The sequence below is a fragment of the Palleronia abyssalis genome, assembly GCF_900302445.1.
Classification (GTDB): domain Bacteria; phylum Pseudomonadota; class Alphaproteobacteria; order Rhodobacterales; family Rhodobacteraceae; genus Palleronia; species Palleronia abyssalis.
This window is the reverse complement of the sequence record NZ_ONZF01000015.1, coordinates 1-54,613: the sequence shown is the minus strand read 5'-3', so window position 1 is coordinate 54,613 and position 54,613 is coordinate 1. Positions and strand designations below refer to the sequence as shown.

Genomic DNA, 54,613 nt, shown 5'->3' with positions numbered 1-54,613 from the left:
GATTGCGGAAGGCTGGGTATCATGGCCGCGATCTGCGATCTGGCGGCATCCCGGGTTTCCGCAGCCTGGTCGATCCGGGTTTCCTGCGGTGCCATCGCCGCGCGCAGGTCGGCGAGCGCCGCGCGGGCCTCGCCCTCGCTGCCGGGCGGGAACGGTCCGCTTTCGGCGGCTTCGACATTCGACCGGAAAGCGTCGATCGTGTCCTGCAACTCGTCGAGGGCGGCCTGAGTCCCCTGGGCCAACGCCACGTGCGGCACTGCGAAAGCAAGGACCAGGGTCCCGATGCGAAGATGTCGGGTCATCTGAAAATCTCCAGGGATTGGCCGCTCATGAAGGCGAAGCCCTCTTTGGGCACCCAGACAAGCTGGACCCCCGGGGCTTCGGCCACGCGCAGGACGACGGAAGGCTCGCCGAACGAGCTTTGAAGGGTTTCGTCGCGGAAGGGGGGCGGGCTGTGGTAGGAGAGCGCGCCCTTTTGGACCGTCGCGAGCGCCACCGACAGGGTCATGTTCGCGGGCGTCCCTTCCGGCAGGGCCACGGGTCCGCTCTGCCGGATGTCCGCGACGAACCAGTTCATGTTGTCGGCTTCCCAGGTTGCGCGTGTAACAAGGGTATCCAGCTCTTCGGCGCGGGCGGCGAGCGCGTCCCGGGCGGCGCTGGTCTCGGGCGTTGCGGGCGCCGAGAGCGATGCCGCTTCGGCCTCGCGCCGGCGCAGATCCTCATAGGCGGCGCGCAAGCTGGCGACCTTGGCGGGGTCGACCGGGGTCTCTTCGGGCGTCACGACCGGCGGACTGGTGGCGGTCTGTGCGAATGGCTGCGGCGTACCCTCGGCGGCCGGTCGGGAAGGCGTGTCCCCAAGCGGCTGGGGCAGTTGCTGCGCCTGCGCCGCAGACCCGGCGATCGCGAGAAGGACGGCAAGCGGGAGGTATCTCGATTTGATCATGTGTTCAAATTCTCGGCAATGTCAGCAGGGAGATCGCGATCAGGACGGTGATGGCGCCGCGCGGCGAGGACCGGGCCAGCACCGATGCGCCGATTGCCGCCGCGGGGATAAGCCAGCCGGTCGCTGTTCCGGGATCCAGCAGCCCCAGGGCGAGGGCACAGGCAACGATTGCGAACGCGCCGCCTCCGGGCCCGGCAATACCTGCCCCGACGACGACCGCGCCCAACGCCACGACTGGACGGACGAGGTGATCTTTCCACCCGATCCCGATCGGCAGCTCGGCGGCGAGCACGGCAAGGTGGGGGGCCACGGCGGCGCAGAGCAGGCCGCACGCGCCGGCCGCCAACGCCCCCGCCACCCGTCCCCCGGGCGGCTGGGCGACCCAGATTGCGATGGCCGCGAGCGATGCCAGAAGGGTCGCCGCGAACGGGGAAGGCGCGGTCGCGAACAGTACCAGCGCAGCGATCCCCGCGCCGGTCAGAAGGAGACCCGAGGCGAATGTATGTCGTGCGGCGGCGGCCAGAATGCCCAGGCCAGCACCGGCGAGGCCGATGGCCACCGCGCTCATGTGCGTACACCGTCGATGGGGCGACGTTCACTCATAGACGCTGTCCATCTGGCCGCATTGAGAGTCGACCTGGTCCAGCACCTTGACCTGACGCGCCTGTTGCAAGGCGAGGTGCGCGATACCTATCGCGATCTGGGTCGCCCGGGTATCGAGGTCCAGAATGCGTTTCGAGACGCTGTTCAGCCGAACCACCATGGCCGAGTCGTTGGCGGCTTGTGCCTTCGCGATGTCCCGCGACACGCGTCCGACGAAGCCCTGACTGCATTGCAGGTTGGCCTCGGACCGTGCGACCAGGTCCGCCGCCGCCAACGCCGTCACGTCCGTCCGCTGCTGTGCGGTCCGGTCCGACGTGCCCTCAGGACACAGGTCCGCCTTCATCGCGTCGTCATAGATCCGGTCGACCGCCGATATGAGCGCCTGCATGCGCCGGTCCGAGGCCCGGTAGGCCTGTTCCAGCGCATCGATATCGGCTTCGAGAGTCGACAGGTTGCGGTCGCAGAACCCGACCTGCGCCCGGCTTTCGACCGGAACACCGCCCGCCAAAAGCATCGCCGAAAGCGCGACCGCCATTCGAAGGGTCATGGTCTTTCCTCGCTTGTGGTTTCCAGCATCCGTTCGATGGCCACGCGCAGCATGGCGTCGCATTCGCTTGCCCCGACGCCAGCCAAGGCCGCCGACCAGCGATCTCGCGCGGCATCGGTCCGTCCCGTTTGCCGCAGGATCATCCCGTGAAGCAGCGCGGTTCGACCGTTCGGCTCAAGCCCGACCAGGGACCTTTCCAGCCGTTCGAACTGCGCGTCGTGCGTCGCCAGGGCGCCCAGCTGTATCGTCGCGCGGATCGTCCGGGCCGCGTCTCGGCCGCAGGTTGCGGCGTCGTACCCCGTGCCTTCGGCGGAGAGGATCGCGAGACGCTCTTGTGCGGCCCAGAAACCGGGATCGGCGGCGACGGCCGCGTCGAGCAACGACGCCGCCTCTTTCGACTGGGACGTTGCGGCGGCGCGCAGGAAGTGCTCGTCACCCCTGCACCAATCGGGCATCTCGATCGCTGCAGCACGATCCAGGTGAGAAATCGCGTCGCGGGATCGACCGTCGCGCAGGGCAAGCTCGGCCCGGGCCAGGGCAAGACGCCACGTGGCAGGCCCCGGAGGCGTGCCGGCTTCGATCTGCTTCAGAAGGGTTTCCTTGAGGTCCGGGCCGGTCGCCAACGTCGCAGCCGCCAGCCGATGTCGAAGCGCGCGATCCACGCCGGTGGCCACGCGCTTGTGCCGCATCATGCAAGGGGTGCCGGCGGCAACCAGCCCATCCTCGCCGGCGACTGCCTCGGCTTCGGCTTCCGCCTCGCCCGACTCGACGTCCGAGAGGGCTTCGGACAATTCAGGCGGCGGCGGCGGAGGGTTCTGCGCGTCGGTCTGTTCCGGCACCGGGACCAGGGCGGCGGCGGCCAGCAGAAGTGCGGTCGCTGCGCCCCATGCCGCGCGCCATCCTCCCGGGGCGTCGTTGATGCGGGGCGCGTGTCCGTCGGTCATCGTTGCCATTGGCGGCCCCTGCGCTCGAAGTCCTCGACCCGCCTTTGGAAAACGACGTTGCGCCCGGTCGTCACGGTGACCCAGCGTATTGGCACCCGCGCCTCTCGCAGCATCCAGTAGAGCGGGGAAAACGCCTCGAGAGTTTCGGCGGCGACGAGGTAGGTCGTTGCAATCCCCGCGTCGTCGAACAGGGCCGCGGCGGTGTCGGCCTCTTTCTGCGCGGCCTCGCCCTGATCAAGGGGTGTGGCGGCGTCGGCCAGGGCGGACCAGGCGGGGGAAAGGCTTGCCCGGTAATCGTTGAGATCGCGGTAAGACCGTCGATCCGTCACCAGCGTCAGTTCGCCCTGCGCTGTCTTGGCCGTGATTTCGCCATCAGCCAGCGTCGCGGCGAACGCATCGAGATCCAGTTCAACCAGCCCTGACGGAAGTATGAAGACGTACCGGCTGTGGGGCGCGAGCACGGCATCGATCGGCGAGGGGTAGAACAGGTCCGGTATCTCGTCGCGTCGGACCTCGCCTTGCGGGACGGGCGGCGCGGCCGCGGAAATCACCAGCATCGTCGCGAGGATCAGGACCGCCAGCGCGTTGGCCGACACGTCGAGCATACCGACCTCGGACTCGGCACCGGGCGTGGCGCCGCGACGGATCAGCCTGATCCCGATCATTGCGCCGCCCCTGAGGCCGAACCGAACCGTTCCAGCAGCGCCGTGGCATCCGCACCGGGCCCGCCGAGCGGGGCGAATTCGAACAGGTCGAGCGTGTCGCCGTCTTCGCGTCGATCCGAGAGATCCCTGACCATCGTGCGGAGGCGATCAGCGACCACGATGCCATCGGCTTCGACCGCGCATTCCTGCGACAGGCCGATCAGGACCCGCCCGCGGCCTTCCACGGCCTCTGACAGCGGTCCCGCGATATCGCGCGGGCCGAATTCCTGGACCTCCCCCGTCATCCGGTGGAGGCGGACGATGCGGTCCGAACCGCACAGCACCAGCGCGTCGTAGGGGGCGGGCCGCAATACCGAAGGCGTCGCCAGTTCCTGCAGCGCGAAAACGATCACGAAGATGCCGATCGTCGCGAACAGGATGTCCACCAACGCGGTGAACTGTCCCGCCTTGCGAAGGTTTCGCGACCGCATGGACTGACGGACGGCTGCCATGGCTCAGGCCGCGCTTGGGGCGCCGAAGCGCGCGCCGATCGCCCGGTCGCGGGCGCGGTCGCCGACCAGATCGATCCACGTGGACAACGCCATCACCGGGATCACCAGGACCAAGCCGGCAAACGTCGTGTCGAACGCGAAGCGCAAGGCGCCCAGAACGGATTCAAGCGCTTCCTGGCGGTCCCCGTCGGCGAAGACCGTCCCCAGCCCGCCGATCGCGTCCGAAATGCCGATCACTGTGCCGATGAACCCCAGCAGCGGCAGAACCCAGACGGCATAGGACATGGGTGCCATCCTGCGCGCGACCAGGTGGTCCCACCGCTCGGCGAAGAGGCCGGCGGCCAGGGTCGGGTCGGCGGGCATCGGCACTTCGCGCCCGCCGCCTTGCCCCGACAGCCACCCGGCGAGTCCGCCCGCCTGCGTCGTGCCCGTCGCCCAGAGCTGGATCGTGCCGTATACAAGCGCCCAGAGACCGACGAACCCGATCACGAGGACGAAGGGATTGTGCACGAGGCGTTCCAGCAGTGTCGCGGTCGCCCCGTCCTCTGGCGGTGGAACGGCAAGACCTGCGGCAGCACACAGCGCGGCGGCCAGCAGCCCGGAGACGACGAGGGGGTTGAGCAGGCGGGCGTCGGGGAGGGTCGTCATTCGTCGCTGTCTCCATCGGTCTGCGAAAGGTCTGCCCCGACCGGGTCCGGTTCGACCGTGGCGAGTGTCTGGCGCAGCGCGTCGGCCTGGCCTTCGAGGGTTGCGCGCAGGGCCTCTGCCTCGTCGAGTTGCAGGGTGAGGGTATCGATGAGCTGGTCGAGAGCCGCTTGGCGGGGGCCCGGCTCGGCCGCCTCGCGTCGCGCATAGAGATCGTCGAGCCGCGCGTCCTGATCGGCCACCATCGCGTCGACCTCGACGATCACGGTTTCGATCTGCGTGACGGTTGCGGCGATCTGCTCGGGGCCGGGCGTGTCCTCGGCGACCGCGCCCCCCGCGGGGAGCGCGGCCAGCAGCGCCGCCGCGATATGACGGCGCACGGTCCTCATTCCTGCGAGACCGACGGCGTCTCGGCGACGAGGTTGGCCTGCGTCAGGATGCCGGACATCTTCTCGTTCATCGTACCCAGTTCGGCCGACATCGCTTCCATGGTCGCCAGCGCCTGATCGGCCAGGGCTGCCTCGTAATAGGCGACGATGACCTCGCGCTGGTCCTCGATCTGGGCGATCAGCGCCTGGGATTCGGCGGCCTGCTCGGTGATCTGCTGGCGCAGCGTGATGCCGCGGTCGATCCGGCCCTGCCACCCGTCGGCGACTTCCTTGAGCTGTGGGATATCGGCGGCGCGCTCCAGTAGATCGTCGCGGCGCTCGGACCAGGTGTCGAGCATGCCGTTCATCTCGTCCCAGAGCTCGCTGTCGCGGTTGAGGCTGTCATAGACCTCGCGCGCGGCGGCCAGCATTTCGTCCAGGGCTTTGGTGCCCGCCTCGAGGTCGGAAGCCTCGGCCATCTGCGCGCTCAGCGTCTCGATCCGGCCTTCGAGGCCCTGGGCGATCGTGGTCACGTCGTCGACGAGCGAAGCGACATCGGGTTCGTCCTGCTGGGCGGCGGCCGGAAGGGCCAGGACCGTCGCGACGGCAATGGCGGAGATGAAGGTTTTCATGGGATGTCCTCTATTGTTTTGAGAGAGTGTTCCGGGGACGCGTCATTCCTGGCTGACGGCCGTCTCTTCGGTTTGCAGAACCGAGGCGCCGACTTCGTCGAGCACCGCGACCATGCGTTCGAGGTTCGAAGTCAATTCACCAAGCTCGCCGACGAAGTTCTCCACGGCGATGACACCGGACTCGAGCTGGATTTCCCGCCGCAATTGCGCGTGCTGCGAGAGCGAAAAGGTGATCCGGGATTCCAGGCCCTGCAGCGTTTCGTATTCGTCCTCGACCTGGGCCAGGGCGGATTCGAGCCGCGCGACGCGATTGTCGCGCGCAGGGCTCGACGGCTCCCGCTCCTGCTTGCGAAGAATGACAAGAACCTCGGCCCGGGCCCGGTCGAGTTCGTCCATGAAGGCCGAGTTCAGCTTCACCTGGTCCAGGATCGCCCGCGACTCGACCTCCATCGCGTCGAGGATCTGCAGGACGGCCTGCTGCTCGGCGGGGACGCCCGCATCGAAGAGGGCCTGGATCGATTGGGTCGTGGAAGAAAGGTTGTCGCGCACGCTGTTGGCGGTCATGGACAACTCGCCGCGAAGCTCCTCCAACTGGCTGGTGTTGATCATGGACTGCTGCCCGATGGCGCCACCTGCGGACAGCATGAGGATTGCGATGACGGGGATGGCATGGGTCAGGCGCATGAAGTGCTCCGGATGTCGAAAGGTTGCGTGAACTGTTTTGGGATGTCCGGGCACGGGCATCCTTCGTTGCCCGGCATGGCACGTCCGGAGACGTCGTCGCCCGGGACCCCGCATCCCTTCGGGAAGCCTTGCACCGCCTGGGAAAGGCGAAGTCGGCCTTCCTGCGACCTATGGATCACGCGTCTGGGGCGTCGCGAATGTCGCGAGGGGGTGCAATCCGTCACCGGGATCTCCGGGCGCGGCATCACTGATAGTCCGTCATGTCGTCGTAGAAAGTGTCTTTCATGAAATTGCATTCTTTGTCGAAGTCCTGCACTGCTTCGGACAGCCGCAACTGCTTCTTCCGCAGAGACGCCATCGAGATCATCACCGTGGTCAGGCGTCCGTCCTGACGGCTTGCCTCGCCGAGCAGACGCGAAAGGTTCGACCTGCGCATAAGGTCGGCGCGCGGGGCGTCCTCGGCGATCTCGTTCATGGCCGTTCCGATCCGGGTCGCGGTCTGTTGCGCGCAGGCCGCCAGATTTTCCACCTCGGCGAGACGCTCGCCCGCGTCGAAGGACGCGATATCCTCGGCCAGCGCGGCGATGTTGCCTGAGAGCTTGTCGGGACAGACGAGGTTCTCGGAGGTGCGTGCCTCCATCATGACCTCGGAAAGAGAGTCGAAATCCTCTTCCAGGTCTTCGACCTGGCCGTCGATCTTGGCCTTGCTCTGCTCGATCTCGTCGACAGCGGCGCGGAAACTCGGCGAATCCTTGGGGCAGTTGCGACCGGCGGGGACATCGTAGGTGAACAGTTCGGCCCCCCTATCGCGTCCCTGGTCGCCGGTGATCACGTCCAGTACGGTCAGCGGCATGGCTGAGGTAGTATCGGGCATGTCGACCCCGCCCTGATCTGGCACGGTCAATGGCTTGGGTAGGGCAGTCCCCTCTTCCGACGACGGGTCTGACGCGGCCGTGTCCCCCAGGGTGGCGAACAACGCCTCGATCCGGTCGTGGTCCACACTCTGCGCTGCTGCGGGCATGGCCGAGATCGCAAGAACCATCAGACCTCGGGCCGACGTTCTGAGCGCGATCAACAACTTGGGTGGCGACAGGTCGCCCCAAACGATGCCTTGCATTCGCTTACCTCGGATTTCCTTCTTAGCATCCCGTGACGGGGCGCCGGGTCAGTAAGGCACGGGGGAAACTTGATCGATAGCTATACCGATCTATAGTTTTCGCGCTTATCCGATTGAACTTTTATCCAACGATTCAACCAGAGCGGTATAGCACGTCAGCGACGGCCCGCGCCCGATCTTTGCCTGACCCTTCGCGAAGGCTGCCGAGTATCCGTGCGTACGGGGCGTCGGGAACTGCTCGGAACGCCCCTTCCGAGCTTGGGACAGCCTTGTCGATTTCGGATGCCAGGGTTTCCGGCAGCCAAAGTGCCACCACCTGCCGGAGTATTTGATCCGGCCGGGCGTAGAGGGGGCCCTCGTCGCGGCCCGGGAAGAGAGTTCTGCCCGAGGTATCCGCCCGCGGCCAGTCGCCCTTGACCGCGGGTGCCAGAAGGGCCGGATCCCCGGCGTCCGGTGCGTGGTCGATCAGAAGCAGTCGGCAGTCGACCGGCCCCCGGCAAGCGAAATGCAATGAATCGCCCGGGCGCAGGATAGCCAGGCCTTGCACCGCTTCCTCGGGATCCCAGACGAATCCGGCGGCCCGCGGCCGTCCTGGTCGCACCTCGACTTCACCCCGATCGCCGGTGAAGTCGCGCACCGCGCGGGACAGGCGCGAGCCCGCCGACTGGCCATAGATGCCGACCCCGCGTTCGCGCAGGACACGTCTGAGGGCCTCGGGTCCGTCATGAAAGTGCTCGGGCCCGATGCCGTCCCGAGCGATCGTCGTCTCAAGCACAAGTCGGGATATATCCGCAGGCTTGACCCGGATCTGGCCGCTGAGCCGACGTGAGACACCCGTCTTCTCGCACTGGAAAGCTTTCTTCGCCACGACAGTTACATCGGTGTTGAACGGCAGGCGATAGCCGACCGCCTCGAGCACGACCTTGATCGAGGCACGCAGATCCGGATAGCGGGGTCCATCCCCGGTCATTTGTTCCCCGGTCATTCGGGACCTCGCCCGACGAACAACATGAAAGCGGCCGCGTCCCGGCGGCTGGCCGAGAAGGCGCGGGTCGGATCGCCGTCGCGCGCCAGTTCGGTGTAGAATCGCCGCGCCAAGCGGCCCGCCTCGGAATCGCCGATCCGCCAGGCGGTCGCGATCACCACCGAACTGCCAGCGTTGAGGAACAGGCCCGGCAGGTCGACCTCTCCCCGCGCGGCTGAAAGGATGCCGGCGGTTTCGCACAGTCCCAGACAGACCAGCGGCGGTGCACGATGCCGCCTGAGCGCGCTTTCGATCGCCCGGACCGTCAGAACCCCTCCGTCCGCGCGCCGAAGGCCGGACCAAGCCGGATCCCATCCCCGTGTCTCGAAATGACCGGCCACATGCAGCACCTCTGCCCCGGTCGACAGTGCCGCGTCCAGCCCGTCCGCATCCAGCACATGGTGCGTCATCATCGTCGTGTCGCGCAGTGCCGCTTCCTCGCGGCGCGCATCGACCTGCCCGTCGTGCAGCAGCGCGGCCTTCCGCCAGCAGCGCGGGACGGCTTCCGGCGCAGCCGACCGGCCCCGCAGGTAAAGCCAATCCGTCCCCCGATCGGGTATCAGCGCCGAGAAGGGCAGGGCGGATAACGCCCCCCCCGCACTGACCATGATCGGGCGATCCCCGGCCAGAAGATCCGAGACGGGATCGAGCAGGGCCCGCCGCAAGACACTTGCCGCTTCGGGGTCGTGGCCCCCGGCCTCGCCCGCCGACAGAACCGCATGGACGGCCCGTGACAGTGTTCCAACCGATGCGTCGACGGTATGGCGGCGCCCGCCGGACGGGCCGGTGGCGTCCAAGATCCAGCCCCGTTCGGTCTGCACATAGCGCAGCGTCGGCGAACGCGCATGCGTCCGCCGGGGCGCAACCTGTTCGGCGGGCCGATCGGGCCAGATCGTTCCGTCGATCAGGCCTTTCACCTTGTCGGGGCCGATGGGCAGATCCGCGACTGCCCGTTCGTCGCCAGACAAGAGCTCGGGATGACCCTTCGCAAGCCGCGACGGCAGACCGGCCGCACGGCGCAGATCCAGCGAAAGGTCGTGCACGGCGCGCGCTTCGGCAAGGCGCCCCATATCGTAGAGAAGCCCGAGCGCCGTCTCGAAAGGTCGCATTCGTGCGTCCGCATATCGGCGGCGGGCCTCGGGGAAGACCAGATCCGACGCGCGCCGCAGGGCGACCGCCGCGCAAGCCCGCTTGGCCATAAGCAATCGGCTGCGCGGGGCATCCAGCCGGCGGGCAAGCACCTCGTTCAGCTTCCAGAGCCCGTCGCCGACCGTCGCCGAATCTTCCGACAGCTCGATCGCCCGGAGGCGGACGTCTTGCCAGATGGATGGCGCGCGCGCGGCGAGGTCAGGCAGGTCGACAAGCTGGGCGACAAGTTCCGCCGCTTCGGGGGGCGCATCGGTCAGTCTGGCGCTGCCGTCCGAGAGCCCCCCTTGCCAGAGACGGTCGAGCCAGTCGAAGATCTCCTCAGAACGGCTAGCGGCCTGCAGCATGTCGATCGTCATGCTCAGAATTGGCGCGGGAAGGTTTCCATAGGTGGTTGCGAATGTCGCCGTCGCGTCCTCGAGGACGGCGAGGGCGCCGTCCGGGTCCCCCGCGTCGAAGGCCATCTCGGCGCGCAGCATGGCTAGGTTGGACCGCAGGTTCAGCGACAGCCCGGCCTCGTCGAAATCGGCCAGTTCGGCGCCCAGGGCCGCGCGTTCGGCATCGGTTCCAAGGACGGCGCGAACTTTCGTCGCGACGATCATCGCGTTCGCCATCCGGCGAATCTCGGGCCTGTGGCCGTGCAACGTCCAATCGTCGCGGATGTCGGCGGCATGGCCGCGCGTCGCGTCGAGATCGCCCATTCGTTCGGCCAGCTGCATGCGATAATGGCGCCAGCCAAAGATCACCTCGGGCGGCCGGTCCTCTGACGGTTCCGGCCCGAGCACCGCGTCCGCCTCGGCGAAGCGGCCGAGATCCATGAGGCAGGTCGCCATCCGGCGCTGGATCACCAGGACGAAATCCCGATCGCCCTCCGGGCGGACGCGCAGCGCCTCCTCGTGGAGCGCGAGCGCCTGTTCCTCGTCGCCCAGTTCGTAAAGAAAGATGCCGCGCGATGTCAGCGCGCGGGCCAGTGCAAAACGATCACCGGAGGCACGCGCATGCGCTTCGGCCTGGGCATAGCGGTCGCTGGCGATGTCGGGCCGTGCCTGGTTCCACGCCGTGTCGCCGGCCTCGATCAGCTGCTCTGCCTGTCGATCGGCCAACACGCTCACGGGCGCGCCCCGGCTGTTGCGCAACGATCAGCAACTTTCGACACCACGTTTCCCCCATCCGGTTCGCTACGACGAAGCGTAGCCACCGGAGAGGGAGTTTATAGCAATGTATCTTTGCGGCAAACCCGCGAGGGGCCGCAGTTCAGGCTGCGGTCCGCACCATCATCGCGCCATGCCCGCCGCTTTCGGGATCGGGGTAATAGCCCGGCATCTCCCAAAGCAGCCTGAAGCCCAGCCGGGCATAGAGCCGCATCTCGGGATCGCGGGGCTCTCCGCTTTCGCCGCGGCTCAGATAGGTGCCGAGCGCGGCGTCGGTGCGATCCTGCGCCCAGCGGCGATATCCGGGCAGGCGACTGCCCACGCACAGCGCACGGCATCCGCCGCCCAGGAACAGCTTGGCGTAATAGCCGACGACCTCGGCGGCAACGCCCGCCCCACCCACACCCGGGCGCGCCGACATCGAAACGCCGTAGGCGAGTTTTCCGTCCGGAATGTGCGTCCGCGCGATGCGGCCTTCGTCGGTCTGGTCGGCCCAGCTGAGCGTCGAGAGGTGGTCGGTCAGCTGCGCAGCCGCGTAGCCCACGACCCTGCCGTCCTGTTCGACGACGATGCTGCCGGGCGCGAACACGCGGGCGCGCCCGGCGATTGTTTCCATGCTTGCTGCGGCATCGCCCCAGGCGACCTGCTCTACCTCGGCGGCCAGGCAAACGTCCTGGGGCTCAAGCGGGCGAACCTTCATCCCGTACTCCTTCGTGATCTCGCCCCCGCACGATGCACCGCCCGACATCCGCGCGCTGCCGGCCCGTCCCCCACCAATCCCCGTCTTCCACTTGGAGACCCCTTGATATGAAACAGGAAAATATTTCCCCCGTGCCGATCCCGGTGCCGCCCGAGGTCGCGACGATGACCCCCAAGGAGGTGATCGTCCTGATGCGCCAGTTCGGTGTCGGCAAGATCAACCGCCCGCCCCCCGATCATGCGCGGTCATGGACGACGGCCGAGTTCTTGGACCGCTGCCTTGAACCGGGCGTGCTTCGCGGCCGCGACTACGACCCGCCCGAGCGGACGACGGTCGAAGGCTGGTTCTCGGCGGGTGGGCCCTTGCCGAACGACCGGCGTCACAAGACGTGGCATTTCTTCTATCACGTGTTCTTCAACGATGCGCGCCGCAGTTCGGGAACGGCGGCATGGCGCGATGCGTATTTCGCCGCCATCGCGCGCGCGCAGATCGCCGCGGCCCGCTCGGCGGGGGAACGATTGCCGCTGCTTCGCCCGTCCCAGGCCCGGACCGGACAGGTCCTTGCACCGGAGGATTCGCAATGACCCGGCTGTCACCCCTTGTGGCCGAGCACGCCGCGCAGCCGCGGTTGACGCCTGTTCACCCGGGCGACCCGGCGCTGACCACCACGTTGCTTCTTAACGCGGCGCGGCGGGGCTTTGCGCGCCTTGCGACCGGGGCGACCGCGAACGCCGAGCCCGACTGGTCGTCCTTCCTGTCCGCGCTTGTCGAGGCAGGCTCGCTTTCGGCCGAGACGTTGCTGTGCCCCGGCACCCATGCGGCGGTCCCGGTCCTTGCCGCGGCCTTGCCCATGCTGGACCGGGCGGTGGTCTCGTACGAGTACGGCCGCGCTTTCGCCGGGGAAATCCTGACCCACGAGGCCGCTTACCTTGCGCACCTGCACCGGGCCGGGGTGCCTGCCCGAGTGCGCGATACGCTCATCGTCCGGGTTCGTCACGAGGCCTTGTTGCGTGACCTGGAAACGCTGGTCGCATCCCGGTGAGACCCGGATTTTACCCGTATATTCAAAGGCAAGACCCCGCGCGCTTCGGGTTTCGGGCCGGATGGGCGCTGCAGTGCCGCATCGGTCTTGTTCTTCATCCTGGTCCCCGGATTGCACGGAGACCGAACATGGAAATCACGCGTGGTGGCATCGGATGGGGGCATTACCCCCAGGTGCGGTATGACCCGGCCCTTCAGCGGGCGGTTCGCCGGCACGTCCTTCTTATCCCCGGGCAGGGCTGCGTGCCCTGGTTGCGCACGGCGGGACAATGCTGTCCCTTCTGCCGCTTGCCCGCCGCGTCCCGCGAGGCCGTGCTGGGACCCGAACACGAGGGCCGGACGGAGGCCTGGCCCGTCGCACCGGACGACCATCGCGAGATGATCGACACCGGGCTTGCAGCGGCTGACGGCGCCGAAGAGATCGTGGCCTTCAACGGCGGGTCCTGGCTGACCGATCGGGAAATTCCGGAATCTGCCCGGGTCCATCTCTACGAAAGTGCGCGCGACCATCCGTCGGCGTCGCGCCTGATGGTCGAGAGCCGGCCGGAATTCGTGCGCGCCGCCGCGCTGGACGAGGCGGAGCGCCACCTCGGGGATGTCAGGCTGAAAGTAGCGATCGGTCTTGAAAGCACGGAAGCCGAGGTGCGCAACGGGAACCTTCGCAAGTTCATCGGGTGGCGCAGCTTCGAGGACGCCATCAAGCGGCTGCACGCACGGGGCATGGAAAGTTTCGTCTATGTCTTTCTCGGCGCGCCCGGTCTGTCGCCTCATGCGGCGCTGTCGGACGCGAAGCGATCCGTGCGAAGGCTTGCCGGGATGGGCGTGAACGAGATCGCCCTGTCCTGTGCCTTCGTTCCGCCGGGCGGCCCGTTGGAGCAAAGCTACCGATCGGGGGCTTTCCGGCCGCCGTCGTTGTGGACGATCGTGGCGCTGCTGGAACGGGCCGTTGCGCACGGATGGCCGGTTTCGCTGGGCGGCTTCGACGATGTGCCCCCGCCTGTCGCCATTCCGGCCAATTGCGGGCGCTGCGATTCCGCCGTCCACGATGTCCTTGACGGGTTCCGGCAAACGGGCCACCTGGATACGGCCAGTCTGCCCGACTGCTCGTGCCGCGGCCGGTTGGACGCCGCCGCGGTGGCCAGGGCGGCCGTACTGTGACATCGATACCACGATTTTCACCATCCTGGCAGGCATAAGCGTTGACGCAGCGCATGGTCCGGCATCAGGGTTTCGGCGGAAACTTGCCAATGAGTATCTCATGCGTGACTTGGCCGATGCGCTTATGGAAACCGTCGAGTGCCCGGCCTCGTGGGAAGGGGCACTTGCCGCCCTTTGCTCGTCCGTCGGCGCTGTGCGGGCGCTCATCACGCTGCGCGATCTGGAAACCGCGGACATATACGTCCCCACCGAGGTCGCAGAGACCTACGGCAGTCCGCTGATCCATGGCTTCGACCCGGCCGAGGTCCACGCGTACCTCAGCGACTACATGGTCGACGATCCATGGACCGAGATCGAGCAGCGCCACCCGCCGGTGGAGCCTTACGCCATGTCCACGTACCTGCCGCCCGAGGCGTTGCGTGCGACGCGCCTCTGGGCTTGGCTGGAGCCGCTGCGCATCGGCGACGCCGTGGCCTGCGAGATTGGACGAACGGACCGTCATCGCACGATACTCAACCTTTTCCTGCCTCTTGATGCGGACCCCGACCGGGCTGACATCGCGGTCGACCGGCTTGTTCCCCTGCTTCCGATGGTTCGCAAGGCGTGGGCGATCGGACGTCGCTTCCAGGTCCGCGGCCTGTCGCAGGACGGCCTTGATGCGCTTTTGGGTGCAATTTCGCGCCCGACCCTGGTCGCCACGTGCGCGGGCCGGGTCGACGCCTTCAACGACGCCGCACGTGCGCGGTTCGCATCCTGGGGGATCGATCTTGCCACGGACGCGCCGCTTCACCTTCCCGAAAGGATGGAGGTCCGTCTTGACCCCGGGCTCGATTTCGTTCCGGTCAAGCGTGTGCGCTGTGCTGGCAGGCCGAGCACGGTCGCATCGATCAGCCTGTTTGCGGCCTCGGAGCTATGCGACGGCGAGTCCGTGCGCCGGGTGCTGATGACGCTTGAGGCAGCGCCGGCCGAATCCATCTGGGAGGTGCTGGAACTGACACCGAGAGAGCGTGAGCTTGTCCGGTATCTGGCCCAGGGCCTGACCCATAAGGCGGCCGCCTTCGAGATGGGGCGGTCCTATCCACGGATCATGCAGCTTTGGCGCTCGGCCCGCGAGAAGCTTGGGGTGTCCGATGTCAACGACCTTCGCGTCAGGCATCAGCTGAAGACGCTGCGGCGCTGATCTCAGGGCGATCACGCTGCGGAAGGTCGTGGACTTCGGAGTTCAGGGCGGGGTCGTCGCAGGTCATTCCGGGCATCAATCAAGCGCGCAGGGTGTGGCCGCTGTCGGTATCGAAGAGGTGGACCTCTTCGGTGTCGAGCGACAGGGCGATACGCTCGCCGAAGGCGACGCGGGTCTGGCCGGGTTCGTGGACCGTCAGGCGGGTGTCGTCGGTGGTGGTGCCGTAGATGTAGGATTCTGTGCCCAGTTGCTCGACCGAGGTGACCTCGATCGTGAGTGGGCCGTCCTGGGCGGGTTGCAGCGCGGTGGGGCGGATCCCCAGGGTGACGGACTGGCCGGGCTGGTGGGTGAAGCCGTGGCCAGGCAGGGCGATGCGTTCGCCCTTTTCAAGCAGGAACGCGCCGTCGTCGATGCGCCCGGCAAGGAAGTTCATGCGGGGCGAGCCGATGAAGCCCGCGACGAAGAGGTTTTCGGGCCGGTTGAAGAGGTCGAGCGGGCGGCCGAACTGTTCGAGCCGCCCGGCGCGCAGGACGGCGATCTTGTCGGCCATGGTCATCGCCTCGACCTGGTCATGGGTGACGTAGATCATCGTGTTGCCGAGGCGGCGGTGCAGGCCCGCGATCTCGTTGCGCATGCCTACGCGGAGCTCGGCATCGAGGTTGGACAGTGGCTCGTCGAAGAGGAAGACCTTGGGTTCGCGCACCACGGCGCGGCCGATGGCGACGCGCTGGCGCTGGCCGCCTGACAGATCCTTGGGGCGGCGGTCCAGAAGCGGGTCGATCTGGAGCATCTTGGCGACTTCTTCGGTCTTCTGACGGATGTCGGCGCGGGCGACGCGGGCGTTTTCAAGCCCGAAGGACAGGTTCTGGCGCACGGTCATGTGCGGGTAGAGCGCGTAGGACTGGAACACCATCGCAAGCCCGCGATCGGCGGCGGGGATGCGGTTCACGACCTCGCCCTCGATGACCACGTCGCCCGCGGTGATCTGCTCCAACCCCGAGATCATGCGCAGCAGTGTGGACTTGCCGCAGCCCGAGGGGCCGACGAAGACGCAGAATTCGCCGTGTTCGACGGTCAGGTCGATGCCCTTGATGACCTCGACCGAGCCGAAGGACTTGCGCACGTCGCGGAGTTCGATGCTGGCCATGCGGGTTTCCCGTTATTTGCCGCCGGTCGAGGCGATGCCCGTGGCGATGTATTTCTGAAGGAACATGAAGACGCAGGCGATGGGCAGAAGCGTCAGGACTGTCATCGCCAGAAGGTTCGGCCAGTTGGTCTGGAACTCTCCCTGGAAGGAGAAGAGGGCGATCTGGAGGGTGAACTTCTCGTTCTCCGACAGCACGATCAGCGGCCAGAGGAAGTCGTTCCAGCGCCACATGATCGCAAGGATCGCCAGCACCGCGATGGCGGGCGCGGATAGCGGCAGGATGATGCGCCAGAAGATTTTCCACTCGCTGGCCTTGTCCATGCGCGCGGCATCGAGGATCTCGTCGGGGATGGTGACCATGTATTGTCGCAGCAGGAACACGCCCGTCGGCGTCGCCGCGCCGGGAATGATGACGCCCCAGAGGCTGTTGTATAGGCCCATCTGCGTGACCAGCAGGTAGAGCGGGACCAGAACCACCGTCTGCGGGATCATCAGCGTGGCGATGATCAGCAGAAGCACAGGCGTTCGCCCGCGAAATTCGTATTTCGACAGGGCGAAGGCGGCCATCGAATTGACCAGCAGCATGATGAGCGTGGCCATCACGGTGATGAAGGTCGAGTTGAAGAGGTAGCGGAAGAAGGTGAAACGCTCGAACAGTTCGGTGTAGTTCGAGGTGGTGAAGCCGACGCGTTCCACCGCCTGCAACTGGTCAGTTCGCAGACGGATGCGGTCGTCGGGGGCGTCGGGGCGCACGACCTCGGCGCGGGTGCCGGCGCGGCGGGTCTGGGCGACGTGTTCGCCGGCCAGATCGCCCTCGGTCACGGTGTAGACCTGCAACGGGTCGGAGAAACCTTCTACCTCGACCGTTTCCTGGACGTAGGGGAGGAATCGGGGCGGGAAGCGGTCCAACTCGTTCGGGGTCTTGAACGAGGAGACAACCAGCCAGACCACGGGGCCGAACATCAGCAGGATGCCGAAGGTCAGGTAGGCGTAGGACGCCCAGTCGGTCCAGTGAAGGCGGCCGTTCCGCCCCCGCGTGGCGGTCAGCATGGACCACAGGCTAGCCATCGACGGACCTCCGGTTAAGCCAGAGCTGGATGGCGGTCAGAACCACCAGCACAACCGCCAGAAGGATCGAGGCGGCGGCGGAGAGACCGTAAAGGCGCGGCTGACCGGCGAAGCCTTCTTCATAGATATACTGAATGATGAAGGTCGTCGCGGTGCCGGGGCCGCCGCCGGTGAAGGCATAGACCTCGTCGAAGGTCTGCACGCCCTTGATCAGCGCCAGGATCAGCACGACCAGCATCGTCGGCGCCAGAAGCGGCAGGGTGATGCGGCGCAGGGTTCGCCAGGCCGAGGCACCGTCCATCGTCGCCGCCTCGTAGACGTCGCGGGGGATCGCCTGAAGCCCGGCCAGAAGGATCAGGGTGTAGAACCCCATATGCGCCCAGACGCTGATGAACACCGACCAGAAGAAGGCCCAGTCGGCGTCGGTGATCCACGAGATGCCCCGGACGTCCAAGGCCTCGCCGCCCAAGGCGGTGGTGACGCCCGATAGGGCTGCGATCAGCCAGGTCTGGTTCAGCCAGTCGAGGAAGGCGTTCAGGATCCCTTCGCGCTGTAGGATCCATTTCCACACCAGCGCCACCACGACGGGGCTGAGCAGGACGGGAAAGAAGAAGACCGACCGGAAGAAGCCGCGCGCGCGGATGTCGCGGTTCAGGATCAGCGCGGTGGTCAGCGCGAAGGCGATCATGAAGCCGACCTGAAGCGTGACGAACAGCGTGGTATTGTAGACCGCGCGCCAGAACTTGTCGTCGCGGCAGGTGTTCGGGTCGAAATGGTTGTCGCAGGACAGCAGGTAGTTGAAGTTCTGCGCGCCGATATAAGGGCGGTCGGCCAGCAGGACGTTGGTGCCGCCGGTCAGGCCGTAGACGAAGTTCAGGATGACCGGAAGGAACGCGAACAGGCCGAACAGAAGAATGTTCGGGACCAGGAAGACCCACGCGATCAGAGGCACGCCCAGCATGCGCTGCGCCCCGCGGAACGGGATCTCGATCAGGTTCATGACGGGCGTGATCACACGCAGCATCGCCGAGACCTCCTTTGGCGGAAAGGGCGACCCGAAACCGGATCGCCCCGGGGCACGTGGCCCTTACTGCTGCATCTCGGCCATGGCGGCGTCGAGGTCTTCGCGCATCCGCTGCATCGCCTCGTCGACGGTCAGTTCGCCCACGACGGCCTGGCTGACCCGTTCCACGGTGATGTTGAACATCGCGCGGTTGTTGGGATAGCCCTGATAGGCAAAGGCGGTGGGCGACAGGTTCGGCACCATCGCGCCCCAGGCATTCAGCGCCTCAGCTGCGGGTTCGGACACGTCCTGATATTCGACACCTTCGGACGCGACGCCGGTATGCGCGGGGATGTTCAGCGTCCGCGCGGCGGCCTCGGCATAGATCTCTTCCTGCGCGAGGAAGTCGATGATCTGCGCCACAAGCTCGGCGTTGTCGGACTGGTCGAACCCGACGATCCCGGCACCGCCCGGCATCCCGGTGCAGACGCCGTCGGGGCCGCAGGGGTTGCCGACGACCTGCCAGTCGAAGAAGTCGCCGATCTGCTCTTCCATGCGGCCGGTGTTCCACGAGCCGGAATAGTAGAACACCAGCTCGCCGTTGATGAACTCCTGCGCGGCATCGACCATGGTGCTGCCGCCCGCGCCGCCCCAGACGTCCTGGGCCATCACGCCGGTCTCGTGCCATTCGACAAATTGGGCGACGTAATCCTCGAAGCCCTCGTCCACCAGGATCGGCTCACCTTCCGCATCGAACAGTTCGGCCCCGTAGCTGATCGCGGGACCGGCGATGCGGTGGCCCGAGCGGTCCATGGCCATGGCGAACTGCACGCCGGTGGCGTCGCGCACTTCGGTCGCGGCCTGGGCCCAGTCTTCCCACGTGGCGTCCTCGCCGGGCATCTCGACGCCCGCGTCCTCGAACAGGGTGGCGTTGACGTAGGGGCCGGTGATCGTCAGCTGCGAGTGCATGCCATAGATCCCCTCGTCGCGGTCGCCGCGATACCAGTCGAGGGTGTTGCCGAAGTTCTCCTCCCAATAGGCTTCGTCAACGTGCGGGGTCAGGTCGAGGTAGTATTCGGCCAGACCGCCAAGGTCGGTGACCTTGGCCATGTCGGGCGCGGTGCCGGCGGCCAGTTGGACGGGCAGGTTGTCGAGGATCGCCTGATAGGGGACGGTGTCCACCTCGATGGTGACGCCCTCGTTCTGCTCTTCGAAGCGGTTCAGCAGATCGTCATAGACCTCGCATTCGTTGCCGTCGGAATAGCACATGAAGCGCACTTCCTGGGCCTGCGCCCCAAGGGCCGTGGCCCCCAGAAGGGCCGCAAGCGCGGTGGTGGTCAGGTGTGTTCTTGTCATTTTCCGTGTCCTCCCAGATTCACAGGTCGTTCTTACGGGGCCGCTGCCAGATCCGGCAGCCAGCTTCGATACAGCGGCGCGGCCTCGGTCAGCGGCAGCGACACGCGCTGTCCCGTCCGGGCAGAGTGATAGGCCGCGGTGACGAGTTCAATGCTTTGTCGCCCGTCCTGCAACGTGACTTCGCGCCCGGCATCCCCTTCCAGCGCGTCGGCGATGGCATGGAAGAACCCCGCAAAGCCCGCGCGGGGGGTGTCGAGGTCGGCCAGAACCGCGTCGATATCGGCCTGTGTGTAGGGGTCGCGGGCCGTGAAGCTCCAAGGGGTCGAAACCGGCGCGTAAGGCGCGCTGCCGCTGGTGGCGGTGAAGCCCTGGAAGGTGAATTGCATCCGCGTGGTATCGGTGGCGGCCCCCAGCGTGATCGAGCTTGTGGAAAGCGCGCCGGTGTCGTGTTCGATCAGGATGGCGGCGCAATCCTCGGTCTCGATCCCGTTGACGCGGGTGGCGGTGCTGGCCGAGATCGCGGTGGCATTGCCGAAGATGGTGCACAGAAGGTCGTGGTTGTGGATCGCGTGGCTGAGAACGGCGCCCCCGGCCTCGCCCTTCCATGTCCCGCGCCAGGGGTTGGCATAGTAGTCCGGGCCGCGGTTCCAATGCGTTTCGACCGACGCGGCGAAGGGGCGCCCGGCGAGGTTCGCGGCCTTCAGGGCGCGGATCTGAGCCATGGCGATGCCATATCGGTACTGGAACACCGGGAAGACCCGGCGATCCGCGATCGCCGCCGCGCCGATCAGCGCATCGCATTCGGCCAGCGACAGGGCCAGGGGCTTTTCGCAGACGACATGCTTGCCCGCCTGAAGCGCGCGGGTGGCGGTGGGCACGTGCAGATGCGGGGGCAGGCAGACGTCGATCAGGTCGATGGCCTCGTCGTCCAGAACGGCGTCGAGGTCATCCGTCACCGCGATCGGGCGGTCGCCCGCGACGCCGCGCGCACGGTCCAGATCCAGATCGCACAGGGTCGTCACGGTGAAACGGTCGGGCAGGGTGTCGTAGCCGGCCAGATGCTCTCGCCCGATGCCGGTGCCGATGATCGCGACCCGGATCATCCGCGTTCGGCCATGGCTTGGGCTTGCAACGCCAGCTCCATCACCATGAAGGCGTGGGACTGGGGCATGGCGGTTTCGGTGCGGTCGCGGATGTCGGCGATCAGGCGGGGGAAATAGGGCAGGCCGGCGTCGGCGCATTCGATCTTCTCGCAGCGGTCTCCGTTCACCAGGATCAGGTGATCCGTGCCCTCGGCCCCGCCCACGTCCACGTATTTGCGCAGCTCGATATAGCCCTCGGTCCCCAGGATGGTCAGCCGCCCGTCGCCCCATGTGGGCAGGGCGTCGGGGGTGAACCAGTCCACCCGGATATAGCCGCGGCCCTTGTCGGATCGCAGCGAAAGCTCTCCGAAATCTTGCAACCCGGGGTCATCCGGGTTGGCGTAGTTTGCGACACCGGCCATCGTCACCTCGGCGCTGTCCGAGCCGGTGAAATACAGGAACTGGTCGATCTGGTGGCTGGCGATGTCGGTCAGGATCCCGCCATAGGCATCGCGGTCGAAGAACCAGTCCGGGCGCGTGGGGCGGTTCAGGCGGTGCGGCCCAAGGCCCACGGTCTGCACGACGCGACCGATGGCGCCGTCCGCCACAAGCTCGGCCGCGCGGGTGACGGCGGGCACCTCGAATCGTTCGGAAAAGTTGATCGACCAGATGCGGCCCGTGCGCGCCTGCACGTCGCGGATCGCGGCAAGCTGGTCCAGTGTCGTGCAGCCGGGCTTGTCGACCATCACGTCCTTCCCGGCCTCCATCGCCGCGATGGCAAGCGCCGCGCGGTCGCGGGGGATGGCGGCGATCAGGATCAGGTCGATCTCGGGGTCGTTCAGGATCTCGTCGCGGGTCGCGGCGCGTGTGACATCGGGAAAGCGCTTGTCGAACCCGTCCAGCGTGCCCGGATCACCCTCGGTCCACCAGGATTTGAACGTCGCACCTTCGGCCATCATGTTCCCGGCCATGCCATAAATATGCCGGTGGTCGAGGCCCAGGGCGGCGAAGGTGACGGTCATTGCGGAACCTCTGTGATGTGCCCCTCGGCGGCCGAGCGGGCGATGGCGTCGATCAGGCGATGGGCGGGAAGGGCGGCCCGGCCCGACGCGGCGGGGGGGCGACCTTGGACCAGAGCGTCGGCGAAATCCTCGACGATCGACTGGTGCCATTCATGGGTGAAGGCCATGGGATCGGCCCCGCCGCCGGTGCCGCCCGTGGCGCCGAACGTCTCTTCGCGCCCGTCGCGCCAGCGCACCGCAAGGGTGCCCGAGTTCAGGGTCAGGCTGGCGCGCTCGTAATGCAGCGCGATGGTCTCGGCCGTGCCGGGATAGGACGCGGTCGAAGCGACCATGGACCCCACGGCCCCGTTCGCGAATTTCAGGCCGGCAGTGGCGAAATCCTCGGATTCCATGTCGTGAAAACGGGTCGTCGCGGTCATCGCCTGCACTTGCGAGACCGGCCCGGCGAGGCTGAGGGCCAGGTCGATCGTGTGGATCGCCTGGCTGATCATCACACCGCCGCCGTCGCGGGCATAGGTGCCGCGCCCGGGCTCGTCGTAATAGCCCTGTTCGCGCCACCACGGCACCGTGATCTCGACCAGTCCCAGCGCGCCCAGATCGCCGGTCGCGACCAGCTCTGCGGCCTTCAGCGACGCCGCGCGCATCCGGTGCTGGAAGAAGATGCCGAGGGCGACGCCGGCCTCCTCGCAGACCTTCACGACCGCTTCGGCTTCCTCGGCGGTGCGGCCCACGGGCTTTTCCAGAAGGATGTGCTTGCCCGCACGGGCGAGCGGTTCGACGATGTCCAGCCGGGCATTCGGGGGCGTGGCAATCACCGCGATATCGACGGCGTCGTCGGCGGCAATGGACGCGATGTCGGGATAGACATGCAGGGGCATGTCGGCGGCTTCGGCGAAGGCGCGTGCGCTATCTTCGTGCCGTGCGGCGACGCCGGTCAGGGTCACCTGCGGCGCGTCCTGAAGCGCGCCCAGATGGGTGCGGGCGACCATGCCGGTCCCGATCAGCACGGCGTTGAACCCGGTGCCCTTGGCCATCAAGCCTCCCCCCTTTGTCCGCCCCGTCCGGGATATTCCCAGACGTCCCAATCCCTTGGCGGTCGTCCCTTCCTAGCGGCGCCGAAACGCCGCATCAATCCCGCGCGTGAGCCAGCGCGTCGGGACGCGGAATCGTTCTTATGTAAAGCGCGGAAAGATCAGCCAGACCGCGGGGCAACCGCATGACGAAGGGCAAACAATTCTTAAGACCTCGGACCTAGGATCCCGGCCTTGGGGCGATTTGCCCTTTGAGGAAGCGATGCCAACGACATTGAGGCATGAGAATCTGGTTTCGCACCTTCGCCTGACGCGGGTGGAGCGGCCATTCCACATCATGGCCTACTGGGTGACGCTCGGCCTGGTTTCATGGTCCTATGACCTGCACTGGGCATGCCCGGTGCTGGGGGCCATCGCGTTGATCCTGGACCTGCTTTTGCTGCCCTTGGAATCGCGGCTTCTGGTGCGGAAGACGTCCGGGGCCTTCAAGCTTTATACCACCCTCCATGCCGCTTCTCTCTTCTTCTACGCGAGTTCGCTGGTTTTCCTGCTGTTGGAAGAAGCGGCGAACGTCAAACTGGTCGCGTGGCTGGGACTGACGGCGACCTTCGTGAATTGCCTCGTTCTACGCACAATCGTGCAAAGCATCGCGATCCCGGCGGCTCTTGCCTCTGGAATACCCATCGTGATCGCCCTGCACTACCAGCTTGGGTCCATCGGTGTCGCGCCGGGGATATCTGCGGCGCGGATCGCCTCGGGCATCATCGTTCTGTATCTGGGATTTGCCATCGCCCTGACCATCAAGCTACAGAACAGCTTTCATCGCGCCCGCGGCGCCGAGCGGCGGGCGATGCGTGATCGGGACCGGTTCTTCTCGGTCATCGCGCACGAATTGCGCACGCCCCTGAACGGCATCCTGGGGATCGGCCAGCTTGCGCTCAGCGAAGCCGAAACCTCGAAGGAAAGGGAGCGGGGCCGGATCCTCCTGTCCTCGGCCGAGGATCTGAACAGCCTGCTGAGCGATATCCTCGACCGCGCAAAGCTGTCCGAAGGGAAATTCACCATCGCACCGAAGGTCGCCCACGTTGGCGATCTGGTACACCGAGTCAGGGGGCTGTTCGCCGACAGGGCCAGGGAACAGGGCACGCGGATCGAGGTTGACATCGACCCGTCGGTTCCCGAGGCCGCGGTCGTCGATCCCCTTCGGCTGCGGCAGATCCTGTCGAACCTTGTCTCGAACGCGGTGAAGCACACGGATCACGGAACCATAGCGATTTCGGTCGATCTCGATGCCGCGGGGTTGCTTCGCTTTACCGTATCCGACGACGGGCCCGGCATACCGGCCGCGCATCTGGACCGGCTCTTCACCCCCTATGCCCAGCTCGACGACGACGCGTCGCGATCGGGCCAGGGCACCGGTCTGGGCCTGTCGCTGGCACGCGATCTGGCGCGCGCCATGGGCGGGGATCTGACCGTATCGTCGATCCCCGGCGTTGGAAGCACCTTCGTCGTGACGATCGCCCACACCCCCGCGGCGGATCGGGTGGCGGATGCCGGGAACGGTCGATGCCGGTCCCCCACCAGGTTGACGGGCCTTCGGGTACTGGTCGCCGACGACAACAAGGTCAACCGGCTGGTCGCGCGCCGCATGCTCGAGGCCTCCGGCGCGCATGTCATCGAGGCCATGGATGGGCTGGACACCCTGGACAAGCTGCGTACCAGACCCGTCGACGTCCTTCTTCTGGACCTGCACATGCCCCGCCTGGACGGATGGGCCACCATGGAGCGGATCCGTGCCGCCCCCGACCTGCGGGACCTGCCCGTCATCGTCACCTCTGCCGGGCAAGAGGATATTCCGATCGGGGTGCGCGGCAGCGTGACCAAGCCCCTCGACCGGATGCGGATGATCGACACTGTCGCAGGGGCCGCGATGGCTTACCGGCGTTCGGCCTGAGGCACCGCGGCTCAGGCCAGGCGAACGCTTTCGACCGGGGTGCCATAGGCGGCGACTGCGCTGTCGGCGGTCAGAAGCGGTAGACGCTCGGCCCGGGCCTGCGCCACAAGGATTCGGTCGAACGGATCGCGGTGGATCGGGGGAAGGTCCGCGACGCCAAGCGCGTGCAGCCCCGTAACCGGCAGCTCCAGATACCCGGCCGCAAGACAGGCTGCGCGCAGCCGGGCACCGTCCACGCGAAAGTCGTCCCGCCCCAGCGCGGACTTGATCGCGATTTCCCACAGGCTGGCGGCACTGAAGACCAGCGTCTCGGCCGGATCGTCAAGCCGGGCGCGGGTGTCTTCGGTCAGACGGGCAGCGTCGGACACGGCCCACAGCAGGATATGCGTGTCCAGCAGAAGGCTCATCCCTCGAAATCATCGGCGATCCGGTCCCCCATGCGGTCGAAATCCCCCGGGATCGCGAAGACGCCGGGCAACAGGTTCAGCCGCGACGCCGCGGCGGGTTCGGGCGCGATGGCCGTCACCTTCACCAGTGGCTTGCCCGCCCGTGCGATCACGAACGACTCGCCCGCCGCCGCCGCCGCGACAAGGCGCGACAGGTTGGTCTTGGCGTCGTGGATGTTAACGGTCTTCACGGGCATACCCTCCGGCGGCGAAGTGGACTAGCCTAACTTAGTCCGCCTGCGCGCGTCCCGCAAGCGCGTCCTCGGCGAAACAGTCGCGATGCGCCTCGCGGATGCCGGGCAGGATGCCCAGGATATGCTCCAGGTGGTTGCGCAGCCGCGCGTCGGCCGCGGCAAGGTCGCCCGCGGCCACCGCGTCACGGATCGCGCGGTGATCGGCCAGAACCTCGGTCCGGCGGGCCTGCGACAGCGACAGCCAGCGCACCCGGTCGGTATGCGCCTTCTGCGTGCGGATCACGCCCCAGACGTGTTCATGCCCGGCGATCCGGCACAGCGCCTCGTGAAATTGTTCATCCAGCGCGTGGAATTGAGAGATCGCGTCGGTCGCCGCGAACTCCGCCTGCCGCGCCAGATTGTCGTCCAGCATCGCGATATCCGCCGGGGTGGCGCGGTCGCAGACCAGGCGCAGGCACTCGGCCTCCAGCGCGAGGCGCACGAAAGTCGCATCGATCACCGCCTGTTCCGAGATCGGCGTGACCCGCGTCGCCCGCTGCGGACGCACCGACAGGAAATCCAGTTGAGACAGCCGGAAGAACGCATCGCGCACCGGCTGGCGGGACAGGTCGAACTGGCGGGCGACCTCGACCTCGGACAGCTTGGTGCCGGGCGGCAGGTCCATGGTGATGATCGCGTTATACAGCGCCGCGAACACCCCATCGGTCGATGTGGCGGCGGGCATCGGCACGGCGATGTCTTCGATCCTCATGACACTCCTCTTGCCCTGCGGTCGCACAAGGGGGCAAGCTTCGATTGACTCGGCCCCCCGAACTAGCATACTAGAATGCCAAAGCCTTGGGGAGGGAAAATACGACATGGCGCTGACCGATCCGGATCGACTGTTCCCCGCCGATCAGGGCGTGCGCCGCCTGGCCCGCGGCTTGTACGAGCGTGTGGCCGACCTGCCGATCCTGTCGCCCCACGGCCATTGCGACCCCCGCTGGTTCGCCGAGGATCAGCGTTTCCCGAACCCGGCCGAGCTGTTCGTGGTCCCCGATCACTATGTCTTCCGGATGCTCATCAGCCAGGGCGTGGCCCCCACCGACCTGGGCGTGCCCCGCGTCGACGGGGGCGAGACGGAAACCGACCCGCGCGCGATCTGGCGCCGCTTCGCCGAACGGTATCACCTGTTCCGCGGCACCCCGTCGGCGATGTGGCTGGATCATTCGTTCGAACACGTCTTCGGCCTGACCGAGGTTCTGTCCGCCGACACGGCCGACGCCTATTACGACCATATCGACGCCAAGCTGGCCGAAGACGCCTTCCGTCCCCGCGCCCTGTTCGAGCGGTTCAGGATCGAGGCGCTGTCCACCACGGAAAGCGCGCTGGACGATCTGCAATGGCACCGCCAGATCCGTGAGTCCGGCTGGTCGGGCCGCGTCATCACCACCTATCGCCCCGATGCCGTGGTCGACCCCGAGTTCGAGGGCTTCGCCGAAAACCTCGATAAACTGGCCGAGCTCACGGGCGAGGATTGCGCGACCTGGGACGGATATCTGAACGCCCACCGCGCCCGCCGCGCCTATTTCAAGGAGGTCGGCGGCGCCACCGCGTCCGATCATGGGCACCCGACCGCCCGGACCGAGAACCTCAGCCAATCCGACGCTGCCGCGCTGTTCGACACCGTGCGCAGCGGCAAGGCCACGCCCGACCAAGCCGACGCCTTCCGCGGCCAGATGCTGACCGAGATGGCGAAGATGAGCCTGGATGACGGGCTGACCCTGCAAATCCACGCGGGCAGCCGCCGCAATCACAACGCCGCCGTCTTCGCCCGCCACGGCCGCGACAAGGGGTTCGACATCCCCGGTCGCACCGACTGGGTGGGCGGGCTGAAGCCGCTTCTCGACGCCGTGGGGATGGAGCCGGACCTGACGATCATCCCCTTCACGCTGGACGAAACCACCTACGGGCGCGAACTGGCCCCCATGGCCGGCGCCTATCCGGTGCTGCGCCTTGGCCCGCCATGGTGGTTCTTCGACAGCTTCGAGGGCATCATGCGGTTCCGCGAGGCCACGACCGAAACGGCCGGGTTCTACAACACCGCCGGCTTCAACGACGACACGCGGGCGTTCTGCTCGATCCCCGCGCGGCACGACGTCGCCCGGCGAACCGACTGCGCGTATCTGGCCGGGCTCGTCGCCACGGGCCGGCTGCGCGAAGACGACGCGCACCGGGTCGCCCATGACCTGACATATGGGCTGGCCAAGGACGCATACGGGCTGTGATCGCAGTCCCAAGATCAACCAGGGAGGAGAAAGACCAATGAAGACCCTTACCGCAACGCTTCTGGCCACTGTCGCGCTCACCGGCGCCGCTGCGGCCCAGTCCTGCGAAGTGACGCTGCGCGCGTCCGACACCCACCCCGAGGGCTATCCCACGGTGGTTGCGGTCGAACGCATGGGCGAGATGCTGACCGAACGCTCGGACGGGCGCATCTGCGTCGAGATGTTCCACTCTGCCCAGCTGGGCGAGGAAAAGGACACGATCGAGCAGACCCAGCTGGGCGTGATCGACCTCAACCGCGTCTCGCTCGGGCCGTTCAACAACATCATCGAAGAGACGAAGGTGTTCACGCTGCCCTACATCTTCCGCTCGACCGAGCACATGCACCAGGTCGTCGACGGCGAGATCGGCCAGCAGATCCTGGACGAGTTCCAGAACCACCAGCTTGTCGGCCTGACCTTCTATGACGGCGGATCGCGCAGCTTCTACAACAGCCAGAAGCCCATCACCTCGGTGGACGACATCGAGGGCATGAAGTTCCGCGTCATGCAGTCGGACGTGTTCGTCGACATGGTCGAGGCGCTTGGCGGCAACGCCACCCCCCTGCCCTATGGCGAGGTCTATTCCTCGATCCAGACCGGCGTGATCGACGGGGCGGAAAACAACTGGCCCTCGTACGACTCGTCGGGCCATTACGAGGTCGCGCCCTACTACACGCTGGACCAGCACCTGATGGTCCCCGAGGTCCTGACGATGAGCCAGGCCTCCTGGAACAGCCTGTCAGAGGAAGACCAGCAGTTGATCCGTGAGGCGGCGCGTGAATCCACGCCCATCATGCGCGAGCTGTGGCAGGCGCGCGAGGCCGAGTCAGAGCAGGCGATGCGCGACGCCGGCGTCGAGATCGTGGCCGAGATCGACAAGCAGCCCTTCATCGACGCGATGGGCCCGGTCTACGAAAAGCACGTGACCTCCGAAAAGCTGCAAGACCTCGTCTCGCAGATCCAGGCGGTCGAGTAACCACACACCACCGGCGCCGTCCCCAAGGGGGGCGGCGCCTTTCCTTTTTTCCCCTTGCCATGAACGGGACGGCCATGCGCGACCGCGTCCTTGCCCTTTCGGCCGCGATCTCGCGGCTTTGCACCGTAATCCTCTGGGCCTCGGCCACGGGTCTGGTCCTGATGACCGCCTTGATCGGCTATCAGGTCTGGGGCCGGTTCGTGATGAACGACACCCCCACCTGGACCGAGACGACGTCGATCCTGCTGATGGGCTGGTTCATCTTCCTGGGCGCCGCGGTCGGCGTGCGCGAGGGCAACCACCTCAGCTTCGACGTCGCGCTGCATGTCATGCCCGACAGCGTAAAGAAGGTCTGTTTCACCATCTCGGACCTTGTGGTGATCGCCTTCGGCGCGGGGATGTGCTGGTACGGCTGGACGCTGGCCGCGACGACCTGGGGCTCGACCATCCCCAACCTCGGGATCACCGGCGCCACCGCGTTCTTCTCGCTGATCTTCGGGGGCGTGCTGATGGTGCTCTTGTCCGTCGAACGTCTGCTGCGCCGCGCCGTGGGGATGCATACCGCCCGCTTCGGCGACGTGGTCGAGGAGTAGATCATGGAACTTTGGGTCCTGTTCGGCACGTTCGGTGCGCTTCTTCTGATCGGCACGCCGGTCGCCTTCTGCCTTGGCGCGGCCAGCTTCGCGACCATCGCCTATATCGGCCTGCCCCCCGTGGTGGTGTTCCAGCGGCTGAACTCCGGCATTTCCGTCTTCGCCCTCATGGCGATTCCGTTCTTCATCTACGCGGGCGAGCTGATGGTCCGCGGCGACATCGCCAGACGGCTGGTGGCCCTGGCGGGCGCGGCCGTGGGGCATATGCGCGGCGGACTGGGGCAGGTGAACATCGCCGCGTCGGTTCTGTTCGGCGGCATCTCGGGCTCGGCCGCGGCCGACACCTCGGCCATCGGGGGGCTGATGATCCCGCAGATGGCCGAACGGGGCTATGGGCGGGACTATGCGGTCAACATCACGGTGACCTCGTCGATCATCGCGCTGATGCTGCCGCCGTCGCACAACCTGATCATCTACTCATTGGCCGCGGGCGGGCGTCTGTCCATCGCGGATCTGTTTACCGCGGGGATCATCCCCGGCATCATCCTGGCGGTGTCGCTGATGATCTCGGCGTGGTTCGTCGCCCGCCGCCGCGGCTACCCGACCGAGCCGTTCCCCGGCGCGCGTGCGGCCCTTTTCCTGCTGATCAACGCGGCCCCCGGCCTGATCCTGGTGGCGATCATCTTCGGCGGCGTGCGGTCGGGCGTGTTCACCGCGTCGGAATCCTCGTGCATCGCTGTGATCTACGCCATCGCGGTGACGCTGCTGGTGTATCGGTCCTTGCCGTGGTCGGAATTCGTGGCCGCGACCATGCACGCCGTGCGCACCTCGTCCATGGTGCTGCTGGTGATCGGCGCGGCGGCGGCGTTCGGCTGGCTTCTGGCCTATCTGCGCGTGCCGGCCGATCTGGTGACGTGGCTGAAGGGTGTCTCGGACAACCCCATCGTGATCCTGCTGCTTCTGAACCTGATCCTGCTGCTTCTGGGCACGTTCATGGACATGTCGCCGCTGATCGTCATCACCACGCCGATCTTCCTGCCGGTGGCGACCGCGTATGGCGTCGACCCGGTGCATTTCGGCATCATCCTGATCCTGAACCTCGGGATCGGTCTCTGCACGCCGCCTGTCGGCGCGGTGCTGTTCGTCGGCTGCGCGGTGGGGCAGATCCAGATCGGGCAGGTCCTGCGCTCGATCTGGCCGTTCTACTTCGCCGCCTTCATGACGCTGATGCTCGTCACCTATATCCCGGCGCTGTCCCTGTGGCTGCCTGCCCTGTTCCGCTGAAAGTTCCCATGACCGACCGTCTGACCCGCACCACGCCCGCGCCCAAGCCCGGCATCGTCCACCTTGGCCCCGGCGCGTTCTTCCGCGGCTTCAATGCCGTCTATACCGACGAGGCGATGCAGGCGCAGGGCGGCGACTGGGGCATCCTGGCCGTCAGCCTGCGCAGCGCAGGCCCCCGCGACCAGCTGGCCCCGCAGGACTGCGCTTTCACCTCCGTGACGCTTGGCCCCGCCGCGAAGGAGGCGCGCGTGATCGGCGCGATCACGGGCTGCCTCGTCGCGCCCGAGGATCCGGGCGCGGTGCTGGACGCCATGACCGACCCCGCCATCCGCATCGTGTCGCTGACGATCACCGAAAAGGGGTATTGCCACAACCCGGCCACGGGTCGGCTGAACCGCGATCACCCCGACATCGCCCACGACATCGCGAACCCCGGCACGCCGAAATCCGCACCCGGCTATATCGTCGAGGCGCTGGCCCGCCGTCGCGCCGCCGATCACGCGCCCTTCACGGTGCTCAGCTGCGACAACATCCCCTCGAACGGCAAGCTGGCGCGAGAGATCGTGCTGGACTTCGCCCGCACCCGCGACACGGCCCTGGCCGAGTGGATCGAGGGCAACGTCCGCTTCCCCTCGACCATGGTCGACCGCATCACCCCCGCCACGACCGAAGACGACATCGCCGAACTGGAGGCCGCCGAAAGCTATCGCGACGAAGCGATGGTGAACCACGAGCCCTTCCGCCAATGGGTCATCGAGGATGACTTCCCCCAGGGCCGCCCCGCCTGGGACCGCGTCGGCGTGCAGATGGTCGCCGATGTCGAGGCGCACGAGCTGATGAAGCTGCGCTGCCTCAACGGCACCCATTCGACGCTGGCCTATCTGGGCTATCTCGCCGGGCACCAGACCATCGCCGATGCGGTGGCCGACCCCGATTTCGCCGCCCTCTGCCGCAAGATGTGGAGCGCCGAGATCGTCCCGACCCTCCCCCAGCCCGAGGGCGAGGATCTGCCCTCCTATACCGACGCGCTGCTGGAGCGTTACCGCAACCCCGGCATCCGTCACCGGACGTGGCAGATCGCCATGGATGGCAGCCAGAAACTGCCGCAACGGATGCTGGGCACCATTGCGGACAACCTGAACCGCGGCGTGATCCCGCAGGGCCTCTGCCTCGCCGTGGCGGGCTGGATCCGCTATGTCTCAGGCACGGACGAGCAGGGGCGGCCCATCGACGTGCGCGACCCCATGGCCGACCGCCTGCGCGACGCGGCGACCTCGGACGATCCGGTGGGCAACGTGCTGGCGATCAGCGACATCTTCCCGGCCGAGCTCGCGCGGGACGACCGGTTCCGCGACGCGGTGGCGGCCGCCCATGATCGCCTGACCCGCGACGGGGCCGCCGCCGCCGTGAAAGCCTATGTCGCATGACCGCCATCACCCTGCACCCAGATGACGACGTCGCCATCCTGACCGCCCCCGCCGCCGAAGGGGCCACACCCCTTGGCACCGGCGCGGCGCTTACGAAGCGTGTGCAGACCGGTCACAAGCTGGCCCGCCACGCCATCGCAACCGGTGCCCCGATCCGCAAGTTCGGGCAGGTCATCGGGCTGGCGACCGAGGACATCGCCCCCGGCGCCCACATCCATTCCCACAACTGCGCCATGGGCGGCCATGACGAGACCTACCAGATCGGCCAGGATCTGGACGCCGCCCGCGCCGCAATTCCCGACACTGCGCCCCGGACCTTCGACGGCTATCTGCGCGACGACGGCCGGGTCGGCACGCGCAACATGATCGCGCTGGTCTCGACCGTGAACTGCTCGGCCACCGTGATCCGGCAGGCCGCCGACGCGATCGAACGGTCGGGAATGCTGGACGACCACCCCACCATCGACGGCATCGTCGGCGTCACCCACGGCACCGGCTGCGGCATGGCCGCCGAAGGCCCGGGGTGGGAGAACCTCCAGCGCGTCCTCTGGGGCACCGCCACGCACCCGAACGTCGCCGCCGCGATCTTCGTGGGCCTGGGCTGCGAGGTCATGCAGATCGCCCGCCTGCGCGCGACCTTCGGCGGCGACGGCTCCGAACGCTTCCACGGCCTGACCATCCAGGACACCGGCGGCACCCGTGCCACGGTGGCGAATATTGTCGCCCGCGTGGCCGAGATGCTGCCCGACCTCGCCCGCGCCCGCCGCACGCCGCAGCCCCTGTCGGCGCTGACCGTGGGCCTGCAATGCGGCGGCTCGGACGGGTATTCGGGGATCACCGCGAACCCTGCGCTCGGAGTCGCCTCTGACCTGCTGGTCGGGCATGGCGGCACCGTGATCCTGTCCGAAACGCCCGAGATCTACGGCGCCGAACAGCTTCTTCTACGCCGCGCCGCCTCTCCCGCCGTCGCCGATGCGCTGGTCGAGCGTCTGACCTGGTGGAAGAATTACGCCCAGATGCATGGCGGCACGATGGACAACAACCCCTCGCCCGGGAACAAGGCGGGCGGTCTGACGACGATCCTCGAAAAATCGCTGGGCGCCGTGGCCAAGGCCGGATCGACCCCCCTGAACGGCGTCGTCCAGTACGGCGAGCAGGTCCGCGACCGGGGGCTCGTGTTCATGGACACCCCCGGCTTCGATCCCGTCTCGGCCACCGGCCAGATCGCGGGCGGCGCGCAACTGATCGTCTTCACCACCGGCCGCGGCTCGGCCTTCGGATCGAAACCCGCGCCGACGCTGAAGCTGGCCACGAACGACCGCCTCTTTCAGCAGATGGAGGAGGACATGGACCTCAACTGCGGCGACATCGTCTCGTCAGGCGTATCCCTGCAACACAAGGGGTCCGAGCTTCTGGACCTGATCGTCGCCACCGCCTCCGGCCGCCCCTCGAAATCCGAAACGCTCGGGCTTGGCGACCACGAATTCGTGCCCTGGCAGATCGGCGCGGTGATGTAGGCCGCGCCTCACATGCACCCGTTATGGCGCCGCCAGTTGGCCGCGTCATGCCCGTCGGGCGCACCGGCGGCGCATGGATCGTCGGCATATCCCCGCAACACGCCATAACGGCGGGTCTGCGTTTCGCTCAGAATGGGCTGGGTCTCCAGGTGGCGCGACAGGTGGATGAACCGCAGATCGCCGCGGGCGGCCTCGGCCGCGGCGATCAGCTGGACCAGCGTTTCACGGTCGGGCATGCCGTCGCGGAACGCCCCCGACAGCGCGGCTTCGGCCTCGATCAGGCGCGTCCCCGCCTCGATCGCCTCGGCCCGCATCTGCGCCTCGATGGCTTCGATCCGGGCGACCTGCTGCGCGCTCAGCTCCATTGGGTCCGCCAGCTCCAGCAGATGGGCGGGGCCGGGTACGCCGTTCAGCTCGGCCGGCAGCGCCAGCCCCCGCCGGCGCGCAGCTCGGCGATGTCATCGGCCGACAGGCCCGCGATCTCACGCTCCTGCAGCCCCGCATAGGGGGCCGAGGGTCCGTCATGGGACTGCGCCCACCCGATTGAGGGCAGCGCCAGTAGGATCAGGACAAAAATCGGGATCGGCATGGGGCACCTCTGCTTGGCTTGTGCGCGGGAACCCTAGCACATCCGCCGCCGTCCGCTCAGTCCCGAATACAATCCGCGACACCCAGCCACGGCCCGGCACTTTCGGGCAGCGTCACCCCCTCGCGCGCCAGCCATGCGCCCAGCAGCCCAGCCATTTCGGCCCGGTTCCGCTGCACCGGGCGGTGGCGCGCCGAGTCCGGCCCGGTCCATGGCCCCCAAGGATCGCCCGCCAGATGCGCGCCCAGCACCGAGTTCTGCACCCGGCACTTGCCCACCGATTCCAGCGTCGCGCAGCTGATCGTCCCCTGTCCCGACACGTCCGCCATCCGGCAGTCCAGATCCCCGCGATATGGCGAGGTTCGCACCCCCTCGAACCACTGCCGCCCCAGTAAAGCGCCCCCCGCCGCGATATGCCCGTCATCGTCGAAGGTGCAGCGGTCGAAGACAAAGCCGAAGGGCGTCGCGATGTTCGTCGCAGGCGCGGCGACCCACGTGGACGCCCCACGTTCCCCGCGAGAGGTGATGCGGCACCGGTCGAACACTGCGGTCGCCTGCCCGAAGATGAAATCGACGTCCCCCGCGATCTCGCACCCGGTCAGATACGTCCGCGCGGTCGAGAACGGGCGCGGATGTTGCAGATACAGCGTGTCCTGGAACGACAGCAACACAAGCCCCTCCAGATGCACCCGGTCGGCCCCCGCGACATGCAGCGCGACCGCCTGATGCTGGCCTTGCGCGAACCGCCCCCGCGCGTCGGGCACGGCCCCCTCGGGCGCGGCGGCGGCGCGGTCGCAGGCATAGGTATTCTCGACCGTCAGACCGCGCAGGGTGGTGTCGTCGGCCTCGATCCTGACGACGCCCGAATTGTGGGTGGTGATGATGTCCCTCGCGCAGATCGCATCCACCACCGCGCGCACGGGGGGCGGTGAGCCGTCGAACCGCCCCGCAAACCGGCGGCGATACTCGGCCCCCGGCATCTGCGCGTCGATGGCGGCAGACAGGCGCGCACCGTCGGGGGCGGTGATCGTCAGGGGCGGCGCGGCGCGCGGCACGATCACCGGCCCCTCCCCCTCGCCCCGCGTCAGGCGGATATGGCGGCGCACCCCCGTGACCACGGCCCGGTCGATGGCTGCTTGCAAGTCGCGCGGGTGGATAACCTCGTCGGGGGACGCATCCGTCACCGTCCAAGGGACCCACGGATCATGCCGTTCGCCCCCCGCATCGCCGGTCCGGGACAGGACGGCGGTGGCGTCGACCGCGTCCCCGGTCATTCCCCGGCGACGGCGCGTTTCTGCGCGGGCATTTCGGCCAGCAGCCCCTCGGCCGCGGCCATCATCATCGGGCCGACCCCCTTGGCGTCGTCGGCCACGCGCGCCTCGGTCAGGTAGTAATCCGCGCTGCCGTCGCGCATCCGCCCCTCGAACAGGCCAAGGCCCGCGACCTCGCAAATCTCGACCATGCGCGCCGCTTCGGCGTCCATCGCCTGCGCCTCCAGCGCGGCGCGCATGCCCTCGGCGTCGCCCTGCCAAAGGCCCAGCCGCACCGCCTTCGACAGTGCATAGACGACCATCGCCGAGGCCGAACTTTCGGGATAGTTCCCCGCCAGATCGGGGCGGTCGATCACCTGCAACCACAGCCCGCCCGGCATCCGCAGCGCCGCAATGCGGTCCAGCAGCGCCTCGGTCGCGGGGCGCAGCGGCGCAAAGCGCGCCTGCCCAACAAGCTCGGCGATGTCGACCAGCGCCATCGCCAGCCACCCCAGCGCCCGCGCCCAATGCGCGCGCGAGTGGCCCGTTTCCGGGTCAGCCCAAGGCTGCTTTCGCGCCTCGTCCATGGCGTGGGCGTAAAGCCCGGTCTCCGGCACCCGCGTCATGTCCAGCGCCGTCTCGACCTGCCGCAGCGCGTCGTCGACCAAAGCCCCATGCCCGGTGCGCAGCCCGTATCCGATCTGGAACGGCGCGCCCATATAGATCCCGTCCAGCCAGACCTGCCAGGGATAGCGCAGCTTGTGCCAGTAAACCCCGCTTTGCGTGCGCGGATGGGTGGCCAACTGATCGGCCAGCCGGTCGGCGGCGGCCAGCCAGACCGGATCACCTTCAACCTGATCCAGATACAGCAACGCCCGCCCCGACAGGATATTGTCGATGTTGTACGCACTGGGATCGAACCCCGACAATTCACCCCCCGGCCCGACCTGCGCGCGGACCAGCCGGACCAGATGCGCCAGCCAGCGATCCTCGCCCGTGGCCCGGTGCAGGCATTCCAGACCGCGATAGATGCAGCCATCCTCGTAACACCACGCACCGCCCTTGTAGGGGCTGTGATCGCGGGCATAGGCGTCGAAATAGGCGGTCAGGTCCATGCGGGCTCCGTCGGATTTTGGGCTGGGGTCTCGATCCGGCCGGTGATGTCGGCATGGACGGCGAACAGCGGAACGTGGCGCATCTCGGGCACGCCAAGCGCCATCAGGGGCACCTCGGGCACGGCGTCGTCCGCGAAGGAGATGCGCACGCGGGTCAGGGTCACACGCTCGATCGGCGCTTCGGGCAGGCCGAGCGCGGCCAGCCCCACGGGACCGGCGCCCGTGGCGGTGATATCGGTCAGAGTGATATCCCGCAGGCGCGGCGTGCCGATGCCCACCGGCGAAGGGTCGCGGGACTGCACCGCGTCGGACTTGCCGTCGGCGTCGCAGAAATAGAACGGGTTCAGCGCGACGGGCGTGGCGACGCCGTCCATCGCGATCCGCTCCAGCGCGATGCGCGCGACCTGCCCGCCCCTGCCGCGCCGTGTCTTGACGCGCAGGCCCCGGTCGGTCCCCTCGAACATGCAGTCGCGGATGGTGACATTGGTGATGTCGCCCGACATCTCGGACCCCATGACCACCGCGCCGTGCCCGAACGCCATGCGGCACTGTTCGATGACCAGCCCGCGCGTGGGCGACAGGTGGTCGCCCTCTCCGTTCGGGCCGCGCTTGCCCGCCTTCACCGCGATGCAGTCGTCCCCGACCGAGATATCCAGCCCCACCAGCCGCGCATCGACGCAGCTTTCGGGGTTCAGCCCGTCCGTGTTGGGGCTGTCGGCGGGGTTGCGGATGGTCAGGGCGGCGGCGGTCAGCCGGTCGCAGCGATACGGATGCACGGTCCACGAGGGCGCGTTCATCACCGTCAGGCCGCTGATCTGCACGTCGTCCGAATGCGCCAGGAACAGTGCGCGGGGGCGGCGGGCGCCGTCGCGCGTCCCCTTCGGCCAGGACCACCAGTCGCCCCGGTCGCCACCCGCGTCCAGCGTGCCGCGCCCGGTCAGGATCAGGCCGTCGCAGCCCACGCCGGTCAGGGGCGCGGCGAAACTCGCCTCGGGCAGCCCCTCCCACGTGCCGATGACGCGGCCCCCCTCGCGGGCGGGCAGGATGGGCCAGCCGGAGCGGTCCCCGTGCGCGGCCAGCACGCAGCCCTCGGGCAGCCACAGCGTGATGCGGGGGCGCAGGAAGACCGGCCCGCTGGCGATGCGTCCCACCGGCAGGACCAGCGTGCCCCCTTCGGGCACCGCCGCCACCGCGCGGGCCAGCGCGTCGGTATTGTCGGGCGCGCCCGGATCGACCCCGTGATCGGCGGCTGCCACCAGACCGGCGCAAGGCGCGGTGCGGAACGCCAGCCGCTTCGGTCCGCACACCAGCGTATACCCCGCGTCGGGCAACAACCCCTCGACGAACAGCGGCGCGACCTCGGCGCGACCCTCGCGGACCAGCGCGCCCGACGCATCCTCGATCCGCCAGTCCAGCGGCCGGGGCAGCGCGAAGCGGGTGCCGTCGGGGGTCAGCAGGAACGTGGCCGTGCAGGGCGACACGGCGATGAGGGACAGATCGGGCATGGAATAAAACCGTGTGGGGGCCGACCCCGAAAGGGACCGGCCCCGGTTGGATCAGCTGTCGAAATTGTCCGTCAGCACTTCCTCGATGGCGTACAGCATCTCGTCCGCCGCCGTGGCCGCGTCGATCTGGCCGTAGGCGAAGGCTTCAAGGTTGTCCTGCATGGCCGACCGCACGTCCGGATGCTCCATGAACGGGTGGATCGCCGGGCCTTCGGCTTCCAGGATCTTGGCCTGCGCGTCGGCCTGCTCGGGCGCGATGGCATCCTCGGACTGCAACTGCTCCAGCGCCGCTTTCGACGCGGGAACCCCGCGCGCCGATCCCATGGCGGCGACGCCCTCGGGCTCGTTCAGCAGGCAGTTCAGCACCTCGGCCGCCGCCTGCTGGTTGTCCGAATTGGCCGAGATCGAGAACACCATCGACGCCTTGCGATAAATGCCCGGCGTCTGCTGCCCGTCCAGATCCAGCAGGCCCACGTATTCGATCTCTTCCCCCTCGGCCAGGGGATCGGAAATCTTGAAATAGGTCGAATCCCACTGATACGTCCCGGCGATCTCGCCGTTCGTCCATTTGGGGTTCTCGTGCAGCGCCTGCACGCCCGAGGCCAGCTGATCGCGCCATGGCAGGATCACGTGGTTGTCCACGAGGCTTTGATAGAACTCGATGGCGTCGGTCATCTCCTCGACGGTCCAGTTGATCTGGTTCGTCTCGGCGTCGATCAGCGACTTGCCGGTCTTCTGGGTGCCGTACAGCGTGACGATCAGCGCGGCATCCAGCCCGATCGCCTCCATCGGGTAATACTCTTCGCCCAGCGTCTCGGCGAAGACGGGACCGGCGGCGATCAGCTCGTCCCATGTCGTGGGAAGCTCCAGCCCCGCTTCTTCCCAGGTGGTAGTGTTGAACACGAACAGCCGTCCGGTGGTCGATACCAGCAGCCCGTTCAGCGTGCCGCCGACCGATCCAGCCTCAAGCTGCGCATCGGACCACTGGCTCAGGTCGATGGTGTCCGACAGCTCGCGCAGGTCCGCGAACCCGTCCCCGTTCTTCGAGAAGATCGGCAGCCAGGGCCAGTTGATCTGCATGATGTCGGCCTCGGTCCCGCCCGCGATCTGGGTGGCGACCTTCTCGAAATGCCCCGACCAGCCGGTGAATTCCGGGCTGATGGTGTGGCCATGCTTCTCGCCGCAGACTTCCAGCGCGGCTTGCGTGGCTTCGTGACGGCTGTCGCCGCCCCACCAGGACATCCGCAGATCGGCGGCATTGGCAGCGCCCGCAAGCGCAGTCGTGGCGAGCGCGAGGCTCAGGATACGTGTGGTCATCGTCGTGTTCCTCCCTAGACGATCAGTGGTGATTGGTAAGCGAGACATTCTTGCCGGTCTCGGCATCGAAAAGATGGATGCGCGCGCCGTCGGGACGCAGCCCGATCAGGTCGCCGCGCGACACCTCCGCGCCCATGCCGCCCGTGGGGACGACCGCGACCAGCACGGCGTCGCCCAGCCTGGCGTGGACGTTGATCTCGTGGCCCATGAACTCGACATTGACGACCTTGGCGTCGAAAGCGCCGTCGCTGCCCGGCGCGACCAGCGTCAGGTGCTGGGGGCGCAGGCCCATGGTCACCGCCCCGTCGGGGATGCCCAACCGGTGCGCCAGTCCGTCGGGGACCGCGACGCTCTGGCCGCCCGCGGTCAAGCGCAGGTCGGGGTCGCGGGTCAGGACGGCGGGGACAAGGTTCATCTCGGGCATGCCGATGAAGCCGCCGACGAAGGCGTTGGCGGGCCGGTCGTACAGCGTGCGCGGATCGGCCACCTGCATGATGTGGCCGTCCTTCATCACGCAGATCCGGTCGCCCATGGTCATCGCCTCGACCTGATCGTGGGTGACATAGACCACCGTCGCGGGCCGCCCCTCGTCCCGCAGGCGCTTGTGCAGGTCGGTGATCCGGACCCGCATCGACGCGCGCAGCTTGGCATCCAGGTTCGACAGCGGCTCGTCGAACAGGAACACCTCGGGCTGCTTGATCAGCGCGCGCCCCAGCGCCACGCGCTGCGCCTGCCCGCCCGACAGCTGCTTCGGCAGCCGCTCCAACAGCTCCTCGATCTCCAGGATCCCTGAGACTTCACCGGTCGCGGCCTCGATCCGGTCCTTCGGCTGGCGCTTGATCTTCAGCCCGAAGGACAGGTTCCGCCGCACCTTCATATGCGGGTAAAGCGCGTAGTTCTGGAACACCATCGCGATGCCGCGCTTGCCGGGCACCAGATCGTTGACGACGTTGTCGCCGATCCGGACCTCGCCCCCGGTGATCGTCTCCAGCCCCGCGATCATCCGCAGCGTGGTGGATTTCGCGCAGCCCGACGGCCCGACGAGGACCATGAACTCGCCCTCCTGCACCTCAAGGTCGATGCCGTGGACCGCCTTGAATCCGTTGCCGTATTTCTTTTCCAGCGATTTCAGTTGAAGTTCGGCCATCAGCCTTTGACCCCCCCGGTGGAGATGCCTTCGATGAAGGATTTCTGAGCAAGGAAGAACACGACCAGCGACGGGATCAGCGCCAGCACCGTCATCGACAGGATCGCATTCCAGTTGAAGGCCTCGGTCGCGTCGATCGACAGTTTCAGCGCGATCGACACCGGGTATTTCTCGACCGACGAGATGTAGATCAGCGGCCCAAGGAAGTCATTCATCGTCCACATGAACTGGAACAGACAGACCGAGATGATGGCCGGCATCAGCATCGGCACCACGATGAAGATCAGCGTCTGCGCGGTGTTGGCCCCGTCGACACGCGCGGCTTCCTCCATCTCGCGCGGGATGGCGCGCAGGAACTGGATCACCATGAAGACGAAGAACGCATCCCCCGCGACCCATGACGGCACGAACAGCGGCAGATAGGTATCCAGCCAGCCAAGCTCGCGGAACAGCAGGTATTGCGGGATGCGCGTGACCACGTCGGGCAGCAGTAGCGTCGCGATCAGGATCGCGAACAGGATCTTCTTGCCCGGAAACTCGAACCGCGCGAACCCGTAAGCCACCAGCGTGCAGGATATCGCGGTGCCGATCACCTTGGGGATCACGATCCACATCGAGTTCAGGAAGAAATGCCCGAAATTATAGGGCGTCGACGTCTCCCACCCCTCGCGGAAGCCTTCCAGCGTCGGCCGCGCGGGCCAGAACCAGGGCGAGTTGAAGATCTCGGAATTCGTCTTGAACGCGGCCCCCACCAGCCACAGCAGCGGATAGACCATGATCAGGCCGACCACGATCAGCAGCACATAGCGGATCGCGGAACTGACCCGCCTCTGGCGGCGCAGCTTCAGCTCAAGCGGCGTGGGCGGCGTGCGGTCGGCGCGGGACTGGTCGGGAAGATCGGAAAGCGTGACCATCATCAGCTCCTCTTGTCGCCGGCGTAGTAGACCCACTTCTTCGACGACCAGAAGGCAAGCAGGGTCAGCACCATGATGATCAGGAACAGCACCCACGCGATCGCGCTGGCATAGCCCATGTCGAAGCTCTTGAACGCCTCGTCATAGATATAAAGTGGCAGAAGGTAGGTGGACTTCAGCGGGCCGCCCTGCGTGATGATGTAGGGGCCGTTGAACTCTTGGAACGCCTGCACGGTCTGCATGATCAGGTTGAAGAAGATCACCGGCGTGATCAGCGGCAGGGTGATGTTGCGGAATATCTGCCACGGCCCGGCCCCGTCGATGCTGGCCGCCTCGTACAGCGACTTGTCCACCGATTGCAGCGCGGCAAGGAAGATCACCATGGCCGACCCGAACTGCCAGCAGCGCAGCAGCGTGATCGTGAACAGCGCGTTGCCCGGATCCCCGAACCAGTTGACCGGCTCGCCCCCCAGCATGGTGATGATCATGTTGACCAGCCCGGCCTCGGCGAAGATGTACCGCCACAGCACGGCGATCGCGACCGACCCGCCAAGGATCGAGGGCACGTAATACGCCGTGCGGAACACGTTGATCCCGCGCAGCCGGTAATTCAGCACCACCGCGATGAACAAGGCAAAGGTCAGCTTCAGCGGCACGGTCAGCGCGACATAGGTCAGCGTCACCGACAGGGATTTCTTGAAGGTCCGGTCCCGCTCGAACAGCTTCTCGTAATTCTCCAGCCCCACCCATTCCGGCGCGCTCAGCAGGTCGTAATCGGTGAAACTCAGGTAGAAGCTCGTGATGAACGGGAACGCGGTGAACATCGCGAACCCCAGGATATACGGAGAGACATACCACAGCCCCAAATACTTGCTGTCGCCCCCCATCAGGCCGCCCCCCGCAGAGTCTCGGGCAGCCACGCGGACGTGGCGGCGACCATTTCCGAAAACATCGCGCGGGCCTTGGCTTCCTCCAGCGGGGCGACCAGCGGATCGGCGTGGAACAGTGGAAACAGCGCCCCCGCCTCGCCCGCAAGCACCGCCTTCAACAGCGCGCTTTGGCGGTCTGCATGGTCGGCGGTGATCGCGGCCAGCGCATCGGGCAGACGCCCGGCATGGACCGCCTGCACCCCCAGCCCCGAAAACAGCGCGTTCGTCTCGACCACCGCGCCGATGGGCAGGTTCTCGACCTGCCCGGTATTCGGCAGGTTCACGTTCGACAGATGCGCCCCGCCGCCCATCAGCGCCGCGATCTGGTCGATCAGCGCCTCGTCGGACCGTTTCGCCACCGGCGAGGCTGTACCGTCGGCCAATGCCGTGGCGCGCGCCGCCTTTTCGGCCTGATCGCGCAGGCGGTAATCCACCGGCGTCAGCCCGAAATCCCAGCCCGCCGGATCGTGCAGGTATTGATCGGCCGGCAGGAACTCGACCAGGTGCCGGTCGCCCGCCGCCGCCGCGATGCCAAAGCGCCGCGTCAGGTCGAACTTCACGCGGGAACGATCCTCGAAATAGCGCGAATGCTCGTCCTCGGGGTCGACAGGCTGCGCGGTCCAGCCCGCGTCTGCGAACTCTTCCACGAAGGCGCGGTAGGCGGGCATCATGTTTCGCCCGCCCAGCGAAATCCGGTCCACGAAGGTGAAATGGTTCACGCCCATCACGTTGACCGCAACGTCGCGATGGGTGGCGACCTCTGCCCCCGCCGCGCGGTTGGCGATCCAGGCCACCTGCTTGCGCAGCTTCGTGACCTCGTGACATTCGCCCCACGCGCGGATGCCCGGGAAGGCCGCGAACAAAGCGCCGGTCAGCACGCTCATGGGGTTTGTCAGGTTGCAGACATAGGCGTTCGGCGCGTGTTCCCCGATGGCCGCGCCTATCTCGGCCAGCATCGGGATGGCGCGCATCGCCCGCACGAAGCCCCCCGGCCCCACGGTGTCGCCCACCGCCTGCGGGATGCCGTATCGCGCGGGGATGCCGATATCCTGCGCCATATCCTCGAACCGGCCCGGCAGGATCGACACGACGACCACATCCGCGCCCCGCAGCGCCTCGGCCAGCGAGCCTGCCACGCTGTAGCGCGCCGCCTGCCCGGTCGAGACTTCGGCGAACCGCGCCCCCATCGCCGCATTGCGCTGTGCGGCGCCCGCATCCAGATCGTATAGCCGCACCTCGGCCGCCAGCCGGTCGTCGGCGGCCAGATCGGCCATCAGCCCCGGCGCCCAGTTCAGCGACCCGCCACCAATATAGGCGATGGTCACGGGCTGATATTCAGGTTTCGTCATGGCACACGCGGTCCGATCCCTCGCGCAGGGCTATCCCACGCAATTTTACGGCCCTCTCCTCCCCGATCGGTCCCGGAATCGTGGATTCGGGCCGATTATTCCTCTTGGTTTCACATTACGCGGCATGGACCCGCGCCAGAATGACTTGTATGACAGAAATTGATGGACGAAATCGAACATTTCCCCCTGACGCTGCTGCCCCCCGACGCGCTGCGCCTGAAACTCGCCCGTTCCGCGATCCGGATGAGCCACGGGCGGACGTGGCGGATCGACAAGCTGAACCCGGTTCATGACCTCGTGATCCCGCTGGAAGGGTCGGGCGTCTATCGCATCGGCGAGGCCGAAATCCCGCTGGCCCCGGGCGAGGCGATGCTGATCCCCGCCTACACGCGTTTCCACGGTTGGCACGGCGGTGGGCCTGACACCTATACCGGCGTGGCGCAGCATTTCTCGCTGGAATTGTTCGGCCGCGGCGACCTCATCGCCCAGATGCAGCTGCGCCGGAAGGTCGCCCTCAGCCAGTGGGCGACGCTCGAACCCTTGGTCCGCCTCTACCGCGAGACCGCGCCGCCCGGTGCGACCACCCTGCCCCAGCACCACCAGTTCATGGTCATCCTGCTGTCCTTCCTGCAAGACGCCTTCCTCGGCTGGGGCACGCAGGACGCCGCCGTCCAAAGCCAGGACCAGCTGTCGCTGCACATCATGTTCGTGGCGTCGCGCCTGTCGTCGGATCCCCTGGGCGCGGGGGTCGAGGAGGCGCTGGACAGCGTCCCCTACAACCCCGACTACTTCCGCCGCGCGTTCTCGGAAAAGATCGGCATGACGCCGCAGAAGTTCCGTGACCTCAAACGGATGGAGTTCGCGATCTCCCGCCTCGACGTCGGCCTTTCGGTCAAGGAGGTGGCGGCCGAGCTTGGCTATTCCGACCCCTATTTCTTCAGCCGGATGTTCAAGCGCCATATCGGCGAGCCGCCGTCGTGCTTCCACCCCCGCGCAACCGAGCGTGAGGAGCCCTAGCGCGCCAGCCAGCCGCCATCGACGTTCAGCACGGCACCCGTGACATAGTTCGCCGCCGGTGTGCACAGGAACGTCACCGCCCCCGCGATATCCGCCGGATCGCCCCAGCGCCCCGCCGGGATCCGGTCAAGGATCGCCTTCGACCGCTCGGGGTCGTCCCGCAACGCTTCGGTGTTGTTCGTGGCGATATATCCCGGCGCGACCGCGTTCACGTTGATCCCCTGCCCCGCCCATTCATTGGCGAAGATCTTCGTCAGCCCCGCAACCCCGTGTTTCGACGCGGTATAGGCGGGCACGCGAATGCCGCCCTGGAACGACAGAAGCGAGGCGATGTTGACGATCCGCCCCCCGCGCCCCGCCGCGATGGCGGCCTTGCCGAACGCCTGACACATCAGGAACACGGCCTTCAGGTTCACGTCCATCACGTCGTCCCAGTCGGCCTCGGTATAATCCACCGAATCCGCCCGGCGAATGATGCCCGCGTTGTTCACCAGGATATCCAGATCGCCGGGCAGCGCGCCCGCCGCGGCGACCGGATCGGCCAGGTCCAGGATCATCTCCTCGGCCCGGCCGTTCGCCTTCTCGACCGTCTCGGCGCAGGACCGGCGGCCGGCGGCGATCACATGCGCCCCCGCCTCGGCCAGCCCCACCGCGATGGCCTGCCCGATCCCGGTATTGGCCCCCGTGACCAGCGCGCGCTTGCCCGAAAGGTCGAAGGGCCCGCTCATCGCAGGTCCCCCATGTCGATCATGTCCATATCGGTGAAGTCCACGTTGTCCCCGGCCATCGCCCAGCAGAACGTATAGCTGGCCGTGCCCGCGCCCGAGTGGATCGACCACGGCGGAGAGATCACGGCCTCTTCATTGCCCATCACGATATGCCGCGTCTCGGACGGCTCGCCCATCAGGTGGAAGACGCGCGCATCCTCGGGCAGCTCGAAATACAGGTAAGCCTCCATCCGGCGGTCGTGCCGGTGGGCGGGCATGGTGTTCCAGATCGACCCGTCCGCGAACTGGGTATACCCCATCAGAAGCTGGCAGGATTCGCACACTTCGGGGTGCAGGAACTGGATGATCGTGCGCTCGTTCGCCTGCTCACGGCTTCCCAGCTCGACCCGGCGGGCATCGGCCAGCTTGATCAGCTTGGTCGGGCAGTCCCGGTGCGCGGGCGCCGACAGGACATAGAACCGCCCTGCCCCGGAAAACGTGATCGCCCCCGACCCGCGGCCCACATACAGCACCTCGCCCCGCTCCAGCGTGTGCGTCTCGCCATTCACCTCTACGGTGCCGGTCGCCCCGATATTCAGGATCCCCGCCTCGCGCCGGTCCAGGAAGCCGGGCGTCCCGGTCTGCGGCACCTCGTCCAGCACCAGCGACCCGCCCCCCGGCACGGCCGATCCCAGGATCAGCCTGTCGTAATGGGAATAAACCAGCTTGATCTCGCCCTCCTTGAACAGGCCGGGGACGTGGAAGTGGTCGCGCAGGCCTTGGGTGTCCAGCGTCTTGGTCGTCGCGGGATCGATGGCGTATCGGGTTTCGGCGTGAATGGTCATTGGGTCCTCCGGATGGATCAAAGAAAATCGTCGCGGCGCGGGGTGAAGGTGTCGATCAGCTCGCCCGGCTCCAGGCAGACGCAGCCATGCCGCGCGCCCGACGGGATGACGAAACTGTCGCCGGGGCCGACCTCGAACGTATCGTCGCCCACGGTAAAGCGGAACCGCCCCGCGCGGATATAGGTCGACTGGACGTGCACATGATCGTGCAGCTTGCCCTCGGCCCCCGCCTCGAAGCTGAAGGACACCACCATCAGCTCGGGCGCGTCGCTCAAGACCTGCCGGGTGACGCCCGGATCGGGGTGCGCCGCCGGGTAGGTCTGCAAAAGGTCAGTCATCGGGGTCCCCTCCAGTCCGGTCGCGCGAGTGGTGGCATCGCGCCATCATATGATGCAAGCCGAAATTCATCATACCAATATGAAATCACAGCCCGACCCGCTTCACCGGGGCGGGGGCAGAATTCCTGATCTGCGGCAACGATGCGTTAAAGTGTCTCATCTATGACGTCCCCGTCTAAATGGAGTCACGGGCTTATCCCCCTGATTCCGTTGGCAGATGTCATAGATTTTCTCGGAAGGGTTCCCTCATGAACCTCAAGCTTCGGGTCGCCCTCGCGATCGTCATCCCCCTCCTCACCACTCTCGGCCTGCTCGGTGTTCTCGCGGTCGAACACAAGCGCGAGCTGACAAAGCTCCACGATCTGGGGGGCGTCGTCGGGCTGGCCGACAAGGCCGGCGACCTGGTCCACGAACTCCAGGTCGAACGTGGCCGCAGTGTCGGGTACATCACCGCCGGCCGCCCCGACGACCTCGCCACGGCCCTTCAGGACCAACGCCGGGCGGTCGATGCCGAACGCGCGCGCTTCGCCGCCTTCCTGCGCGACAGCGGCATCGAACAGGAAATCCCCGCCCTCGGCACCGACCTGTCCAGGATCGAAACCGGGCTCGACGGCGTGCCCGAGTTCCGGACCCGGGTCTCCACGACGCTCGACACCCCGGGCCAGGCCGCGGCGTTCTACACCGCCCGCATCGACGAGCTGATCGACGTCATCCGCAACACCGTGGCCTACAGCCCCAACCTCCAGGTGGCGCGCGAATTGCAGCCCTATGTCTCGCTGGTCGAGGCGAAGGAGCATGGCGGCCTCGAACGCGCGTTCGGCGCGGCCCTGTTCAATCAGGCGGCAACCGGGACGGTCACGCCCGAAGCGTTCCAGACCTACCTCGCCCGTCTGACCGGCGAGCAGATGGCCCTCGACCGGTTCCACGCCCAGGCGTCCGAAGGGGACCGCGCGCTTTTCGAGCGGACCGTGCAGGGCCCGGCGGTCCAGCAGGTGACGGACTGGCGCGCGGTACTGTCGACGATCGGGGAAACGAAGGACGGCCAGGGCATCGACGGGGCCGACTGGTTCGCCGCCGCGACCCAGCGCCTCGACCTGATCAAGAACGTCCACGACCAGATCATCGCCGAGGGCGCCCACTCCCTGACGCGCGCCATCTCGACCGAGCGGCGCCAGCTTATCGTGATCCTCACGCTGGGCGGGGCGGCGATCGGTGCGGCGCTGCTGATCGCGCTGTTCGCGCTCCGGGCGTTCCTGACCGGCATGGCGGCGATGACGCGCACGGTGGACCTGCTGGAAACCGGATCGACCGAGTTCACCAGCACCGAATCGACCCGCCGGGACGAGATCGGCGCGGTCCTGCGCGCCGTGGAACGCCTGGCCGCCAGCCTGCGCGCCCGCGCCGATATCGCCGACCGGATCGCCATGGGCGAGCTCGAGGTCGACGTCACGCCACGCTCGCCCGAGGACCGGCTGGGCCTCGCGCTTCGGAAGATGGTGCACAAACTGCGCGAGGTGATCTCGAACGCGGGCGTCAGCGCGGCGCATGTGGCCGACGGCGCCTCGAACATGGCCGCCACCGCCGAACAGCTTTCCTCGGGGACCAACCAACAGGCCGCCGCCGTGGAAGAAGCCTCCGCCTCGATGGAGGAGATGGCCGCCAACATCCGCCAGAACGCCGACAACGCCGCCCAGACCGAAGCGATCGCCAGCCAGTCCGCCGACGACGCCCGCAAGTCGGGCGAAACGGTGAGCACGGCGGTCACCGCGATGCAGACCATCGCCGAGCGGATCACCATCATCCAGGAGATCGCGCGCCAGACCGATCTTCTGGCCCTGAACGCGGCCGTCGAGGCCGCCCGCGCCGGCACTCACGGCAAGGGCTTCGCCGTCGTCGCGTCCGAGGTGCGCAAACTGGCCGAACGCAGCAGTCAGGCCGCGACCGAGATCAGCCAGCTTTCGGCCGAAACCCTGGACGTCTCGGGCCGGGCGGGACGCATGCTCGAAGCGCTTTTGCCCAACATCCAGCGCACGGCGGACCTGGTTTCCGAAATCTCGGCCTCGACGCGCGAACAGAATACCGGCGCCGATCAGATCAACCTCGCCATCCGCGAGCTGAACACCGTGATCCAGCAGAACTCGGCCGCGGCGGAACAATCGGCCGCGACCAGCCAGCAACTCGCGGCCCAGTCCCAGCAGCTCAACGGGGTGATCTCCTACTTCAAGCTGGCGGCCCTGGCGGACACGACCGCCACGGCACCGCACGCCAAACCGGCCCCGGCCAAACCCGCGAATGACGCCCCGCGCCCGAAGGTCACCGCGCTGACGCCCGCCCGGCCGGCGCCAGCGCCTACGGGGCATATCGACCTCGACATGGACCTCGACCCCGAGGCCGTGTCAGACGCGGATTTCCAGCGCTACGCCGGTTAAGCCGTGCGGGGCATCGGGGGCGCTCTGGCGCCCCCGTCATCCCTGCGGCGGGGGCGGCTCAGTCCGTCCTGCGCCCCAGAAGCGCGCGATACCGCGCCAGGCTGCCTTGCAGGTGCTGGCGCATCGCCCGCGACGCCGCCGCGTCATCGCCACCCAGGATCGCCGCAACGATCTCGCGATGCTCACGCGACAAAAGCCGCAGATACTCCGGATCCGCAGTCCGGGTGCCGCCCGGACGCACCGACCGGCGCGGAATGACGTTCGGCCCGATCAGGGTCAGGCATTCCTCGAACCGGCTATTGTTCGACGCCCGCGCGATCGCAACATGCAGCGCGAAATCCGCGTCGACCGAGGTGTCGCCCGCCGCGATCAGCGCCTCCATCTCGTCGAACCGGGCGACGATCTCCTCCTCCTGCCGGGCCGAGCGTCGCCGCGCCGCCAGCGCCGCCGCCTCGACCTCCAACGCGATGCGCAGCTCGAGGATCTCGATCACCGACGACACGCGCGACGGGTCCACGTCGCGAAAGGCCCCCGCCTCGACCTCGGGAGGGGCGGTGACATAGACCCCCGATCCCTGTCGCGGCTCCAAAAGACCGTCAGCGCGCAACGCGGCCACCGCCTCGCGCAGAACCGTCCGGCTGACCCCCGTCTCGGCGCACAGCTTCGCCTCGCTTGGCAAGCGGCTGCCCACGGGAAACTCGCCTGTGGCGATCCGCCCGCGCAGATCGGCGACCAGGTCCAGCACCATCCTGCCCCGCCGCCCCGGCGTCGTCTGTGCCATGATCCCTCCTCCCTCCCCCGAAGGGGCCATTCCGCCCGCCTCACGCAATCCCGGCGACCGGATGATCGGCCCAGACCTGCACCTCGATATACGTCTCGAACCGGCGCGCGTGATACCCCTCGTAATCCGCGTCCGCCGCACCATCCGGCAGCCCATGCGCCGCCACGACCTCGGCAAGCTCGTCCAGAAAGAAGACCCGGTCGTGATAGGGTTGCACGGGCTCGGGGGGCAAACCGTACTCCGGACCCAGCCGCATCGCCACGAAACTGTCGGGATAGGTGAAACTGGCCTGCGCGCGCGGTAGGGACCGCCAGTCCAGCGTGACCGTGCCGGTGTCGGGATACAGCCCCGCGAACCAGGGACAGTCGCCAAGCACGAAGTAATGCGGCGACCGCCGGTCCGGCTTGCCGCCCCGCGCTTCGAACAGCGTGCGCATCTTGTCCTCTGTTCTGCGCCGAAACTCCATGTACCGCCCGCCGAACACCCGTCTGAACGCCGGGTCGCGCGCCTTGCGGCGCTTCAACGCCGCAAGCACCTCTGCCAATGCGTCGGGTGGCAGATCGCTCAGGTTCTGGAACGGCCGGTCCGATCGGGAATGGTAGTGCGTGATCGTGTCGGGCAATTCCATCGGCCAACCCTCTCCCTTGGTTCCGGGATGTGCATAGCAGGCGCACGCGACCTTGGACCATGCCCGGCACCGCTTGCCGCCCGCCCGGCATACTAGTATCCTAGTTTCGACACCAAGGGGGGGAACTGATGCGACAAACCTGGAGATGGTTCGGACCGGACGACAAGGTCCTGATCGAGGACGTGCGCGCCGCGGGCGCCGAAGGCGTGGTCACAGCACTTCACCACGTCCCCCCCGGCACCGCCTGGACCGAGGATCAGATCGCCACCCGCCAGCGCCAGGTCGCGACCCGCAGCGACGGCCGCCCCTCGGGCCTGACATGGGACGTGGTCGAAAGCCTGCCGGTGTCGGAAGACATCAAGCTGGCCACCGCCAAGGCCCCCGCCCATATCGACGCGTGGCGCGACAGCCTGCACGCCTTGGCCGCCGCCGGGATTCAGACGGTGTGCTACAACTTCATGCCCGTCCTCGACTGGACCCGCACGAACCTCGCGCACGAGGTCCCGTCGGGTGCCACCTGCATGCGCTTCGACTTCCTCGATTTCGCCGCGTTCGACCTGCACATCCTGGGCCGCCAGGATGCCGAAGCCGACTACGACGACGCCACCCGCGCCGAAGCCGCCCGTCGCCACGCCGCCATGGACGACACCGCGCGCGACGCGATCGCCCGAAACGTCGTCTGCGGCCTGCCCGGCGCGGCCGAGACGCTGTCGATGGCCGACATCCGCGCCCGCCTGGCCGATTACGCGGCCATCAACGCCGAAACCCTGCGCGCCAACCTCATCGCCTTCCTTCAGGCCGTGACCCCCACCGCCGACCAGCTTGGCCTGCGCCTCTGCTGTCACCCCGACGACCCGCCCTTCCCGCTTCTGGGCCTGCCGCGCATCATGTCCACCGAAGCCGACTATGCCGCCGTGATGGAGGCCGTCCCGTCATCCGCCAACGGGATCACCTTCTGCACCGGCTCGCTGGGCGTGCGCGCCGACAATGACCTGCCGGGCATGATCGACCGCCTGGGCGACCGCATCCACTTCCTGCACCTGCGCAATACCACGCGCGAGGACCCAAGCCCCCGCCCCTCCTTCCACGAATCCGAACACCTGGGCGGGGACACCGACATGGTCGCCGTGATCGCCGCTGTCTTGCGCGAAGAATCCCGCCGCCGCGAGGCCGGGCGCAGCGATCATTCGATCCCCTTCCGCCCCGATCACGGGCAGGACATCCTCGACGACCGGACCCGCAAGGCCCAGCCCGGCTATCCCGCCATCGGCCGCTTGAAGGGCCTGGCCGAGCTGCGCGGCGTCATCGCCGCCCTGTCACACCCTTAACGAACCAAGGCCCCCGGCGCGCCGATCACGCGCGCCGACACCGCCGCCGCCCGCTCCATCGCGTCGCGCAATCCCGCGCCGGTCAGCCGCGCACCCAGAAACGCGCCGGCAAACGAATCCCCCGCCGCCGTCGTGTCCACGACCCGCGCCACCGGGACCACGGGCACCTCCACCGTCTCGCCCCCGTCCCAGCCCAGCATCGGCGCCGCGCCGTTCTTCACCACGACCGACCCCGCCCCGGCGGAGGCATAACGCGCCACCGTCGCCGCCGAATCCGCGTCCCCGAACAGCGCCTCTTCCTCATCGAAGCTGGGCAGCACCAGATCCGACACGCCCGCCGCCGCCATCATCGCCGCGCGCGTGACCTCCGCATCCTCCCACAGGCGCGGCCGCACATTGGTGTCGAAGGACACGCCGACCCCCTGCCCCCGCACGTCGCGCAGGACGTCCAGGAACCGCGCCCGCGCGTCCGGTGCCAGGATCGCCAGCGTGATCCCTGAGAAATGGACATGCGCCCCCTGCCCCAGCACGCCGCGCAACCAGTCGGGATCGTCAGCCAACAGCTTCGCCGCCGCCTGCCCGCGCCAATAGGCAAAGCTGCGCTCGCCCCCCTCGGTCGAGATCATGTAAAGCCCCACGGTCCGCCCCTCGACCCGGCGCAGGGCGTCCGTCCCGACCCCCTCGCCGGCCATGAACGCCGCCATCTGGTCGGACACCGCATCCACCCCGATGCAGGACGCATACTCGACCGCCCAATCCCCGGGCAGCGCCTGCCGCGCATACCACGCAGCATTGAACGTATCGCCCGCGAAGCCGCGCCGATAGGTGCCGTCGCCGACCTCCGCCAGCTCGACCATGCACTCGCCCACACAGATCAGTTTCGGCACCACGCGCCCCCCTCCCAAGCTCGCCCCGTCCTAGCCGAAATCGCCCGGTCAAGACCAGATGCCACCGGGTTTCCCGGTTGAAAGACGGGAATGAGACCCAACGTAAAGACCAACCCAGAATTAATCACCCGGAGGGATGAATGACCCGTATGAGACTGCTTTTCCGAACCGCCCTCGCGGCCAGCTGCCTGTTCGCGGTCCCATCCATCGCCCCCGCCCATGACGGCGCATCCGTCACGCAAGTCATCGCGGGCGAGGCCTCATGGTACGGACCCGGCTTTCACGGCAACCTGACCGCGAATGGCGAGACCTTCGACATGCATGACCACACCGCCGCCCACCCGTCCCTGCCCTTCGGCACGGAAGTGCGCGTCACGAACGAACATACCGACGAGTCGGTCATCGTCCGTATCAACGACCGCGGCCCCTTCGCCGCCGACCGCGTCATCGACCTCTCGCGCGAGGCGGCCGCCGATATCGGCCTGCTGGACACCGGCGTGGCGCCCGTGACGATCGAAGTGCTGGCCTGATCCCGACGCCAGCCCCCCAGGGCTGGTGCGCGGATCTGGAAGTGTATGACCTGAGCATTCCGAACCGAAACCGGACGTGTGCCGCAGCGTCCGGTATAATTCGGACTTTCCTGCCATTTAACGACAGTCGGCTTTCACAGGGAAGTTAGATTCTACTGATAAGCTCAGTAGTTCCGGTCAGCGCATTTTTGCTCGACCAAGGCCTTATTTGGTCCATTCCATTGGCTTGAAACTTCATCTGGCACATTGCCCGCAAACACCACAATGGATTGAATCGGGCGCCCTGAATGGGCGTTCACCTCAATACAGGCGGAAACACCGTCGGCCTCGGCGCCATCAGCGTTATCGTTCAAGCCGATGACTTCATAACAGTATCCAAGCCGGTTGATTGCAAATTTCCTGCAGAAAAAAGAAGGGGACCCGCCTCCTATCTTGACGCCTGCCGCATATGTCCTGATATCCATATTGATACCATTGGATTCCGCCAGCTCGTAAAACCTCGCCTTACTCTGATATTGGCCAACTCCACAGGCAGCCGCGCCTTTCTTGAGGGAGAATAACTTGGTTCCATAGGCAAGGTAGTTTCCTACCGCTGGCAAGAGCTCGATAAAGTCCGTTGCATCCCGTATTTCCCCATTTGAAACCGAGCATGTTGCGCCCAGCCGGAACTCTTCAGCAATATCGATGCCGAAAAAGCCAAATTGATCTGTGGTCCTGACAAACGGATCCGCAATCGCCGAGGTTGCAAACATCATGGCAAAGAAGGGTAGAATCAATCTGGTGATCATAAGCCAAATTTCCTTTAGGCTAGGCGTCGCTAAGCTTTGAATAGGACGACGCTAGCAAAAAAATTTTGGTTCAAGCAACTCTGTTGATGTTTGCCGAGTCTACGCATGAAAGATACGCAGGCAAAGTCTAACGCGGTGCTTTCTGTCCCGTGCCCGGCTCAGCGCCTTAGCTCTTACTAACCCCAGCAAAACCTCTAAGGTTCTGGGACGTTTGTGCCTCACCGGTCGGTGCGGCTGTTCGCTGCACGCTGCCGAATGCTCGGCTTGGGCTCGATCACTAAATCGCTTCGCGATAGGGCGCGTTCGGCGGAGGCTGCGCTGAATCGGAGTTTGTTTGGCGTTTCGGGATGTTGGGTGTGTGCTGTTGATCGAGGTGATTTTGCCTCGATGAGCAGAGGATTTGTCCCATGCATGTTCAGCATTCCACACCGATGACGCTGCTGCGCGCGCGCGTGATTGCGGACATGACTGCGCGCACTCTTGGCCCTGCATCCCAGACCAGCCCCCTGCAAGCGGTTTGCGGCCTGGCTCGGGCGGTCACCGAAGACGGCGACGCCGGATGATGTGAGAGACTTTCAGCATCTTGTCGAAACGGGCACCAGCATCTGCACGCGGAACCAGACCATGACTGGCGTCAAATTTCTGTTCCGCGTGACGCTTCGGCGGCATGATCTCTGGGCACCGAGCCTGAAGACGCGGGTGATGCTGTCGCTGGCCCATGGCTGCGACATGCGGGCGGGCGAGGTTGTCCGGCTGCGGGTCGGCGACATTGACGGGG

At 67.0% G+C, this 54,613-nt stretch carries 57 protein-coding genes (1 of these 57 cut by a window edge); 15 read left to right on the top strand and 42 right to left on the bottom strand.

Annotated elements, in window-relative coordinates; genetic code table 11:
• From PAA8504_RS19965 to PAA8504_RS19895, 15 genes are all read right to left on the bottom strand, one after another.
• On the bottom strand, nt 1-302 hold the start of the coding sequence (locus tag PAA8504_RS19965; RefSeq protein WP_108895906.1) for a hypothetical protein. Its footprint begins 2,119 nt before the window's first position; only the first 302 of its 2,421 coding nucleotides appear in the window; it begins with the start codon at nt 300-302; its stop codon lies beyond the left edge, outside the window.
• On the bottom strand, nt 299-943 hold the full coding sequence (locus PAA8504_RS19960) for a hypothetical protein (protein ID WP_108895905.1): 645 nt from the start codon (nt 941-943) through the stop codon (nt 299-301). The genes PAA8504_RS19965 and PAA8504_RS19960 overlap by 4 nt, the downstream gene beginning before the upstream one ends.
• A 4-nt stretch (nt 944-947) precedes the next feature.
• Complete coding sequence (locus PAA8504_RS19955) at nt 948-1,511, bottom strand: hypothetical protein (RefSeq protein ID WP_108895904.1); 564 nt, start codon at nt 1,509-1,511, stop codon at nt 948-950.
• A gap of 27 nt (nt 1,512-1,538) precedes the next feature.
• On the bottom strand, nt 1,539-2,093 hold the full coding sequence (locus PAA8504_RS19950; RefSeq protein WP_108895903.1) for a hypothetical protein: 555 nt from the start codon (nt 2,091-2,093) through the stop codon (nt 1,539-1,541).
• Nucleotides 2,090-3,046, bottom strand: a complete 957-nt coding sequence (locus PAA8504_RS19945; RefSeq protein ID WP_108895902.1) for a hypothetical protein — start codon at nt 3,044-3,046, stop codon at nt 2,090-2,092. The genes PAA8504_RS19950 and PAA8504_RS19945 overlap by 4 nt, the downstream gene beginning before the upstream one ends.
• Entirely contained in the window at nt 3,034-3,702 is a 669-nt protein-coding gene (locus PAA8504_RS19940; RefSeq protein ID WP_108895901.1) for a hypothetical protein, read from the bottom strand. The genes PAA8504_RS19945 and PAA8504_RS19940 overlap by 13 nt, the downstream gene beginning before the upstream one ends.
• Entirely contained in the window at nt 3,699-4,193 is a 495-nt protein-coding gene (locus PAA8504_RS19935) for a hypothetical protein (protein WP_108895900.1), read from the bottom strand. Before PAA8504_RS19935 ends, PAA8504_RS19940 begins: the two co-directional genes overlap by 4 nt.
• 3 nt (nt 4,194-4,196) lie before the next feature.
• A complete protein-coding gene (locus tag PAA8504_RS19930; RefSeq protein ID WP_108895899.1) occupies nt 4,197-4,841 on the bottom strand; it encodes a MotA/TolQ/ExbB proton channel family protein in 645 nt (214 codons plus the stop codon).
• Nucleotides 4,838-5,218, bottom strand: coding sequence for a hypothetical protein (locus PAA8504_RS19925; protein ID WP_146190542.1), 381 nt, complete (start codon nt 5,216-5,218; stop codon nt 4,838-4,840). The genes PAA8504_RS19930 and PAA8504_RS19925 overlap by 4 nt, the downstream gene beginning before the upstream one ends.
• 5 nt (nt 5,219-5,223) lie before the next feature.
• Complete coding sequence (locus PAA8504_RS19920) at nt 5,224-5,838, bottom strand: hypothetical protein (RefSeq protein ID WP_108895897.1); 615 nt, start codon at nt 5,836-5,838, stop codon at nt 5,224-5,226.
• A 42-nt stretch (nt 5,839-5,880) separates the two neighbouring features.
• On the bottom strand, nt 5,881-6,522 hold the full coding sequence (locus tag PAA8504_RS19915) for a hypothetical protein (RefSeq protein ID WP_108895896.1): 642 nt from the start codon (nt 6,520-6,522) through the stop codon (nt 5,881-5,883).
• 244 nt (nt 6,523-6,766) lie between these two features.
• On the bottom strand, nt 6,767-7,639 hold the full coding sequence (locus PAA8504_RS19910) for a hypothetical protein (RefSeq protein WP_108895895.1): 873 nt from the start codon (nt 7,637-7,639) through the stop codon (nt 6,767-6,769).
• Nucleotides 7,640-7,772: 133 nt separating this feature from the next.
• Nucleotides 7,773-8,624, bottom strand: coding sequence for a hypothetical protein (locus tag PAA8504_RS19905; RefSeq protein WP_146190541.1), 852 nt, complete (start codon nt 8,622-8,624; stop codon nt 7,773-7,775).
• Nucleotides 8,621-10,921 carry a CHAT domain-containing protein gene (locus PAA8504_RS19900; RefSeq protein WP_181375891.1) on the bottom strand — a complete coding sequence of 767 codons (2,301 nt, stop codon included), beginning with the start codon at nt 10,919-10,921 and terminating at the stop codon, nt 8,621-8,623. Before PAA8504_RS19900 ends, PAA8504_RS19905 begins: the two co-directional genes overlap by 4 nt.
• Before the next feature lie 142 nt (nt 10,922-11,063).
• Nucleotides 11,064-11,660 (bottom strand): GNAT family N-acetyltransferase, encoded by a 597-nt coding sequence (locus PAA8504_RS19895; protein ID WP_181375890.1) that lies wholly within the window; start codon nt 11,658-11,660, stop codon nt 11,064-11,066.
• 107 nt (nt 11,661-11,767) lie between these two features.
• On the opposite strand from PAA8504_RS19895, the gene PAA8504_RS19890 reads away from it, so the two are divergent.
• From PAA8504_RS19890 to PAA8504_RS19875, 4 genes are all read left to right on the top strand, one after another.
• The gene (locus PAA8504_RS19890; RefSeq protein WP_146190540.1) at nt 11,768-12,244 is read left to right on the top strand and encodes a hypothetical protein; all 477 of its coding nucleotides are present in this window, start codon (nt 11,768-11,770) and stop codon (nt 12,242-12,244) included.
• A complete protein-coding gene (locus PAA8504_RS19885) occupies nt 12,241-12,702 on the top strand; it encodes a hypothetical protein (protein ID WP_108895890.1) in 462 nt (153 codons plus the stop codon). Before PAA8504_RS19890 ends, PAA8504_RS19885 begins: the two co-directional genes overlap by 4 nt.
• Nucleotides 12,703-12,830: 128 nt before the next feature.
• Nucleotides 12,831-13,859 (top strand): hypothetical protein, encoded by a 1,029-nt coding sequence (locus tag PAA8504_RS19880; protein WP_108895889.1) that lies wholly within the window; start codon nt 12,831-12,833, stop codon nt 13,857-13,859.
• A 100-nt stretch (nt 13,860-13,959) separates the two neighbouring features.
• On the top strand, nt 13,960-15,039 hold the full coding sequence (locus tag PAA8504_RS19875) for a helix-turn-helix transcriptional regulator (RefSeq protein ID WP_108895888.1): 1,080 nt from the start codon (nt 13,960-13,962) through the stop codon (nt 15,037-15,039).
• Nucleotides 15,040-15,118: 79 nt separating this feature from the next.
• On the opposite strand, the gene PAA8504_RS19870 is transcribed toward PAA8504_RS19875, so the two are convergent.
• From PAA8504_RS19870 to PAA8504_RS19840, 7 genes are all read right to left on the bottom strand, one after another.
• A complete protein-coding gene (locus PAA8504_RS19870) occupies nt 15,119-16,186 on the bottom strand; it encodes an ABC transporter ATP-binding protein (RefSeq protein ID WP_108895887.1) in 1,068 nt (355 codons plus the stop codon).
• Nucleotides 16,187-16,198: 12 nt separating this feature from the next.
• Complete coding sequence (locus PAA8504_RS19865) at nt 16,199-17,254, bottom strand: carbohydrate ABC transporter permease (RefSeq protein ID WP_108895886.1); 1,056 nt, start codon at nt 17,252-17,254, stop codon at nt 16,199-16,201.
• Nucleotides 17,247-18,278 (bottom strand): carbohydrate ABC transporter permease, encoded by a 1,032-nt coding sequence (locus PAA8504_RS19860; protein ID WP_108895885.1) that lies wholly within the window; start codon nt 18,276-18,278, stop codon nt 17,247-17,249. The genes PAA8504_RS19865 and PAA8504_RS19860 overlap by 8 nt, the downstream gene beginning before the upstream one ends.
• A gap of 63 nt (nt 18,279-18,341) precedes the next feature.
• The gene (locus PAA8504_RS19855) at nt 18,342-19,613 is read right to left on the bottom strand and encodes an ABC transporter substrate-binding protein (RefSeq protein ID WP_108895884.1); all 1,272 of its coding nucleotides are present in this window, start codon (nt 19,611-19,613) and stop codon (nt 18,342-18,344) included.
• Between the two features lie 32 nt (nt 19,614-19,645).
• The gene (locus PAA8504_RS19850) at nt 19,646-20,716 is read right to left on the bottom strand and encodes a Gfo/Idh/MocA family protein (RefSeq protein WP_108895883.1); all 1,071 of its coding nucleotides are present in this window, start codon (nt 20,714-20,716) and stop codon (nt 19,646-19,648) included.
• Nucleotides 20,713-21,717: a Gfo/Idh/MocA family protein gene (locus PAA8504_RS19845; RefSeq protein ID WP_108895882.1), complete on the bottom strand. Its 1,005-nt coding sequence runs from the start codon at nt 21,715-21,717 to the stop codon at nt 20,713-20,715. Before PAA8504_RS19845 ends, PAA8504_RS19850 begins: the two co-directional genes overlap by 4 nt.
• On the bottom strand, nt 21,714-22,751 hold the full coding sequence (locus PAA8504_RS19840; RefSeq protein ID WP_108895881.1) for a Gfo/Idh/MocA family protein: 1,038 nt from the start codon (nt 22,749-22,751) through the stop codon (nt 21,714-21,716). Before PAA8504_RS19840 ends, PAA8504_RS19845 begins: the two co-directional genes overlap by 4 nt.
• Nucleotides 22,752-23,010: 259 nt before the next feature.
• Between PAA8504_RS19840 and PAA8504_RS19835 the strand changes: the two genes are divergently transcribed.
• Nucleotides 23,011-24,702, top strand: coding sequence for an ATP-binding response regulator (locus PAA8504_RS19835; RefSeq protein WP_108895880.1), 1,692 nt, complete (start codon nt 23,011-23,013; stop codon nt 24,700-24,702).
• 11 nt (nt 24,703-24,713) lie between these two features.
• On the opposite strand, the gene PAA8504_RS19830 is transcribed toward PAA8504_RS19835, so the two are convergent.
• Genes PAA8504_RS19830 through PAA8504_RS19820 form a run of 3 tightly spaced genes read right to left on the bottom strand, consistent with a single transcriptional unit; the run spans nt 24,714 to nt 26,093 of the window.
• Nucleotides 24,714-25,109, bottom strand: coding sequence for a type II toxin-antitoxin system VapC family toxin (locus PAA8504_RS19830; RefSeq protein WP_108895879.1), 396 nt, complete (start codon nt 25,107-25,109; stop codon nt 24,714-24,716).
• A complete protein-coding gene (locus tag PAA8504_RS19825; protein WP_108895924.1) occupies nt 25,106-25,339 on the bottom strand; it encodes a type II toxin-antitoxin system Phd/YefM family antitoxin in 234 nt (77 codons plus the stop codon). The genes PAA8504_RS19830 and PAA8504_RS19825 overlap by 4 nt, the downstream gene beginning before the upstream one ends.
• A 37-nt stretch (nt 25,340-25,376) precedes the next feature.
• A complete protein-coding gene (locus tag PAA8504_RS19820) occupies nt 25,377-26,093 on the bottom strand; it encodes a GntR family transcriptional regulator (RefSeq protein ID WP_108895878.1) in 717 nt (238 codons plus the stop codon).
• A 106-nt stretch (nt 26,094-26,199) separates the two neighbouring features.
• Between PAA8504_RS19820 and uxaC the strand changes: the two genes are divergently transcribed.
• The 6 genes from uxaC (at nt 26,200) to PAA8504_RS19790 (ending at nt 33,445) form a co-directional block, all read left to right on the top strand.
• Nucleotides 26,200-27,609, top strand: a complete 1,410-nt coding sequence (gene uxaC / locus PAA8504_RS19815) for a glucuronate isomerase (RefSeq protein ID WP_108895877.1) — start codon at nt 26,200-26,202, stop codon at nt 27,607-27,609.
• Between the two features lie 37 nt (nt 27,610-27,646).
• Nucleotides 27,647-28,624 carry a TRAP transporter substrate-binding protein gene (locus PAA8504_RS19810; RefSeq protein WP_108895876.1) on the top strand — a complete coding sequence of 326 codons (978 nt, stop codon included), beginning with the start codon at nt 27,647-27,649 and terminating at the stop codon, nt 28,622-28,624.
• Between the two features lie 74 nt (nt 28,625-28,698).
• Nucleotides 28,699-29,217 (top strand): TRAP transporter small permease, encoded by a 519-nt coding sequence (locus PAA8504_RS19805; RefSeq protein ID WP_108895923.1) that lies wholly within the window; start codon nt 28,699-28,701, stop codon nt 29,215-29,217.
• A 3-nt stretch (nt 29,218-29,220) separates the two neighbouring features.
• Complete coding sequence (locus PAA8504_RS19800) at nt 29,221-30,501, top strand: TRAP transporter large permease (RefSeq protein ID WP_108895875.1); 1,281 nt, start codon at nt 29,221-29,223, stop codon at nt 30,499-30,501.
• A gap of 8 nt (nt 30,502-30,509) precedes the next feature.
• Entirely contained in the window at nt 30,510-31,928 is a 1,419-nt protein-coding gene (locus PAA8504_RS19795; protein ID WP_108895874.1) for a mannitol dehydrogenase family protein, read from the top strand.
• A complete protein-coding gene (locus PAA8504_RS19790) occupies nt 31,925-33,445 on the top strand; it encodes a UxaA family hydrolase (protein WP_108895873.1) in 1,521 nt (506 codons plus the stop codon). The genes PAA8504_RS19795 and PAA8504_RS19790 overlap by 4 nt, the downstream gene beginning before the upstream one ends.
• Nucleotides 33,446-33,453: 8 nt before the next feature.
• Here the strand turns inward: PAA8504_RS19790 and PAA8504_RS19785 are convergent, their stop codons facing one another.
• Genes PAA8504_RS19785 through PAA8504_RS19740 form a run of 10 tightly spaced genes read right to left on the bottom strand, consistent with a single transcriptional unit; the run spans nt 33,454 to nt 43,557 of the window.
• Complete coding sequence (locus PAA8504_RS19785; RefSeq protein WP_108895872.1) at nt 33,454-33,810, bottom strand: hypothetical protein; 357 nt, start codon at nt 33,808-33,810, stop codon at nt 33,454-33,456.
• 44 nt (nt 33,811-33,854) lie between these two features.
• A complete protein-coding gene (locus tag PAA8504_RS19780; RefSeq protein WP_108895871.1) occupies nt 33,855-34,034 on the bottom strand; it encodes a hypothetical protein in 180 nt (59 codons plus the stop codon).
• A 56-nt stretch (nt 34,035-34,090) separates the two neighbouring features.
• Nucleotides 34,091-35,305, bottom strand: coding sequence for a pectinesterase family protein (locus tag PAA8504_RS19775; RefSeq protein WP_108895870.1), 1,215 nt, complete (start codon nt 35,303-35,305; stop codon nt 34,091-34,093).
• Entirely contained in the window at nt 35,302-36,396 is a 1,095-nt protein-coding gene (locus PAA8504_RS19770) for a glycoside hydrolase family 88/105 protein (protein WP_108895869.1), read from the bottom strand. Before PAA8504_RS19770 ends, PAA8504_RS19775 begins: the two co-directional genes overlap by 4 nt.
• Nucleotides 36,387-37,901 carry a polygalacturonase PglA gene (pglA, locus tag PAA8504_RS19765; protein WP_108895868.1) on the bottom strand — a complete coding sequence of 505 codons (1,515 nt, stop codon included), beginning with the start codon at nt 37,899-37,901 and terminating at the stop codon, nt 36,387-36,389. Before pglA ends, PAA8504_RS19770 begins: the two co-directional genes overlap by 10 nt.
• A 51-nt stretch (nt 37,902-37,952) precedes the next feature.
• On the bottom strand, nt 37,953-39,218 hold the full coding sequence (locus tag PAA8504_RS19760; protein WP_108895867.1) for an ABC transporter substrate-binding protein: 1,266 nt from the start codon (nt 39,216-39,218) through the stop codon (nt 37,953-37,955).
• A gap of 22 nt (nt 39,219-39,240) precedes the next feature.
• Nucleotides 39,241-40,365: an ABC transporter ATP-binding protein gene (locus PAA8504_RS19755; RefSeq protein ID WP_108895866.1), complete on the bottom strand. Its 1,125-nt coding sequence runs from the start codon at nt 40,363-40,365 to the stop codon at nt 39,241-39,243.
• The gene (locus PAA8504_RS19750) at nt 40,365-41,282 is read right to left on the bottom strand and encodes a carbohydrate ABC transporter permease (RefSeq protein WP_219928961.1); all 918 of its coding nucleotides are present in this window, start codon (nt 41,280-41,282) and stop codon (nt 40,365-40,367) included. The genes PAA8504_RS19755 and PAA8504_RS19750 overlap by 1 nt, the downstream gene beginning before the upstream one ends.
• A complete protein-coding gene (locus PAA8504_RS19745; protein ID WP_108895864.1) occupies nt 41,282-42,166 on the bottom strand; it encodes a carbohydrate ABC transporter permease in 885 nt (294 codons plus the stop codon). The genes PAA8504_RS19750 and PAA8504_RS19745 overlap by 1 nt, the downstream gene beginning before the upstream one ends.
• Nucleotides 42,166-43,557, bottom strand: coding sequence for a family 4 glycosyl hydrolase (locus PAA8504_RS19740; protein WP_108895863.1), 1,392 nt, complete (start codon nt 43,555-43,557; stop codon nt 42,166-42,168). Before PAA8504_RS19740 ends, PAA8504_RS19745 begins: the two co-directional genes overlap by 1 nt.
• Nucleotides 43,558-43,719: 162 nt before the next feature.
• Between PAA8504_RS19740 and PAA8504_RS19735 the strand changes: the two genes are divergently transcribed.
• Nucleotides 43,720-44,574: a helix-turn-helix domain-containing protein gene (locus tag PAA8504_RS19735; RefSeq protein ID WP_108895862.1), complete on the top strand. Its 855-nt coding sequence runs from the start codon at nt 43,720-43,722 to the stop codon at nt 44,572-44,574.
• Here PAA8504_RS19735 and kduD read toward each other — a convergent pair.
• Genes kduD through PAA8504_RS19720 form a run of 3 tightly spaced genes read right to left on the bottom strand, consistent with a single transcriptional unit; the run spans nt 44,571 to nt 46,464 of the window.
• Nucleotides 44,571-45,302 (bottom strand): 2-dehydro-3-deoxy-D-gluconate 5-dehydrogenase KduD, encoded by a 732-nt coding sequence (gene kduD, locus PAA8504_RS19730; RefSeq protein WP_108895861.1) that lies wholly within the window; start codon nt 45,300-45,302, stop codon nt 44,571-44,573. The two genes, PAA8504_RS19735 and kduD, sit on opposite strands and share 4 nt — an antisense overlap.
• Complete coding sequence (kduI, locus tag PAA8504_RS19725; protein WP_108895860.1) at nt 45,299-46,126, bottom strand: 5-dehydro-4-deoxy-D-glucuronate isomerase; 828 nt, start codon at nt 46,124-46,126, stop codon at nt 45,299-45,301. Before kduI ends, kduD begins: the two co-directional genes overlap by 4 nt.
• A 17-nt stretch (nt 46,127-46,143) precedes the next feature.
• Nucleotides 46,144-46,464, bottom strand: coding sequence for a cupin domain-containing protein (locus tag PAA8504_RS19720; protein ID WP_108895859.1), 321 nt, complete (start codon nt 46,462-46,464; stop codon nt 46,144-46,146).
• Nucleotides 46,465-46,712: 248 nt separating this feature from the next.
• Here PAA8504_RS19720 and PAA8504_RS19715 point away from each other — a divergent pair, with 248 nt between their 5' ends.
• Nucleotides 46,713-48,893, top strand: a complete 2,181-nt coding sequence (locus PAA8504_RS19715) for a methyl-accepting chemotaxis protein (protein WP_181375889.1) — start codon at nt 46,713-46,715, stop codon at nt 48,891-48,893.
• 58 nt (nt 48,894-48,951) lie between these two features.
• Here PAA8504_RS19715 and PAA8504_RS19710 read toward each other — a convergent pair whose 3' ends face one another.
• Together PAA8504_RS19710 and PAA8504_RS19705 are read right to left on the bottom strand one after the other, a co-directional pair.
• Nucleotides 48,952-49,674, bottom strand: coding sequence for a FadR/GntR family transcriptional regulator (locus PAA8504_RS19710; RefSeq protein ID WP_108895857.1), 723 nt, complete (start codon nt 49,672-49,674; stop codon nt 48,952-48,954).
• A gap of 40 nt (nt 49,675-49,714) precedes the next feature.
• Nucleotides 49,715-50,302, bottom strand: coding sequence for a hypothetical protein (locus tag PAA8504_RS19705; RefSeq protein ID WP_108895856.1), 588 nt, complete (start codon nt 50,300-50,302; stop codon nt 49,715-49,717).
• Nucleotides 50,303-50,430: 128 nt separating this feature from the next.
• Here PAA8504_RS19705 and uxuA point away from each other — a divergent pair, with 128 nt between their 5' ends.
• The gene (uxuA, locus tag PAA8504_RS19700) at nt 50,431-51,630 is read left to right on the top strand and encodes a mannonate dehydratase (RefSeq protein ID WP_108895855.1); all 1,200 of its coding nucleotides are present in this window, start codon (nt 50,431-50,433) and stop codon (nt 51,628-51,630) included.
• Here uxuA and PAA8504_RS19695 read toward each other — a convergent pair.
• The gene (locus PAA8504_RS19695; RefSeq protein WP_108895922.1) at nt 51,627-52,517 is read right to left on the bottom strand and encodes a sugar kinase; all 891 of its coding nucleotides are present in this window, start codon (nt 52,515-52,517) and stop codon (nt 51,627-51,629) included. The two genes, uxuA and PAA8504_RS19695, sit on opposite strands and share 4 nt — an antisense overlap.
• Nucleotides 52,518-52,657: 140 nt before the next feature.
• Here PAA8504_RS19695 and PAA8504_RS19690 point away from each other — a divergent pair, with 140 nt between their 5' ends.
• Nucleotides 52,658-53,047 (top strand): septal ring lytic transglycosylase RlpA family protein, encoded by a 390-nt coding sequence (locus PAA8504_RS19690; RefSeq protein WP_219928960.1) that lies wholly within the window; start codon nt 52,658-52,660, stop codon nt 53,045-53,047.
• A 164-nt stretch (nt 53,048-53,211) separates the two neighbouring features.
• Here PAA8504_RS19690 and PAA8504_RS19685 read toward each other — a convergent pair whose 3' ends face one another.
• Nucleotides 53,212-53,835 carry a hypothetical protein gene (locus PAA8504_RS19685; protein ID WP_108895853.1) on the bottom strand — a complete coding sequence of 208 codons (624 nt, stop codon included), beginning with the start codon at nt 53,833-53,835 and terminating at the stop codon, nt 53,212-53,214.
• Nucleotides 53,836-54,613 lie beyond the last annotated feature (778 nt).

What these genes read in the sequence shown, in the direction of transcription:
- PAA8504_RS19960 (WP_108895905.1), bottom strand. Translation starts at nt 943, where the DNA reads ATGATCAAATCGAGATACCTCCCGCTTGCCGTCCTTCTCGCGATCGCC.
- PAA8504_RS19955 (WP_108895904.1), bottom strand. Translation starts at nt 1,511, where the DNA reads ATGAGCGCGGTGGCCATCGGCCTCGCCGGTGCTGGCCTGGGCATTCTG.
- PAA8504_RS19950 (WP_108895903.1), bottom strand. Translation starts at nt 2,093, where the DNA reads ATGACCCTTCGAATGGCGGTCGCGCTTTCGGCGATGCTTTTGGCGGGC.
- PAA8504_RS19945 (WP_108895902.1), bottom strand. Translation starts at nt 3,046, where the DNA reads ATGGCAACGATGACCGACGGACACGCGCCCCGCATCAACGACGCCCCG.
- PAA8504_RS19940 (WP_108895901.1), bottom strand. Translation starts at nt 3,702, where the DNA reads ATGATCGGGATCAGGCTGATCCGTCGCGGCGCCACGCCCGGTGCCGAG.
- PAA8504_RS19935 (WP_108895900.1), bottom strand. Translation starts at nt 4,193, where the DNA reads ATGGCAGCCGTCCGTCAGTCCATGCGGTCGCGAAACCTTCGCAAGGCG.
- PAA8504_RS19930 (WP_108895899.1), bottom strand. Translation starts at nt 4,841, where the DNA reads ATGACGACCCTCCCCGACGCCCGCCTGCTCAACCCCCTCGTCGTCTCC.
- PAA8504_RS19920 (WP_108895897.1), bottom strand. Translation starts at nt 5,838, where the DNA reads ATGAAAACCTTCATCTCCGCCATTGCCGTCGCGACGGTCCTGGCCCTT.
- PAA8504_RS19915 (WP_108895896.1), bottom strand. Translation starts at nt 6,522, where the DNA reads ATGCGCCTGACCCATGCCATCCCCGTCATCGCAATCCTCATGCTGTCC.
- PAA8504_RS19910 (WP_108895895.1), bottom strand. Translation starts at nt 7,639, where the DNA reads ATGCAAGGCATCGTTTGGGGCGACCTGTCGCCACCCAAGTTGTTGATC.
- PAA8504_RS19905 (WP_146190541.1), bottom strand. Translation starts at nt 8,624, where the DNA reads ATGACCGGGGAACAAATGACCGGGGATGGACCCCGCTATCCGGATCTG.
- PAA8504_RS19895 (WP_181375890.1), bottom strand. Translation starts at nt 11,660, where the DNA reads ATGAAGGTTCGCCCGCTTGAGCCCCAGGACGTTTGCCTGGCCGCCGAG.
- PAA8504_RS19890 (WP_146190540.1), top strand. Translation starts at nt 11,768, where the DNA reads ATGAAACAGGAAAATATTTCCCCCGTGCCGATCCCGGTGCCGCCCGAG.
- PAA8504_RS19885 (WP_108895890.1), top strand. Translation starts at nt 12,241, where the DNA reads ATGACCCGGCTGTCACCCCTTGTGGCCGAGCACGCCGCGCAGCCGCGG.
- PAA8504_RS19880 (WP_108895889.1), top strand. Translation starts at nt 12,831, where the DNA reads ATGGAAATCACGCGTGGTGGCATCGGATGGGGGCATTACCCCCAGGTG.
- PAA8504_RS19875 (WP_108895888.1), top strand. Translation starts at nt 13,960, where the DNA reads ATGCGTGACTTGGCCGATGCGCTTATGGAAACCGTCGAGTGCCCGGCC.
- PAA8504_RS19870 (WP_108895887.1), bottom strand. Translation starts at nt 16,186, where the DNA reads ATGGCCAGCATCGAACTCCGCGACGTGCGCAAGTCCTTCGGCTCGGTC.
- PAA8504_RS19865 (WP_108895886.1), bottom strand. Translation starts at nt 17,254, where the DNA reads ATGGCTAGCCTGTGGTCCATGCTGACCGCCACGCGGGGGCGGAACGGC.
- PAA8504_RS19860 (WP_108895885.1), bottom strand. Translation starts at nt 18,278, where the DNA reads ATGCTGCGTGTGATCACGCCCGTCATGAACCTGATCGAGATCCCGTTC.
- PAA8504_RS19855 (WP_108895884.1), bottom strand. Translation starts at nt 19,613, where the DNA reads ATGACAAGAACACACCTGACCACCACCGCGCTTGCGGCCCTTCTGGGG.
- PAA8504_RS19850 (WP_108895883.1), bottom strand. Translation starts at nt 20,716, where the DNA reads ATGATCCGGGTCGCGATCATCGGCACCGGCATCGGGCGAGAGCATCTG.
- PAA8504_RS19845 (WP_108895882.1), bottom strand. Translation starts at nt 21,717, where the DNA reads ATGACCGTCACCTTCGCCGCCCTGGGCCTCGACCACCGGCATATTTAT.
- PAA8504_RS19840 (WP_108895881.1), bottom strand. Translation starts at nt 22,751, where the DNA reads ATGGCCAAGGGCACCGGGTTCAACGCCGTGCTGATCGGGACCGGCATG.
- PAA8504_RS19835 (WP_108895880.1), top strand. Translation starts at nt 23,011, where the DNA reads ATGCCAACGACATTGAGGCATGAGAATCTGGTTTCGCACCTTCGCCTG.
- PAA8504_RS19830 (WP_108895879.1), bottom strand. Translation starts at nt 25,109, where the DNA reads ATGAGCCTTCTGCTGGACACGCATATCCTGCTGTGGGCCGTGTCCGAC.
- PAA8504_RS19820 (WP_108895878.1), bottom strand. Translation starts at nt 26,093, where the DNA reads ATGAGGATCGAAGACATCGCCGTGCCGATGCCCGCCGCCACATCGACC.
- uxaC (WP_108895877.1), top strand. Translation starts at nt 26,200, where the DNA reads ATGGCGCTGACCGATCCGGATCGACTGTTCCCCGCCGATCAGGGCGTG.
- PAA8504_RS19810 (WP_108895876.1), top strand. Translation starts at nt 27,647, where the DNA reads ATGAAGACCCTTACCGCAACGCTTCTGGCCACTGTCGCGCTCACCGGC.
- PAA8504_RS19805 (WP_108895923.1), top strand. Translation starts at nt 28,699, where the DNA reads ATGCGCGACCGCGTCCTTGCCCTTTCGGCCGCGATCTCGCGGCTTTGC.
- PAA8504_RS19800 (WP_108895875.1), top strand. Translation starts at nt 29,221, where the DNA reads ATGGAACTTTGGGTCCTGTTCGGCACGTTCGGTGCGCTTCTTCTGATC.
- PAA8504_RS19795 (WP_108895874.1), top strand. Translation starts at nt 30,510, where the DNA reads ATGACCGACCGTCTGACCCGCACCACGCCCGCGCCCAAGCCCGGCATC.
- PAA8504_RS19790 (WP_108895873.1), top strand. Translation starts at nt 31,925, where the DNA reads ATGACCGCCATCACCCTGCACCCAGATGACGACGTCGCCATCCTGACC.
- PAA8504_RS19785 (WP_108895872.1), bottom strand. Translation starts at nt 33,810, where the DNA reads ATGGAGCTGAGCGCGCAGCAGGTCGCCCGGATCGAAGCCATCGAGGCG.
- PAA8504_RS19780 (WP_108895871.1), bottom strand. Translation starts at nt 34,034, where the DNA reads ATGCCGATCCCGATTTTTGTCCTGATCCTACTGGCGCTGCCCTCAATC.
- PAA8504_RS19775 (WP_108895870.1), bottom strand. Translation starts at nt 35,305, where the DNA reads ATGACCGGGGACGCGGTCGACGCCACCGCCGTCCTGTCCCGGACCGGC.
- PAA8504_RS19770 (WP_108895869.1), bottom strand. Translation starts at nt 36,396, where the DNA reads ATGGACCTGACCGCCTATTTCGACGCCTATGCCCGCGATCACAGCCCC.
- pglA (WP_108895868.1), bottom strand. Translation starts at nt 37,901, where the DNA reads ATGCCCGATCTGTCCCTCATCGCCGTGTCGCCCTGCACGGCCACGTTC.
- PAA8504_RS19760 (WP_108895867.1), bottom strand. Translation starts at nt 39,218, where the DNA reads ATGACCACACGTATCCTGAGCCTCGCGCTCGCCACGACTGCGCTTGCG.
- PAA8504_RS19755 (WP_108895866.1), bottom strand. Translation starts at nt 40,365, where the DNA reads ATGGCCGAACTTCAACTGAAATCGCTGGAAAAGAAATACGGCAACGGA.
- PAA8504_RS19750 (WP_219928961.1), bottom strand. Translation starts at nt 41,282, where the DNA reads ATGATGGTCACGCTTTCCGATCTTCCCGACCAGTCCCGCGCCGACCGC.
- PAA8504_RS19745 (WP_108895864.1), bottom strand. Translation starts at nt 42,166, where the DNA reads ATGGGGGGCGACAGCAAGTATTTGGGGCTGTGGTATGTCTCTCCGTAT.
- PAA8504_RS19740 (WP_108895863.1), bottom strand. Translation starts at nt 43,557, where the DNA reads ATGACGAAACCTGAATATCAGCCCGTGACCATCGCCTATATTGGTGGC.
- PAA8504_RS19735 (WP_108895862.1), top strand. Translation starts at nt 43,720, where the DNA reads ATGGACGAAATCGAACATTTCCCCCTGACGCTGCTGCCCCCCGACGCG.
- kduD (WP_108895861.1), bottom strand. Translation starts at nt 45,302, where the DNA reads ATGAGCGGGCCCTTCGACCTTTCGGGCAAGCGCGCGCTGGTCACGGGG.
- kduI (WP_108895860.1), bottom strand. Translation starts at nt 46,126, where the DNA reads ATGACCATTCACGCCGAAACCCGATACGCCATCGATCCCGCGACGACC.
- PAA8504_RS19720 (WP_108895859.1), bottom strand. Translation starts at nt 46,464, where the DNA reads ATGACTGACCTTTTGCAGACCTACCCGGCGGCGCACCCCGATCCGGGC.
- PAA8504_RS19715 (WP_181375889.1), top strand. Translation starts at nt 46,713, where the DNA reads ATGAACCTCAAGCTTCGGGTCGCCCTCGCGATCGTCATCCCCCTCCTC.
- PAA8504_RS19710 (WP_108895857.1), bottom strand. Translation starts at nt 49,674, where the DNA reads ATGGCACAGACGACGCCGGGGCGGCGGGGCAGGATGGTGCTGGACCTG.
- PAA8504_RS19705 (WP_108895856.1), bottom strand. Translation starts at nt 50,302, where the DNA reads ATGGAATTGCCCGACACGATCACGCACTACCATTCCCGATCGGACCGG.
- uxuA (WP_108895855.1), top strand. Translation starts at nt 50,431, where the DNA reads ATGCGACAAACCTGGAGATGGTTCGGACCGGACGACAAGGTCCTGATC.
- PAA8504_RS19690 (WP_219928960.1), top strand. Translation starts at nt 52,658, where the DNA reads ATGACCCGTATGAGACTGCTTTTCCGAACCGCCCTCGCGGCCAGCTGC.
- PAA8504_RS19685 (WP_108895853.1), bottom strand. Translation starts at nt 53,835, where the DNA reads ATGATCACCAGATTGATTCTACCCTTCTTTGCCATGATGTTTGCAACC.